The organism is Kluyvera sp. 1366 (genome assembly GCF_054823405.1).
Genome location: NZ_JBTRDW010000006.1, coordinates 282939 through 339500, shown reverse-complemented (window position 1 = coordinate 339500; position 56562 = coordinate 282939). Strand labels below are relative to the sequence as shown.

Sequence of the window (56562 nt, the reverse complement as noted above, 5' to 3'; positions counted from 1 at the left end):
ACGATGAACTGGGCGCAACGCAGCGTTTCACCGACGCGTGCCACGGTGATTTACGCCGGTGAACCGGGGTGGGCGGGCGTGGTAGGGCGTTTGGCGGGCGAGCGTCTACCTGCTGCTGCGCTGCTGGGCGCGGCACTGATTGTTTGTGGGGTGATCGTCAGCGAACTGCGTATACGCCGCAAGAAAGCGGTGCCCGATCAGGCACCGCTCGAGCCTTAAGGATGTTGCCGTGCCGCCTCGTTCGCCAGCGCGGCGCCGCGACGTTGTAAAATCGCGTTCAGGATGATGGCACCAAAGGTGGCGGTGCCGATGCCGCCAAGAGTGAAGCTGCCAATCTTCAGGGCAAAATCACCGGCGCCCAGCACCAGCGTGGTCGCCACCATGATCAAATTGCCATTCTGATTAAAATCCACATGGTTCTGCACCCAAATGCGCGCGCCCGCCACCGCGATCAAACCAAACACCACAATCGAGGCGCCACCAATCACCGGACCGGGAATGGAGTGGATTAGCGCGCCAAATTTCGGTGAGAAGCCAAGCACCAAAGCGATCGCCGCGGCGGCCACAAAGGCCAGAGTTGAATAGACTTTGGTCACCGCCATCACACCGATATTTTCCGCGTAGGTGGTGACACCGCTGCCGCCGATTGAGCCCGACAGCATGGTTGCCAGACCGTCACCGACAAAGGCGCGGCCCATCCAGGGATCGAGATTGCGCCCGGTCATGCCCGCCACGGCTTTAATGTGCCCGAGGTTTTCCGCTACCAGAATGATCGCCACAGGCGCGATCATCACGATGGCCTGCATATCAAAGATCGGTGCGGTGGTGTGCGGCAGGCCAAACCACGGTGCGTTGGCAAGGCCGCTGAAATCCACGGGTTTGCCGAAGCCCATCACGTTGGTTAGCAGTGCATAGATGGCCCACGCGACAATCAGGCCGACCAGAATCAGCAGGCGCTGGATCATCCCGCGCGTGAATACCGCCACCAGACCAATGCACAGCACCGTCATCACCGCCATCCAGCTGTCAAACATCGAGCCGGACACACCGTGCACCGCAATTGGCGCCAGGTTCAGACCAATCGCCATCACCACCGCGCCCGTGACCACCGGCGGCATCAGACGCTCGATCCAGCCGGTGCCGACCTTCATTACAATCAGGCCAATCAGTGTATAGAGCGCGCCGCAGGCAATCACGCCGCCCAGCGCCAGCGCCAGGTTGGGGTTGAGTCCCTGACCGTTAAAGCCGGTTACCGCGATGATTACGCCGACAAACGCCGCGCTGGATCCGAGATAACTGGGTACGCGCCCGCCGGTGACCAGGAAGAACAGCAGCGTACCGATGCCCGAAACCAGAATCGCCAGATTGGGGTCCAGTCCCATCAGCAACGGCATCAGCACCGTTGCGCCAAACATTGCCACAGCATGCTGCAGGCCTAGCACGACCGTCTGCGCAAACGGCAGCGTTTCGTCCGGCGCAATCAGCCCATCATCGGTCATGGCTGACTTTTTCTGCCAGCGGGGGAACCAGGAACTCGCCATCGTCATCTCCAGGGTGTCAGTGAAAGCGGGCCGCACAAGGCGGCGTTAGCGGGCGTCCTGCCGTAAAAGGTGATGATAGCCACGGTCAAACCATGCCAGACCGTGCGTTTCATCATTGCGTACCAGCGCCTGCACTTCGCAAAACAGAATGTCGTGCGTGCCCACGCTGACCACTTGTGCCACTTTTCAGTCAAACGACACCAGCGCGCCGTCTAATAGCGGTGAACCGCTGGCCAGCGTGTGCCAGTCAGCGGCGGCAAAGCGTTCCGCCATCGGCGTTTTGCCGCCAAATAGCGTCGAGAGATCTTCATGCCCGGCGGCCAGGGTGTTAACGCACAGATAACCGTTGTCGCGAAAAATCGGCCACACCGACGCTGAGCGATTAAGACAAACCAGCAGCGTAGGCGGCGTATCAGTAACGCTGCACACCGCCGAGGCGGTAAATCCGGCGCGTCCAGCGGGACCGTCGGTGGTGATGATATTCACCGCCGCGCCTAAGCACGCCATCGCGTTACGAAACGCATCGCGTTCTACACCGGGCAAAACTGGCAGTTCATGCACGCTCATTGGCGGCTCCTGTGATTAGCTGGCCGCTCGCTGGGCAGGCGCAGCCGTATCGGCCAGCCAGCGCAGCAGCAGCGCATTAAAGTTGTCGGCATCGGTGACGCTCATCGCGTGTCCGCCCCAGGCCATCTCAATCAGGCTGCCGTTGGGCAGCGCCTGCGCCAGCTGCGGTGAGCAGCTCCACGGCACCAGCAGATCGTCCTGGCTGCAGATCGCCAACACCGGCTGGGAGATGCGCGCCACATGTGCGCGGAAATCCGCGCTTTTCAATGCATGCAAGCGACGCAGCAGGTTTTCCATGCCCTGAAAATGGGCGACATGGTGCGCATCTTCAGCGTTAATGCGCTCCTGATTGCGCGCCAGCCATTCCGCGGGATAGAGGAACAGCGGCTGCGCACGCACAAAGGCTTCGACGCCGACGTTCATCAGCAGATCCTGACGCACCTGGAAGCAGCGCTGCGTGTGCGCATCCAGCGAAAGCCAGCCGTTGATCACCACCACGCGGCCCACGCGCTGCGGGAAGTCCAGCGCCAGCTGCAGGCCGATTAAGCCGCCCAGCGCATGGCCGATAATGTCGTAATGTTGAATGCCGTGCTGTTCCAGCGTTTCTGCCAGTTCCGCCGCCATCATCGTCATGCTGTAGCCGTCCGGCAGCGTATCGGCACTGCGGCCGGTACCGCGCTGATCGTACGTCACCACGCGATAATGCGGCGTCAGCGCCGCCAGCTGCGGTTGCCAGAAACCGGCGACGCCGCCTAAACCGGAAGCGAGCACCAGCGTCGGCGCATCTTCAGCGGTTGAACCCTGGATCTCCAGATGCATCAGGCCTCCTGTTTGCCGATATGCGCAACGGTGGCGATTTCGATCAGCGCATCCGGTTTCACTAAGCCGCACTGAATGCAGAAGCGCGCCGGTTTATCTCCGGGGAAGTATTCGGCGTAAATCTGATTAATCGCTGCGTAGTTGCTCCAGTCGGTGAGAAAAATCGAGTTGAAGGTCACGTCGTCCATGGTGCCGCCGGCGGTTTCGATCACCTTTTTAATGGTCTCCAGCACGTGACGCGTTTGCGCGGCGGCATCACCGACGTGCACCACGTTGTTGTTGGCATCGAACGGCAAGGTGCCGGAGACGTAGACGACGCCGTCAGCTAAGGTGCCGGGCACGAATGGCGCAATGGGCGTACCGGTGCCGGGCGGAATAATCACACTTTTAGGCATGGCGAAATCCTCTTCTTATCGGTTTGCAGGTGAATCGAGGCGTTAGCTTTTCAGCGTTTCGCAGAAAGTGTCGGTATCGCTGACCCAGCCAAAAAACGTTTCGATATTGAAAATGGCCGCCTGTTGGGCAAACGCCGGACCCGCTTGATAGGTCGCGTCTTCCAGCACCACGCCGAAATATTCCAGGAAGAAGCCGTCACGCAGCGTCGATTCCACGCAGACGTTGGTGGCGATGCCGGTAAACACCAGATGGCGGATGCCACGGCTGCGCAGCATGCTGTCGAGCGAGGTGTTGAAGAAGCCGCTGTAGCGCGGTTTCGGCAGTACGATATCGCCGGCCTGCGGCACCAGTTCATCGACCAGCGCATAATCCCAACCGCCTTTTGACAGCAGCGTGCCCTGTAACTCCGGGCGCTTGCGCATGGTTTTCAGCGCATTAGATTTGTGGAAGTTGGGGGATCCGGCATCACCGGCTTCAACGTATTGGTCGTCCCAACCGTTCTGGAACCAGATGATCTGCATGCCGGCGGCCCGCGCTGCGGTGACCGCCTGATGGATTTTGGCAATCACCGGCTTGGTAGCGGAGACATCAAAGCCCGCCAGATCGAGATAGCCGCCTTGCGTGGCGTAGGCGTTCTGCATATCCACCACAATCAGCGCACTTTGCGCGGGCGGCAGCGCGATGGCTTCCGGGCGCGCCGGCAAGGTGACGTTCGGTAAACTTGAGGTGTGGGCGCAAACAACGGTACTCATCAGGCAACCTCCTGCTGGGATGCGATTAAATCGTGGCGACACTGCATTAAGGGCTGGATACGTTCACCGAAATCTTCGATGCCTTGCAGGAAGTCATCGAAGGTGAGCAACACGCCTTGCGTGCCATCGACTAAAGCAACCTCATCCAACATTCGTGCCACATTGGCGTAAGAACCCACCAGCGTGCCCATATTGATGTTGACGGCGGAGGTCGGATCGGCCATCTGGCGCACGTTGGTGTCGCTGCCGGATTTGGTGTCCTGCTGACTTTGCGTGGTGAGCCAGGCGAGCGCCTCTTCATCGGCACCGGCTTTGTAGTGTTCCCATTTGGCGCGTGCGGCTTCGTCGCTCTCGGCGGCGATGATCATAAACAGCACATAGCTACCGACGTCGCGCCCCGCTTTATCGGCAGCTTGCTTCATACGCGCGGCAGTTGGCGCGAAGGCAGTTGGCGTGTTGACGCCTTTGCCAAAGCAGAAGTTGTAATCGGCGTGCTGCGCCGAGAACGCCATGCCCGCATCGCTCTGACCGGCGCAAATCACTTTCATCGGTTTCTGCGGCTGCGGGCTGACGCGGCAATCGTTCATGGTAAAGAACTCGCCCTTGAAGTCGCTCTGGCCGGTGCCCCACAAATCGCGCAGCACGGTGACGTATTCGGTCAGATATTGGTAGCGGCTGGAGAAGTAAGCATCGCCCGGCCACAAGCCCATCTGCTCGTACTCGGGTTTCTGCCAGCCGGTAACGAGGTTGACGCCGAAGCGGCCATTCGAGATGGAATCAATGGTGGAGGCCATACGCGCCACAATCGCGGGCGGCAAGGTCAGCGTGGCGGCGGTGGCGTAGATTTCGATGCGTGAGGTCACCGCCGCGAGTCCCGCCATCAGCGTGAAGGATTCGAGGTTGTGATCCCAAAACTCGGTTTTGCCGCCAAAGCCGCGCAGTTTGATCATCGAAAGGGCAAAGTCGAAATGATAATGCTCTGCTTTCAGCACGATCTCTTTGTTCAGTTCAAAAGTCGGTTTGTACTGCGGCGCATGGGTGGAGATCAGCCAGCCGTTATTACCAATCGGGATAAAGACGCCAATTTTCATGTGAAACCTCTCTGCATTAGACGGGGACTGCTTCACGCGCTGCGCTGCTTCCTGCACGCATCCTGCGGGCGGCGCTCCATCACAAAATTGCAAATGCTGTGCCACATTTTTAAAAGAGATAAATAACAATGTGTTAAAAGTAACGCCTGTTCTAAACTGGAGTAATTGGTCCATTTCAGACCGTTTGGTCAAAACGTTCTGCACGTTTTTCATGCGCCGCGTGGTCAAAAAAGGTGCAGGCGGGCGATTAGGTAGGAAAGAAGGCCTTTGTTATGATGCGTTGACGCAGGACGGAAGAGGTAACAGTGTGAAAAGCGATGAAAAAAAACCGGGACGCCGTTCGCGAGCGGTCGCCGCAAAGCGGGCAGCCATTCTGGAAGCGGCGTTAACCTTCTTCTCGCAATACGGTATTCACGGTACCAGCCTGGATAAAGTGGCGGAGCGCGCCGACGTCTCCAAAACCAATTTGCTGTATTACTATCCGTCGAAAGAAGTGCTGTATGTGGCGGTTTTAAAAGAGATTCTTGATGTGTGGCTGGCGCCGCTGCGCGCGCTGCAGCACGATCACGATCCGCTGACCGCGATACGTCAATACATTCGCCTTAAGCTGGAAGTCTCGCGCGATCATCCGCAAGCTTCACGGTTGTTCTGCCTTGAGATGTTGCAGGGCGCGCCGCTGCTGAAAGGTGAACTGGCCGGTGATTTAAAAGCGCTGGTGGATGAGAAAGCGGCGATTATCGAACAGTGGATCGCAGAAGGTCGGCTGGCGGGCGTGCAGCCGCAGCACCTGTTTTTCCTGCTATGGGCGACTACGCAGCACTATGCGGATTTCGCCTCACAGGTGGAAGCGATTACCGGCCAGACGTTGAACGATGCGGCGTTTTTTGAACAGACGCTGGAAAACGTGCAGCGCATGATAATTGAAGGGATCCGCGTGCGCTGATCCCGCGTTTTCAAGGAGAGTGCATGGATTCGTTATCACAACTGACGTTAGGCGCGGCGGTCACCGTTGCGGTGATGGGCAAGCGCGTCCCGCTGTGGCAAGCGGCGCTGGTGGGCGCGGTGGCGGGCACCTTGCCGGATCTCGACGTGTTTATCGATCACGGCGATGCCATCCGCAATATGACGCTGCATCGCACCGAAAGTCATGCGCTGATAATCCTCACCTTAATTGCACCGCTGCTCGGCTGGCTGGTGGCCGGTGCGACACGCAGTCGCGCGCACTGGCGCGGCTGGACGCTGGCGATGTGGCTGGCGCTGGTGACGCATCCGCTGCTGGATCTCACCACCGTTTACGGTACGCAGCTGGGCCTGCCGCTCACCGATTTCCCTTATGCCATTGGCAGCATGTATATCATCGATCCGTTGTATACCTTGCCGTTGCTGATTGCGCTGCTCGTCGCCCTGTGGCGACGCGATGCTGTGGGCTTGCGCTGGAATCAGGCGGGATTATTGGTGAGTACGCTCTATCTCGGCTGGAGCATGGTGGCACAAAGCATCGCGACGCAGCACATTGAGCAAGCGCTGGCGCAGCAATCAGTGCAGCCGGAGCAACTGCTGGTGACGCCGACCGCGTTTAATACGCTGGTGTGGCGCACGGTGATCATGACGCCAGAGCGTTACGGCGAAGCTTATTGGTCGCTGTTGTCACCGGAGCGTTCGCTGCAGATAAGCTGGCACGATCGTCAACCCGCGCTGTTTGCGCCGTTCAAAGGGCAATGGCACGCCGAGCGTGTAGCGTGGTTTAGTCATGGGTTTTACGCAATGAAGCAGGAGGGCGATCGCACGTTGATCAGCGATTTAAGGATGGGGGAGGAGCCGAGTTACACCTTTACCTTTAATCTGGGATCACCGCAGTCGCCGGAGCTAGCACCACAGCGAGAGCCTTCGGTGCGTCCTGCATTGGGTGAGGCGTGGCGTAAGCTGCGGGAGAGATTGTGACTTCGTGGTGAAGCGTGTTTGTTAATGAGGTGCGCTTTCTGTCAGAAAAGAAAAAGGCTGCACTTTCTTTCAAAAGGCAGCCTTAATGTAGCCGTGATAAATCAGGCTTTACGACGACGTAACAACCAGCCCATGGTCAGCATCACAAACCACAGCGGCGTGACCATCAGCGCCTGACGGGTATCTTCCTGCAGCGTCAGCAGCACCAGCACAAAGGCGAAGAACGCCATGCATACCCAGCACATAAACTTGCCCAGCGGCATTTTGAACTTTGATTCAGCATGACGCTGTGGATGCTGCTTACGATACGCCAGATAGCTGCACAGGATGATGGTCCAGACGAACATAAACAGAATTGCCGACACCGTGGTGACCATGGTGAATACCGTCATCACATCCGGAATCAGGTAGATCAGCGCCACACCCGCCAGCAGACACAGACAAGAGAAGAACAGGCCAGTGGTTGGCACCGCACGCGCCGAGAGGCGACCAAAGGCTTTATGCGCCACGCCTTGTTCCGCCAGGCCGAACAACATGCGGCTGGTGGAGAAGATACCGCTATTGGCGGACGAGGCGGCGGAGGTCAGCACCACGAAATTGACGATGCTGGCGGCGGCAGGCAAGCCGATCAGCACAAACATCTCAACGAACGGGCTGCGATTCGCCAGCACCTGATTCCACGGCGTTACCGCCATAATCACCATCAGCGCCAGCACGTAAAACATAATAATGCGCAGCGGAATGGCGTTAATTGCACGCGGCAGAACTTTGTGCGGATCCTTGGTTTCTGCCGCCGCGGTGCCGACCAGCTCAATGCCGACAAAGGCGAAAACCGCAATCTGGAAGCCGGCAAAGAAGCCGCTCAAGCCTTTCGGGAACATGCCACCGTGATCCCAGATGTTGCTCAGGGACGCGGTGCCACCGTTCGGCGACGGATAATGCATGCTCACCAGCACAATGCCGGTGATGATCAGCGCCACAATGGCGACGATTTTGATAATCGCGAACCAGAACTCCATCTCACCAAACAGCTTCACCGTAGCGATATTCAATGCCAGGAAGACAAAGACGCACAGCAGGGCGCTCATCCAGATGGAGAAGTCCGGGAACCACAGCTGGAAATAGGCGCTGATGGCCACCACGTCGGCAATGCCGGTCACCACCCAACAGAACCAGTACGTCCAGCCGGTAAAATAGCCCGCCCACGGACCGAGTAAATCGGCAGCGAAATCGCTAAAGGATTTGTATTCGAGGTTGGACAACAGCAGTTCGCCCATGGCGCGCATGACGAAGAACAGCATAAAGCCAATGATCATGTAGACGAAAATGATCGACGGGCCCGCGAGGCTGATGGTTTTACCCGAACCCATAAACAACCCGGTGCCGATGGCGCCACCGATAGCAATTAACTGAATGTGACGATTATGCAGGTTACGCTGGAGTTTATCCGGCTGTTCGGCCGTAGCGAGCGCCTCTTTTGATTGATCAACCATAAATTTTTCTTTCCTGTCGAGATGTTGTGTCAGCTCTATTGGCTGTTTTGCCCGTCATACTTCAAGCCGCAGATGCGTTGGCTACGCGTGTTCACCCCAGGAACTGACTAAATTAAGCTCCCCATGATTCACACTCTTGCCGCCTTTCTGCGGCTCACATTATTTAGGGCATTCGTTATGAGCCTTTGTCCAGGCAAGTGGCATAAGATAGTGGAAAGCCAACCCGTTTCGGTAATGGTTTTTCCCCCTTTGTGACCTTTTACGTGCTTTGCTCTGTCAGTAATTATTTACAGAGTTTAAAACGCAGTCATTTTGCGTAAATCTTCAACAATTAAGCGATTTACGTCACTTTCCGCGCGCTTGACTTCTACACTTATTAGTTCATTTCATCAGGAAAAGTGAGGCATTGTGCGCACTCTGTTCGCCGTCGCGTTGCTGGCTGTATGCGGCTGGTTTAGTTTGCCGTGGTTGAAAACGCATCTGCCGCCTCAGTGGAACCCCTTTACACCGCTCAACGTTACCGATCCGCCCGGTTGGATGACGCGTTACAAGCTAAAAAAGCTGAGTGGCGATCCGGCTGCCTGCCTGGCGGTGATGCGGCAAGCCAGTGAACAGCGGCTGGTGCAGTTTCGTGCCGTGCCGCCAATGCAAGGGAATTGCCCGATTGAGCAGCCGCTACGCATCAGCGGCTACGGTGACGTCACGCTGAGCAGCAGTTTTCTCGCCAGCTGTCCGATGGCGGTGGCCAGTACCATGTTTGTGATTAACAGCGACAGCGCATTGCGTCAGGCCGGTTTCAACAGTCCGCTGAAACGCATTGCCCATGTTGGCAGCTACGCCTGTCGCAATATTTATCATCGTCAGGAAGGGCGTTTGAGTGAGCACGCCAGCGCCGATGCCTGGGATATTACCGGATTTCAGCTGGCAAATGGGCGTTGGTTGCAGGTAGGAAAAAACTGGCAACAGCCAGAGGATGCGGCGGCTGGACTGCATGCGCTGTGGCGTAACGGCTGTGCGACGTTCGGTAATGCGCTGGGGCCCGATTATAACGCCGCGCATGCCAGCCATTTTCATCTTGGCATGCGCGGTTCGGGTTACTGCCGTTAGCTATACCGCAGGATTAAGCCCACGTTTTATCAGGAAATGATTAGCCGGCCAGGAGAAAATAAAGCCAGTCATTATGGCCAATTGCAGCATAAACCAGAATGCCGCCACCAGCGGGTTGACCTGCTCGTTCAGCACAAACTTTAGGGCCAACGCCATAAAGATAAAAATACCTAATTGAAAAATAAGCAGGGGGAAAATTTCGGTTTTTAACGCCAATAATAATGCGCTGCCAAATGAATGTTTTTCACGTTGGCGAATCGCCAGAAATTGAAAAAGTAATCCCATAAACAATGAAGCGATAACGCAAATAAGCGCCTGCATGCCTATCGTCGGATCAATGGCAAATTGTTTTAGTAAAGTGACTATCGGGATTGTCATTATATCGCCAAATATACAAGCCGCTGCGGATAATGACGTGGAAATAAATATAGTTTGCCAGCTGGCGTTACTGCGTATTTTTTGTGAAACCAACAGCGCAAGTTTTTGCTGTTGTGATGGTTTACGGCCTAAGTACCACCAGACGAACCAGCCAATAAAAGGCATATACAAACCGGTTAATGGCCAAATGATATTCATCACCGCCACCGGATGTGGATGGCGAAAAAGATCTTTTAAAATCATCAGGGCAGTGCAGACGCCCAGAACAAGGAAAGGTAATGCAAACTGGTTCAACATAGTCAGTTCCGCTAAGTTTCCCACCTACATGCGACAATGCGCCTGAGCCTTACTGCAGCACTGTCTTCCAATGCATCTTTTCACTCCGCTAGCATTAAGCGTAGCCGTTAATCAGCGTGAGAGAAATCACATCATTACTTAATGTATTATCTTAACCGCAGAAATAGGTGGGATTAACATTAAGTCAAAACTCATTCACCGTACAAACCCCTTTCACAGCAAAACAATCTGCTTTTTGCATCAATAATTTTAGTTAATGACGATGCTAAAAATTTATCAATCTAACGATCATTTTCAATCAACTGGGTGATTGAAACTACTTCAGAAAAATCCTATTCTAATCTGCTGAGGAATTAAACTTGTGAACCTGTTAACAATTAACGTGAACTTACACATTTTCATTACGTTAACGCATTGACAGTAGAAGAGTTATGCTAGCTGCTGGCAAATTTGCTCCTTTTTCAATCAATATTTTTTGTCTGGCTAATTTATTTTTTGCGTTAACACGAACTAATTTCAGAATGTAAAAGCGTGAAACAGCGCTAAGGCAATAATGACGACCGATAATTATTTCGTCTGGCGAGGCGAAATGGAAAATGAATTTCTGGCGCTAACGCAAGTGACGCAATTGAAATCCCTGTTGCAACAGCAGATTGAAAAGCTGGGTTTCGATTACTTCGCTTTTTTGGTTCAGCATCCGGTGCCCTTTACCCGGCCGCGCTTGTTTTTGTTCAGTACATACCCGGAAGGCTGGGTAAAACGCTACGAAAGCGAGAACTATTATAAGGTCGATCCGGTGCTATTACTCTGTCAGCGGCCGGGACGGGGTGTTGAATGGACGCGCGATTTATTTACCGGTGCGGGTAATTTGTGGGCAGAAGCCAACGCCGCGGGATTAATGAGCGGCTTTTCCTGCTCAGCAATGGCACCAAATCGTACCATTGGTATATTATCTATTGCATCGACACTTCACAGTAAGACCCAACACTTGCGCATAGAGCTTGAGGTGAAACTGCATCTTCTGGCGGAACTGAGTTTGCGCGTGTTGGAGCGTTTGAATGACGATTCTATGGTCGTTTTATCTAACGATTTTAGTCAGCGTGAATTAGAAATCCTGAAATGGACCGCGGAAGGAAAAACGTCGGCGGAAATTTCACTTATTTTAGCCATATCTGAACATACGGTGAATTTTCACCAAAAGAATATGCAAAAGCGTTTTAATGTTTCCAATAAAACGCAGATTGCCTGTTATGCCGCTGCGGTTGGCCTGATATAGCGAAAAAGCAACTACTAATTTTAGTAGTTCCTTCTCCCGTGTCAGTTGTCTACCCTGCGCGCAACGTTGCCAGGCTGGCTCAAAGAAATCATTGCATACATGGGGATGTCAGAGGCGCATGATGAAAGTAATTCAAACACAGCTTAAGGATATGCCGTCCTCACTGTTGGCAGAACTGGGAACGTATCGCTATAGCGTGTTTGCGCGCGGCGAAGGGTGGTCGATTCCACCGCGATTGAGTACGCCAGGGCAAGAGTACGATCGTTTTGATCGTTCGGATGTCACCTGGTTGATTGCCTGGAACGCTCGTCAGGGTATTTGCGGCTGCGCACGTCTGTTGCCGTGGCATGAACCTGAGGTGCCGGAAGGTTTTATTCTGCCTTTCGATCAGGAAAAGGTATGGGAAATGTCGCGCTTCTCGGCGCGCCTTGAGGTGGACGCGGAGCTGCCGCTGAGTATTTTGTGGCACTCGGTGCAATTAGCAGAACTGAGCGGCATGGAGTATTTGATCAGTTCGGCGACGCCAATGCTTGAGAAGATGTTCGAACAGCATCAGGTAGTCTACGAGCCGCTCTCACCGGGCTTGATCCAATCTGAAGACAATCTGTTTGCCATTCGCATTCCGGTTGATCAACCGGCGCTGGCGGAGAAATATCGGGGTACGCGACGCTTTAGCCCGGAAGAGGTGCTGCCGTCGCTGGGTGTTTCAGTAAACTGGCAATCACACACCTAAATACCCCGCGCATTTCGCGCGGGGCACATCGCTTATTGACGGTAAGCGGTTTTGATCTGACGAATTGTATTATTAAACACTTCCGCCTGCGGCTTATCGCCTAACGAAGCTTGCACATAACGCTCCATGTTGATGATCACCTTACCGGCATCGGCTTGACCCATTCCTTTCAGAATCAGCGTCACCATCATTTTCAGACAGGCGACTTCGTCGGCCAGCGCCTGCGTGTCTCGTGAAGTTGCGAAATCTTCATCACTCATAATTGACTCCTTGGGGTATTACTCAATGTTGACACATTCTTCCTGTGCGTAAGAAAGAGAGTATATCATAGGGTTTTCAGATGAATTTTAATGAAGCGAAGCGGTAAAAGTCAGACCGCTTTTTAATTGCGCATTGCGCTATTTGTCAGCAACCAGAATTGGCGTTTAGCTGTTATTTACCAGGCGATCGGAATGCGACAATAAAATCGAGCTATAAATTATAACTTTATGATATTATTAACAATTTAACTTATCTCATTTTGCATGTTATTGCCCTGTGCAGTAAAAGCTGGATCAAAGAAATGTTATTGATTTGCATCAGTTCATTTGAGATTTATCTGTGACTGTAGATGTTTTTTCCACCTAAAAACCGGTAAGATGACCGTTCTGAAATATATTTCCCTTTCTTAACCTGCGGAGTACGTCCCGTTGATCAGCCTGCTTCTTGTTGATGACCATGAACTGGTACGCGCCGGTATTCGCCGCATTCTGGAAGATATGAAAGGCCTCGTTATTGCGGGTGAAGCGGCGTGCGGTGAAGACGCTGTGAAATGGTGCCGCAGCAATCCGGTTGACGTAGTGCTGATGGACATGAACATGCCCGGTATTGGCGGCCTGGAAGCGACACGCAAAATTGTGCGCTTTAACCCGGATATCCGCATCATCATGCTCACCATTCATACTGAAAATCCACTGCCGGCGAAGGTAATGCAGGCGGGCGCAGCGGGTTATCTCAGTAAAGGCGCCGCGCCGCAGGAAGTGGTGAGTGCGATTCGCTCGGTGCATTCAGGGCAACGCTATATCGCCTCGGATATTGCCCAGCAAATGGCACTCAGCCAGATCGAACCGCAAAAAGCCGAATCCCCCTTCAGCTGTTTGTCGGAAAGGGAATTGCAGATTATGCTGATGATCACACGCGGGCAGAAAGTGACAGAGATTTCCGAACAACTCAGTCTCAGCCCGAAAACCGTTAACAGTTACCGCTATCGTATGTTCAGTAAGCTGAATATCAGTGGCGACGTCGAGTTAACGCATTTGGCCATTCGACATGGCCTGTTCAATGCGGAGCCATTAATCAGTAGTGAGTGACGTTTTCGATTCCAAAGCCTTTCTCAGCACCGTGACCAGCCAACCCGGCGTCTACCGTATGTACGATGCGACCGGCACGGTGATCTATGTTGGTAAAGCCAAAGACCTCAAAAAGCGCCTGACCAGCTACTTCCGTACGCAGGTGGGCAGTCGCAAAACTGAAGTGCTGGTCAGCAACATCCAGAACATCGACGTTACCGTGACGCACACCGAAACGGAAGCGCTGCTGCTGGAGCATAACTACATCAAGCTCTACCAGCCGCGCTATAACGTGCTGCTGCGCGATGACAAATCCTATCCTTACATTTTCCTCAGTGGCGATAGCCATCCGCGTCTGGCGATGCACCGTGGCGCGAAGCACGCCAAAGGCGAATACTTTGGCCCGTTTCCGAACGGCTATGCGGTGCGTGAAACCCTCGCGCTGCTGCAGAAGGTATTCCCGATTCGTCAGTGTGAAAACAGCGTGTATCGCAACCGCTCGCGCCCGTGTTTGCAGTATCAAATTGGCCGCTGCCTTGGACCCTGCGTTTCCGGCTTGGTTAGCGAAGAGGAGTATGCGCAGCAAACCGATTACGTGCGTTTGTTCCTCGCGGGGAAAGATGATCAGGTGATTAATCAGCTGGTCAAGCGCATGGAAAATGCCAGTGAGGAACTGCGTTTTGAAGAGGCCGGGATTTTACGCGACCAGATTCAAGCGGTAAGACGCGTAACCGAGCGGCAATTTGTCTCCAATCAGGGTGAAGACCTGGATGTGATGGGCGTGGCCTTTGATGCTGGCATGGCTTGCTTGCACGTGCTGTTTATCCGTCAGGGCAAAGTGCTCGGCAGCCGCAGCTACTTCCCGAAAGTACCTGCCGATACCGAACTGACCGAAGTGGTACAAACCTTTGTCGGGCAGTTCTATCTGCAAGGCAGTGAAGCGCGCACTTTGCCGGCGGAAATTCTGCTGGACTTTACTCTACCGGAACGTGAGCTGCTGGCGGAATCGCTGAGCGCGCTGGCGGGACGTAAAGTGAACATTCAAAGTAAGCCGCGTGGTGACCGTGCACGCTACCTGAAACTGGCGCGCACCAATGCGGCAACGGCACTGACTACCAAGCTGTCGCAGCATTCGACCATTCAGCAGCGTCTGGCGGCGCTGGCGACGTTCCTTGAGCTCGACACCATTCATCGCATGGAGTGCTTCGACATCAGTCACACCATGGGCGAGCAGACCATTGCGTCGTGCGTGGTGTTCAACCGTGATGGTCCGCTGCGTTCGGATTACCGTCGCTACAACATTGAGGGCATCACGCCGGGCGATGATTACGCGGCGATGAATCAGGTGCTGCGCCGTCGTTACGGCAAAGCGCTGGAAGAGGACAAAATCCCCGACGTGATCATCATCGACGGCGGTAAAGGTCAGTTAGCGCAGGCGAAACAGGTTTTCGCCGAGTTGAATGTACCCTGGGATAAAGATCGTCCGATTTTACTCGGCGTGGCGAAGGGTAGCGATCGTAAAGCCGGGCTGGAAACGCTGTTCTTTGAAGCGGAAGGTGAGGGCGTTTCCTTACCGCCGGACTCGCCTGCGCTGCATGTGATTCAGCATATTCGTGATGACTCTCACAATCATGCGATTTCAGGTCACCGGAAAAAACGCGCCAAAGTGAAGAACACCAGCGCGTTGGAAAGTATTGAAGGCGTGGGGCCCAAACGGCGCCAGCAGCTGCTCAAGTATATGGGTGGCCTGCAACCGCTGATGAATGCCAGCGTCGACGAGATTGCTAAAGTGCCGGGAATTTCCACCGCGCTGGCGGAAAAAATCTACTACTCACTGAAACACTAACGTTGAAAGAGGGGGGGCAATGTAGCAACATACATGAAACCCTACTCACACCAGACAGTTACTGGCATATGCAATTTAACATTCCGACGTGTCTTACCCTGTTTCGAGTCGTACTTATTCCCTTTTTTGTCCTGGCGTTTTATCTGCCATTTCAATGGGCTCCCTTTGCTACTGCACTGATCTTTGTGATTGCTGCGGTTACTGACTGGTTTGATGGTTTTTTAGCGCGTCGCTGGAAGCAGACCACGCGTTTTGGCGCGTTCCTCGATCCGGTTGCGGATAAAGTGCTGGTGGCGATTGCGCTGGTGCTGGTGGCGGAGCATTTCCACGCGTGGTGGATTACGCTGCCTGCGGCAACGATGATCGCGCGTGAAATCATTATCTCTGCGCTGCGTGAGTGGATGGCGGAGATCGGCAAACGCAGCAGCGTGGCGGTGTCGTGGATCGGCAAGGTGAAAACCACCGCGCAGATGTTCTCGCTGTTTGCCTTGCTGTGGCGTCCAGAAGCCACGGTGGTTGGCGTGGGTGTGGTCGCACTGTACATCGCAGCCGTGCTGACGTTCTGGTCAATGTTCCAGTATTTAAGCGCAGCGCGCGGCGATTTGCTTGATAGCTGATCGATGCGATTTAAAAAGCAGCAAACGGACGCAGTGTGTGGATAATTCTATTGACTCACTGCGTCAGATAAGTAGAATGCATCGCATCGAACGGCAGCAAGCCTGCAAGAAGCTGAACAAAATCAGCAAGTTCGATGAAGAAATACAGAATCGAGTATTTCAATTTGTAGCAAGGCAGCAACTGAACGAATCACAGAGAGCTTACTTCAGTAAGTGACCTGTGTGAGTGAAGGAAGCTAACGCAGCAACAAATTGAAAGACGAAGATTATGCGGGAATAGCTCAGTTGGTAGAGCACGACCTTGCCAAGGTCGGGGTCGCGAGTTCGAGTCTCGTTTCCCGCTCCAAATTTAGTGGTTCGTATTCAACGGATTACATATCAGATTAAAGGCGCGTTGGCAGAGTGGCCATGCAACGGATTGCAAATCCGTCTACCTCGGTTCGACTCCGGGACGCGCCTCCAATTTACACCCTGCCCGGGTGGTGAAATCGGTAGACACAAGGGATTTAAAATCCCTCGGCTTATGGCTGTGCGGGTTCAAGTCCCGCCCCGGGCACCATATTCGCAGTCGATAAAACGAATAAAATAAAGCAATAAGCAGTAATGTCGTAACCGCCTAAGGGCGGTTTTTTTGTTTTTTGTTAACCTTTCTATGCGCAAGTTCTATTGCATACGGTAACGCTGCTCAATCCATTACCTCTCAAAATTAAACGTTGCTGTCCTCAAAACATCTCCTTTGCTGTAACGCCCTAAATGGGCTACAAATGTCTGGCGAATCATAATTTTTCTTAACTTTTGCGAATTAATATCGGCAAGATTGAAAACCTTCTTTCTTAGGTGTAATGTTTCTATTTGTAACGTTTTGTTTAATCTTATTCGGCATAACTACCAAGGAGTTAGGGTGGAAAACTTCACTGCAAAATTAGCTTCGCACGCAAACCATGTAGCAACGATGGGCCAGTTCTGCACCACTGAAGAGACAACAAAGCAAGCTTTGATAATGCCTCTTTTAGATATTCTTGGGTTCACACCTTATGATCCTACAAAAGTTAAAGCGGAATATTACGCAGACTTCGTCGGTGTTAAGGCTAATGAGAGAGTAGATTATGCTCTCTTCTGCCAGGGTGTTCCGGTGATGTTTATTGAAGCGAAGGGATTCAACGAACAGATTGAAAATCATTGCCCTCAACTTTCAAGGTATTTCAATTCAACACCTGAAGTGACAGTCTCGGCTATAACTAATGGCAAAGAGTGGCGGTTTTTTACTGATCTAAAGCAGAAAAACATCATGGATCATAAACCCTTTCTTACTATTAAAATTGATTCATTATCTGACTCAGATATTCAGCAACTTTTTAGATTCCGTTATGACAAATTTAAACCAGAAGCATTGAGAACGCTTGCCGAAGAGAGTGTGTATCTTAGTGCTTTCACTAAAACTATCAGAGCGAGTCTAAGAGATGTCGATAGTGAATTTGTCAGGTATGTTGCCTCAAGATCAAATATTGAGCGGCAGTTAAATCAAAGATTTCTGGATTCGATAACGCCTTTAGTTAAGCTGGCTGTTGAGAAGTCTGTAAGTGACATGGTTGTGTCTGGTCTATCTACATCGAAGAAGGAGCTGGCTTCCGAGGAGGTTGAGGACGAGGTTCAAACCGAGCTAGCTAAGCAGCCTGAAAACATAATCGACCCAGACAATCCAAATATCATAACCACAGCTATCGAACTCGATATGTTTGAGAAAGTAAAAAGCATCGTGGGAAGTGAAGCTGACATCAGATATAAAGATACAGAGTCTTATTTCGGCATTCTTTTTGAGGGTAAGACAACAAGATGGATAATTCGGTTCTACGATAAAAAAAGCTCATATGTTAACTTTCCTATTGAGCTTAATGACCTGCAAAAAAATGAGATCAAAAGGGCTCGATTAGAGTTTGATGGAAAGCGACTAACTATTAATGAACCTAGCGATATATTACGCATATCTGGAGTAATTATGGATTGCTATGAATTTGTTAAAGATGGCGATAATTTTAAACGGGCCAAATTAGAAAGCGAAGCCAGTCAAGAATAACCTGCGTGATATATTGTATAAGATAGAATTATATTCACGTGCAATTTATTAAAAGGGCAACAATCCAGCCAATGCCTTAAGTATGAGGAGAATGTGTTACAACATTCTCCGCAGTTTTAATAGGTATATTCTGGCGGCAAAGCCGGGCAAGTCATTACGATTGCGGTTGTCCCACCGGACCTGCACCTTCGCTGGCACCCGGCACCGGTTGGTTACTTGGCGCATGTGGGCGCCCATCGTTGCCGACCGCATCACTCTTGTGCATACAACCCGCCAGCGATACCAAGGTTAACGTCACCAATGCTGCTTTTGCTAAAACGTTCATCTGCTGCTCCTTATAATTAAGCGATTGAGTAACCAATCCCAAAGAGATCAAAGGATTGACCATGAGCTAAGCAAAGTCAGTGACAGCAAATTTCGCAAGCGAAGCGCGGCAGTAGCCATAAAAAACGCCGGATTTCCGGCGTTTTTCGTCTCAATCCTAATATTTCTATCCCAGATTGCCACTCAGCCGCTCGCGGAAATCGCTGCTGCGGTTATCCAGCCCGATAAAGGTGACGTTCGCTCCATGGCGCTGATAGCGATATTCGATAGCATCAAGGGCCGCCACGCTGGAAGCGTCCCAAATCTGCGCATGCGTCAAATCGATGGTGACAGTTTTTGGATCGTGGCCGTAATTGAAGTGTTCAAACAAATCATTGCTGCTACCAAAGAACAGCGGGCCGCGCACGGTGTAATTGACCTGTTGGCCATCCTCGCTCAGCTGGCGTTCAGCGTGAATGACGTGAGCGATGCGGCGTGCGAACAGCATCATCGCCAGAATCACACCAACCAGCACGCCAATCGCCAGGTTGCCGGTCCACACGGTGACAGCAACCGTCAGCACCATCACAAAGGTTTCCGACCACGGCATGCGTTTCAGCGTAGCCGGCTGCAGGCTGTGCCAGTTCACGGTTTTCACCGCTACCACCATCATAATGCCCGCCAGTACTACCATCGGGATCTGTGCCATAATCTGGCTCAGTCCGGTCACTAATAACAGCAGCACGATACCCGCCGCGACCGTAGAAACACGCGTACGTGCTTTGCCCAGCTCGACGTTAACGATGGTTTGGCCAATCATCGCGCAACCGGCGATACCGCCATAGAAGCCCGCAAGAATATTGCCGACGCCCAGCGCCCAGGATTCGCGGCGTTTAGCGGAAGGCGTATCGGTGATGTCATCCACCAGTTTGGCGGTCAGCAACGATTCCATCAAACCCACAAAGGCGATGCTCAAAGCGGTGGGCCAGATGATTTGCAGCGTGTGCAGATTGATTGGCACCAGCAGCGTAGTGAAGCCCGGCAAACCGGCGGTCATTGGCCCTTCATCGCCCACGTTCGGTACGCGATAGCCAAGCAGCAACGCCACCGCCGTCACCACTACAATCGCCACCAGCGGTGAAGGGACGCTTTTCAGCACTTTCGGTAGCAGCAGCACGATGGCCAGCGTAACGGCGAACAGCACCCACACCAACGCGGATTGTCCCCAAACGTGCGGGACCTGCGCAAAGAAGATCAGGACGCCGAGGGCGTTAACGAAGCCGATCATCACCGAACGCGGGATATAGCGCATCATGCGCGACAACCCAGCGAGCCCAAAGATAATCTGGATAATGCCGCCCATAATCACCGCCGGCAGGATGTATTCAACGCCGTGCGCATGCACCATTGGGCCGATCACCAGCGCCACCGAACCGGCCGCTGCGGTGACCATCGCCGGACGACCGCCCAAAATCGACAGCGTCAGGCACAGCACCACCGAGGCCACAAGGCTGACTTTAGGATCGACACCGGCAATCACGGAGAAGGAGATAACTTCCGGGATCAGCGCCAGCGCGGTAATAATGCCGGCCAGACACTCGCGGGTTAGCAGGGCAGGCGAACGTAAAACGCGCCCCACAGTGATATCGCTCTCCACCGCAGTGGTGCGCTCAGTTGGTTGACTCATAAATTGTGCAGGCTCTTTTATTATTGTGCGCATACCGTCGCGGTACGGCAGTAACCAGTTAGGATTTTCCGAGAAGGGATGTTACCGGGCAATAAGGTGAGACGCTAGCGCGTTGGGGCAGGTGAGGGTGATTCCATCCCTGGAATCCGGCTTTAGACCGCGAGATCGTCAGGTGTTTTATTCACAACCAATTCAAGCAGATGGCGATAAATATCCAGCTGAATCACATCGCTTTCCATCTCAAGACGGTTAATCAGAGAAGCAATAATCGCTTTATTAGAAACCGGCATACCGGCTTGCAGGATTTCGGCGATGATCTGCCCGAAAACTTCCATTTCACTACTGTCGCTATTACCGGCCAGTTTGAAATAGTCAGCGATGGCAGCGCTACTGTTTGCGGCGTTTTGCATATGTGAAGCCCTTAAGATCGGCCTGATGGCAATGTGCCTTCAGCTCCATGATGAAAAAAATTTGCACGCGGACAGGCGCGCAACACCCAACTCATCAACCAACGCAAAAAGACACCTCTGAAGGTGGAAATCCACAACACCTTCAGAGGCGACGCAAAGTGCATCATTCGTTACGGAGCCGTCAGCTGGCTCACGGGACGTAAACTTATACAATCCGGCGCAACTTGTACAACCTGTATTTTAAGCAATTTGTGCTAGTCCTTATTTAACAGTTACTTATGATTTGTAATGTTTTCTAAAAGCTATACAAGAATAAGCCCAAACCGCCAAATTTTCAGTGAGTTGTACAACTGATAAAGAAAGCTGGAGATTTTTTGTGCTGCCAACTACGTTTGCAGGTGTAAGCAAAATTTTCATTGGCGAGCGGCTTACCTTATAATAACGCTCCCGTTTAGTTAGATACCTAACCATTAGGCCACTACGTTTTGAGCGACTATCCCCAACCCTTTTCTCGTTTGCTGCATCTCACCGCGCACGCGTGGCGTTTGGCTGTTGATCGTCGCCTCAAAGAGAGCGGATTGAGCATGAGCAGCTGGATGGCGATTGCCAGCGTTGCAACCGCCGCCGAGCCGCCAACGCAAAAAGCGCTGGCGCAGTTGCTTGGTCTGGAAGAGGCCAGCGTCGTGCCGCTGGTGGATCGTCTGGTGAAGCAGCAGCTATTGGCGCGCGTGCAGCCGCCGGAAGATCGCCGCAAACGCCTGCTGATTCTGACTGAACAGGGCAGCGTGGCTTTTGCCGAAGTGAAAACGCAGGCCGATGCGCTACGTGCACAGTTGCTGGCGGATATCGATCCTGCATCGCTGGCGATAACGGAACAGGTGCTGCAACAGCTGCTCGCGCGTCTGGGAAGCGTTTAACGGTGGCAAAACGTAATCCTTATGCTCCGCGCGAATGGCTGCCGCATGAGAAGCCGATGCTGCCGGGCTCGCCCTCAACGCCGCTGCATTCGCCTTCGAAGCGCATCGCATTTGGCATCATTGGCTTATTGATCTCGATTACCGGCGCGCTGAGTAACGCGCTGGTCTCTGCCAACCTCACCAATCTGCAAGGCACCTTCGGCGCTTACAGCAATGAGATCGCCTGGTTGCCCGCGGTATATGTGATGGGCAACATCTCCATCAACCTGCTGCTGGTGAAGTTCCGCCAGCAGTTTGGTCTGCGGCTGTTCACCGAAGCGTTTCTGGTGCTATATGTGATCGTGGCATTTTTCCACCTGCTGGCTAACGATCTCAGCTCGGCGATCATTGTCCGCACCGCGCACGGCATGGTCGGCGCGGCGCTCAGTTCGCTCGGCATCTATTACCAGATTCAGGCCTGGCCGGCGAAGCATCGGCTTAAAGCCCTGGTGATTGGCATCACCGCATCGCAGCTGGCGATTCCGCTGGCACGATTGTTCTCCACCGAACTGCTGCAGCTGCAAGAGTGGCGCGGTTTATACCTGTTTGAACTCGGTCTGGCGATGATCTCGCTGGGCTGCGTGCTGGTGGTGAAACTGCCGCCCGGCGACCGCATCAAAGCCTTTGAAAAGATGGATTTCCTCACCTTTATGCTGATGGCGCCGGGCATGGCGCTGCTGTGCGCGGTGCTGTCGCTGGGCCGCATCGAATGGTGGTTCAGCACGCCGTGGCTCGGTGTGGCATTAGCGCTGGCGCTGGTGTTGATCGTGGCGGCGATTGTCGTCGAGCACAACCGTAAGAATCCGTTGCTGAATACCCGCTGGCTCAGCAACGGCACGATTGTGCGGCTGGGCATTGTGATGATCATGATGCGTATTCTATTGGCCGAGCAAAACACTGGCGCGGTGGGTTTCCTGCAGCAGCTTGGCTTACTCAACGATCAGATGCGCGGTCTGGCGTTAGCGATCATTGCCGGGGTGATTTGCGGCATGATCGCCAGCGCATTAACCATCAAACCCACGCATCTGAGCTGGCCAATTGTCGTGTCGCTGGTGGTAATGATCGTCGCCTCGCTGATGGATGCGCAATCCAACCCGCTGACGCGTGCCCACAATCTCTACTTTAGCCAGTTTCTGCTCGGTTTCGGCAGCGCCTTCTTCCTCGGGCCTGCCATGCTGCTGGGGATTGGCGGCGTGGTGACGCAACCGAAAAACCTGGTCAGCTTCTCGGTGCTGTTCGGTATGAGCCAGAACTTAGGCGGCCTGATCAGCGCGGCCATTCTCGGCACGTTCCAGACGTGGCGCGAAAAATACCACTCCAGCCTGCTGGGCGATCAGCTGTCGCAGCTGGATCCCAACGTGACCGAACGCCTTAGCCAGTACAGCTCGCTGTTTAGCAGCCAGTTGCCGGATAGCGTGCTGCTCAGCGCGCAAAGCAGCAGCCAGCTGCAAACGGTGGCGACGCTGCAAGCCAACGTGCTGGCCTATAACGATACTTATCTTCTTACCGCCGCGCTGGCTTTCATCACCTTAATCTGGGTGCTGTATCGCCTGACGCGCTTACGCTATATCAACTGGCGTCAGACTAAAATGAATGCGGCACAACCAGTAACCCCGACGGAGAATTCATGAGCCAACAGGACGACATTCAGGCGGCGGAGCGCGAGCGCACCAACCGCCGACGCATTCTTTCTATCGCCGCTGGCAGCGGCATTGTCATCGTCGGCGTGCTGGTGATCCTCTATGCCTGGCAGCTGTGGCCGTTCACCAGCACCGTTCAGTCCACGGAAAACGCCTACGTGCGTGGCCAGGTAACCTTTATCAGCCCGCAGGTGAATGGCTATCTGACTGAAGTGAACGTGGTGGATTTGCAGCCAGTGACCAAAGGCCAACTGCTGATGACCATCGACGATCGTATCTATCGTCAGCGCGTGCATCAGGCGCAGGCGCAGCTGGATATGAAAATCGCCGCGCAGAACAACAACCAGCAGCAACGTAAAAGTGCCGAAGCCAATATTCTCAGCAATAAAGCGGCGCTGGAAAATGCCAAAGCGCAGGCGCTGAAAAGCAGCCTCGATCTCAAGCGCGTTGAGAATCTGGCGGCTGATGGCTCGCTGTCGGTACGTGAGCGCGACGCCGCGCGCGCGGCAAATGCCCAGGCGCAGGCACAGTTGCGTCAGGCGGATGCGCAGGTGGCCGTTTCACAACAGAATCTGCAAACCGTGGTGGTGAATCGCGCGTCACTGCAGGGCGATGTTGCCAGTGCGCAGGCGGCGCTGGAGTTGGCAAATATCGACCTGGCGAATACGCGCATCATCGCGCCAGACAGCGGCCAGCTCGGTCAGCTGTCGGTGCGCAAAGGCAGCTATGTGACCGCCGGCACGCGTTTGACATCGGTGGTGCCAGAAAACAAATGGATCATCGCGAATTTCAAGGAAACTCAATTGGCGCGCGTGCGTCCCGGTTTACCGGTGAATATCCGCGTCGATGCGCTGGACGGTAAGCACTACGATGGCCGCGTCGAGTTTATTTCGCCTGCCGCCGGTTCCGAATTCAGTGCTATCTCGCCGGATAACGCCACCGGCAACTTTGTGAAAATTGCCCAGCGCATTCCGGTGCGCATCAAAATTTTGAATGACGATCTGCAAGCACTGCGTCCGGGCATGTCAGTGGAAGTGAGCATTGATACCGCCGCAGAGCCGCACAAGGATGCGCCATGAGGCGCTTACTGTTAGCCGCGTGCATGGCATTAATGGTGGGCGGCTGTGCGACGGAAGTAGAAAAAGCGCCGTCATCGTTGCCGATTCCTGAGAGCTGGCGTCAGCAGGTGGGCCCGCATGCGCTGCCGGAGGCGCAATGGTGGCAGAACTTTGGCGATGCCAATCTTAATCGCCTTGTCACGCAGGCGCTGCAGCACAACAGCGATGTCCTCACCGCGCGTTCACGCGTGGATCAATACCGTGCCGAGTTGCGTGCCGCGCAGGGCGATAATTTTCCAACGCTGTCGGCGGGCGTGGCGGCTACGCATCAGCGTGCGCTGTCGGCGGCCACCGGTCAGCCGTATGAAAACGCGGTATTTCAGGGATTGCTGCAGGCCAACTACGAGGTGGATTTATGGGGCAGCCGCAGCAACAGCATTCGCGCCGCAGAAGCTTCGCTGGATGCGCAGCGTGCTGCCGCTTCTGCCGCTGAGCTCACCGTCGCCAGTTCGGTGGCATCGGGCTACCTCAGCCTGTGCGCGCTGGATGAACAGCTGCGCGTAACCCAGGCAACGCTGGCGACACGCAAAAACTCGCTCAACCTGGCGCAGCGCCAGTTTGAAACCGGCTACACCTCGCGCCTTGAATGGATGCAGGCCGCCTCGGAATATCAAACCGCCAAAGCGCAGATCCCGCAGTTGCAGCATCAGATCGAGCAGCAGGAGAACGCGCTTAGCGTGCTGGTGGGCATGAACCCGCGCCAAATCGCGCGCAGCAGCCAGTTCGACCACATCAAGCCGCAAACCTTGCCATCGCTGCTGCCTTCACAGCTGCTGAATCGCCGTCCCGATATTGTGCAGGCGCAGCGCCAGCTGCTGGCCGCCGACGCGTCACTGGCTTCAACCCAGGCCAAACTGTTGCCGTCGCTCAATCTCACCGCCAGCGGCACCTTGCAAAGCAGCGAACTGCATCAGCTGCTGGATAATCCGTTCCGTCTGTGGAGCATTGGCGGCAGCATTCTGGCTCCGCTGCTGAATCGCGAAGCGCTAACTGCTCAGGTGGATGTGGCGATGGCGACGCGTAATCAGGCGCTGTACGGTTATGAAAAAGTGGTGCGTAACGCCTTCTCCGACGTGGATAACGCGCTGGATGCCATTCGCCGTAGCGAGGAGCAGCTGGCGGAGTTGCAGAAACAGGAGAGTTATGTGGCGGAAGCGTATCGCATTGCCCACAACCGTTACCAAAATGGTTACGCCTCTTATCTGGATGAGCTGGACGCCCAGCGCACGCTGTTCAGCACTCAGCTGAATATCGTGTCAGTAAAAAATACGCTGCTGTTAGCGCAAATCGATCTATATCGTTCGCTCGGCGGCGGCTGGCAGGGTTAAACATCATGTCGCAAGGCCATTTTTCGGTAGAAATTCCGCCGTAAAACGGCCTGCGTCTGGTTTTAAATCGGCAGTAAACGATTCTAAAGTCATTCATGCTTCTTTTTACTTGTCTTTACAAATAATGTTATTATCCGCCCGCTTTACACAGTCTGAACGGAACAGTGTTGGTAAGTTTACCAGCGCGGTCGCTCACTTAAGCGGCATGCAAAGACAGGGGAAGAAAAGGAAATGATGAATAAAAAAATCGGTTTTGCGTTGTTAGTTACTGCGGTCCTGTTAACCGGCTGTGCGCCGCGTACCGCGCCGATCCAGAATGTTAGCCAGACCGTGGGTCAGAGCTACTCGGATGAGCAAATGAAGCAAGCTATCGTCCAGGCGGGCGCCGCTAACCATTGGGTGATGACGCCAGCGGGTCCGGGCGTGATGAATGGTCACCTGGCCGAGCGCGGACATACCGCGGATATTCGCGTGAACTACACCGCGAACAGTTATCAAATTCAGTATGTCAGCAGCCAGAATCTGAAAGCAGGCAGCGGTCAGATTCACCGCAACTATAACCGCTGGATTCAGAACCTGAGCCAGGGCATCCAGACGCGACTGGCGGTCGAAGCCGCTAAATAAGCGCGAAGCGTGATTGCTGACATAATGTTGTAAAGTTAGCCGTAACGCTGCCGAAATAGAAACAGGCGGGCCACGTGCCCGCCTTGTTAATCGGCGACATCCGCATGGGATGACGGGTATAGAGAGCAAGGAAGGGATGCCGCGCAGCGAAAACCGGACCATCCCTGAGGCTGAAGAAAGAATACAGGTATGAAACTCGCTTACTCCCTTGTTGACTGGCACGCCATCGCGCCGGGCAACAGCACCGCAGAAGAGTGGCAACGTTGGGCGCAACAGGCACCGGCGTTAGATGCCACGCAACCTATCGCGAAACCCCAATTTTTGCCGATGATGACCGCGCGTCGTCTCAGCGCCGGCAGCCGTGCTGCGGTTGAGTGCGGGCTGGCGTTATTGGCGCGGCACAGCGTGGACGCCATCGTCTTCACCAGTCGCCACGGCGAACTGGAGCGTAATCTGCGCATTCTCACCGCGCTGGCGGAACAGCAAGCGCTGTCGCCCACCGATTTCGCCATGTCGGTTCACAACTCAGCGGTGGGCAGTTTGACCATCGCCGCGCGTCAGCCGTTGGTTTCATCCTCGGTTTCGGCCGGTATTGATAGCTTCCAGCAAGGATTGATAGAAGTGGCGGCGCTGCATCAGGCGGGTTATGCGCAGGTGCTGCTGGTGGATTTTGACGGCGTGGTGCCGGATTACTACCGTCCGTGGCTACCGGAAATCGATCGCTTTAATGCGCCGTACGCGGTAGCGCTGCTGCTACGGGCGGGCGAGGCATGGCGTTGCGAAGCGCAGGCCGGCAAACCCGCTGAGCTGCACAACCCTCTGCCGCAAAGTCTGCAATTTCTGGCGGCGATGCTGCACAACACGCCACGTTTTAGCGTGGCCGGCGAGCGCCATCAGTGGCACTGGGAGCGTCTGCATGGTGGATAATTCGCTGACCGAGGCGCGTCCCGGTTTCAACTATTACTGGCGGCTGATGATGACCGCCGTCAGCTTTACGCTGTTCAGTGTGGGCGGCCTGCTACTGTCGCTGATTTGGTTCAATCTGCTGTTACTCGTGCAGCGTGATGGCCTGCGCCGTCGCCATATCGCCCGCAGCAGCATCGCCTGGAGCTTCCGCTGCTTCCTGCGTTTCTGCCGCGTTGTCGGGGTTTACGATTACCAAATCATCGGCGCAGAACAGCTGCGTCAGGATCGCGGCTGCCTGATCGTCGCCAACCATCCGTCACTGATCGATTACGTGATGATTGCGTCGGTGCTGCCGGAGATGGATTGCCTGGTGAAAGCCGAGCTGCAGCACAACATTTTCTTCCGTGGCGTGATTCGCGCCGCCGATTACCTGATTAACAGCGAAGCCGATACGCTGCTGCCAGACAGCCAGCAGCGACTGGCGCGCGGCGATACCATTTTGATTTTCCCGGAAGGCACGCGCACACGTTATGGCGAGCCGCTGAAGCTGCAGCGCGGTGCCGCCAACATTGCGGTGCGCGCGGGCTGCGATCTACGTTTGGTGCACATCAGCTGCACCGAGCGCATGCTCGATAAACAAAGCCGCTGGTATCAGATTCCGCTGGTTAAACCGATTTTTACTGTACGCGTACAATCGCGTATTGCCAGCCACGCCTTTAGTGAAGCCGAAGAGGATACGCAGCCGCTGGCCGCACGTCGTCTGACGCGTCATCTGCAACAGGCGCTGGTGCCTGAAGAGACCAACTAAGTTATGCAAGTACTGATTAACGACATCAAACAGATGATTATCGACACGCTGAATCTGGAAGATATCAGCCCTGACGACATCGAAACCGACGCACCGCTGTTTGGCGAGGGGCTGGGCCTCGATTCAATCGATGCGCTGGAGCTGGGACTAGCGGTGAAAAATCGCTTCGGCGTACAGCTCTCCGCCGAGAGTGAAACGCTGCGCGCGCACTTTTTTTCCGTGGCTACACTGGCCGCGTTTGTTGAACAACAGCAAGCCTGAGAGCAGTCAACATGATGAACAAAAACGAAATTTACCAGGAAGTGGCTTCGCTGCTCACCTCGCTGTTTGAAATTGAGCCGGATGATATTCGTCCGGACGCCCGCCTGTATGAAGACCTCGAGCTGGATAGCATCGATGCGGTCGATATGGTGGTGCATCTGCAAAAGCGTACTGGCCGTAAGATCAAACCGGAAACCTTCCGCGCGGTGCGTACCGTGCAGGATGTGGTGGATGCCGTCGATCAACTGATGCGCGACGAAGCCTGATCGCATGCTGCTGCGGCTGCTAAACGGAGCGGCGCTGCTGGCGTGGCCGTTTCTGGTGTGGTTAACCCTCACCCAGCCACAGTGGCGCGGCGTAACGGGCCTGCTGGCGCTGCTGTTTGTGCTGCGCGTCTGGACGCTGCGCCGTGCCGCCGGGCCGATGGCGCGCGTGATGCTGATGCTGGCGCTGGTGGGCAGCGCGTTATGCCTCGCCAGCCTGCTGCTGCGATCGCAACATCTGCTGCTGTGGTATCCGCTGGTGGTTAATGCATCGATGCTGCTGCTGTTTGGCGCGTCGCTGTGGAGCCCCATGCCGCTGGTGGAACGGCTGGCACGGCTGCGCGAACCGGATCTGCCACCGCGCGCGGTGCGTTATACCCGCCGCGTGACGCAAGTGTGGTGCGGCTTTTTCATCTTCAACGGCAGCGTGGCGTTGCTCACCTGCCTGCTCAATGATGTCACGCTTTGGACACTCTGGAATGGGTGCATCAGCTATCTGCTGATGGGCACGCTGATGGGCGGTGAATGGCTGCTGCGTCAGCGCATAAGGAAACAGGCATGAACTTACATAGCCTCCGCGACTGGCTCAGCGCGCCGGATCGCATGGTGGCCTGGCACGGCCAACAGCAACATACGCTGCACACCTTGCGTCAGCAGGTGCGGGCGCTGGCCGATCGGCTGCAAAACCAGCCCGGCCAATATTGGGCGCTGTGCTTTGATAACAGCTATGCGTTTACCGCCGCGCTGCTGGCGCTGTGGCACGCCGGTAAAACGCCGGTGATCCCCGGACACTGTCGCGCGGCCCAGCTGGAAGAGATGGCCGACAGCCTGGATGGCGTGATCAGCGATATGCCGCTGGCAGTCGCGCTGCCGCAGCTGCGCTGGGACGGCGCGCTGGCGAGCGGTGCGTTACCGCCAATCGCCGCCGACGCCACGCTGGTGTTGTTCACCTCTGGTTCGACCGGCACGCCGCGTCGCGTAGTGAAATCGCTGCGCGCGCTGGATCTTGAAGCCCGCTGGCTCTCCAGCTTGTGGGGCGCACGCTTACGTGATTGCCATGTGATTGCCTCCGTCAGCCATCAACATCTGTATGGCCTGAGTTTTCGCATCGTGCTGCCGATGGCGTTGGGTTTACCCTTTGCCGCGCAGCAAATTTTCTACAGTGAACAGCTGGCCGATCATTCACCCGATCGTCGCTACGCGTTTATCAGCAGCCCCGCGTTTCTGCGGCGTCTCGATCCTGCATTGGCCGGGCCGCGCTGCGAACTGATCGTGTCCGCCGGTGGTGCGTTGCCGTGGACGGCGGCGCAGCATGCGCAACAGGCGCTGAGCTGCACGGTTGATGAAATTTATGGCAGCACCGAAACCGGCGTGATTGGCTGGCGCTCTGCACGTGAGGAGAACGCGCTGTGGCACTGTTTTCCGCAGATTACCCTGCGTGAGCAGGACGCCGGACGCTGGCGGGTATTTTCCGCCTTGCTGGAAACCGACGCCGGTTGCGCGCTCGACGATCGTATCGTGCAGCAGCCGTCCGGCCAGTTTCAGCTGGCGGGACGTCAGGATCGCGTGGTGAAGATCGAAGATAAACGCGTATCGCTGAGTGAAATTGAACGCCGCCTGCTGGCGTTGCCCGGCGTGGAAGATGCCGCCGCGCTGGCGATTCAGCGTCACGGTCGTAACGCGATTGGCGTGGTGCTGGCGCTGCCTGAGATGCTGGATGCGGCGACGCTGCATCAGCTAAAAATTGAGTGGAAACGCGCCCTGCAACCCTGGCTGGAGCCGGTGGCGATTCCGCGCTATTGGCGCGTGGTGACGTCGATTCCTGTCACCGCACAAAGTAAACGCGCCTGGCCACAAATTGAGGAGTTATTTGATGCTGCCGGTTGAACTGCATGCCGAACAGCAGGGCGATGCACTGACATTGCGCCTGCACGTTGTTGCCGATCTCTTTTGGTTTCGCGGCCATTTCCCGACGCTGCCAATCCTGCCCGGCGTGGCGCAGCTCGACTGGGCGCTGCATTACGGCCTGACGCGTTTAGCCATCGGTAAATCTTTCGCCGCGATTGACAATATCAAGTTCCAGCAGCCGGTGCCGCCGGATGCCGAGCTGGCGTTACAGCTGCAGTGGCAGGCAGAAAAATCGCTGCTCAGTTTCAGCTACAGCCTGATCAACGGCGACGTGGCGACGGTGGCCAGCAGCGGGAAGATCCGCCTGTGTTGAGTTCTCACTTCACGCCTTGTGTGCTGATTCCCTGCTATAACCACGGCGCGATGCTGGCGTCGGTGCTGGCGCGGCTGGCACCGTTCAACTTGCCGGTGATTCTGGTGGATGACGGCAGCGATGCCACCACCAAACAGCTGATTGCGGCGCTGGAGGCACCGCAGTTGCGGGTGCTGACGCTACCCCACAATCAGGGCAAAGGCGCGGCGGTGATTGCCGGGATGCGCGCGGCGGCGGCGGCGGGTTACAGCCACGCGCTGCAACTCGATGCCGATGGTCAGCATCAGGTGGAAGACACGCCGCGTATGCTGGCCGAAGCGCAGCGTTATCCGCACTGTCTGATCTCCGGTCAGCCGCTTTACGACGCCTCGATTCCCAAATCGCGCCTCTATGGCCGCTACATCACCCATTTCTGGGTGTGGGTGGAAACGCTGTCGTTCTCGCTGAAAGACAGCATGTGCGGCTTCCGCGTCTATCCGCTCGCGCCATCGCTGGCGTTGTGCGATCGCCATCCAATTGGTCAGCGCATGGATTTCGACACCGAAATCATGGTGCGCCTCTATTGGCAGGGCACGCCGAGCCGTTTTATCACCACGCGCGTGACCTATCCGGCCAGCGGCGTATCGCACTTTGATGCGCTGCGGGACAACCTGCGCATCTCATGGATGCACACGCGGCTGTTCTTCGGCATGTTGCCACGCATCCCGAAGTTACTGCGTCAGCGTAGTGATGCGCAACACTGGTCTGCAACGCCGGAACGACGCGGGCAGAGCGGTTTGCGCTTTATGCTGTGGCTCTATCGCCGCGCCGGACGCTTGCCTTTTATCTTGCTGCTGTGGCCGGTGGTGGCGGTTTACTGGCTAACCGGACGCACCGCGCGCGCCGCCTCGCAGCAGTGGCTGACGCGAGTGCGGGCGATGGCGCAGCGGCAGAACATCGCGCTGCCTGCGCCGCTCAGCAGCTATCGTCACTTTCTGCGTTTCGGCTACAGCATGCTGGATAAAGTCGCTAGCTGGCGCGGCGATCTGCAATGGGGGCGCGACATTGATTTCGCGCCAGGTGCGGAAGCCACCATTCGCGCCGCCGAGGGCAAAGGCCATCTGATTCTGGCCTCGCATCTCGGTGATATCGAAGCCTGCCGCGCGATGGCCAAACAGGTCAGCGGATTGGTGATTAATGCGCTGGTGTTTACAGACAATGCGCAACGCTTCCGCGAGGTGCTGGAGAGCATTGCACCGCAGGCGGGCGTCAATCTGCTGCCGGTCACCGATATCGGTCCGGACACCGCCATTCTGCTGCAGCAAAAACTTGATGCCGGTGAATGGGTGGCGATTGTTGGCGATCGTACCGCCGTGCATCGCCAGCGCGGCGGCGAGCGTCGCGTGGTGTGGAGTGAATTTATGGGCCATCCTGCACCGTTTCCCCAGGGACCGTTTGTGCTGGCGGCGGCGTTGCGCTGTCCAGTGCTGCTGATGTTCGCCCTGCGCGAACAGGGGCGATTGCGGGTGCACTGCGAAGCCTTTGCCGATCCGCTCTCGCTGCCGCGCGCCCAGCGCCAGCAGGCGTTACAGGCCACCGTCGATCGCTACGCCGAACGGTTACAACAGCACGCGCTGATGGCGCCGCTGGATTGGTTTAACTTTTACGATTTCTGGACGTTGCCCGAGGAGAAAAGTCGCGATGAGTGAAAGCAACTACCGCGCTGAGGTGGACATTACCGTGTCGTTTCACGACTGCGATCCGATGGGCGTGGTGTGGCACGGCAACTATTTCCGCTTTTTTGAAGTGGCGCGCGAAGCCTTGCTGCGCAGCGTCAATTACAGCTACGGCGAAATGGCCGCCAGCGGCTACGTCTGGCCGGTGGTCGATACCCATGTGAAATACCGCCAGCCGCTGCGCTGCGAAGAGGTGGTCCGCGTCGTCGCCAGTATCAGCGAATACGAAAACCGTTTACGCATTGATTATGTGATCCGCAACGCGGCGGGGCAGGTGACCACCACAGCACACACGCTGCAGGTGGCGGTCAATGCAGCGACGCAGGAGATGTGTTTTGTCTCGCCCGATATTCTGTTTGAACGCCTGGGAGTGAAACCGTGATCAGAACCCTTTGTCTGCTGCTGCTGGTGATCTGCGCCAACGCCAGCGCGGTCACGCTCGAGCAGTTGCAACAGCGCTTTGCCAGCCAACCGGTGATCCGCGCCAATTTTGTTCAGGTGCGCACCATTGCCGGCATGGCGCAGCCGCTGGTGTCACGCGGTCAGTTGCTGATCGCCCAGCAGCAGGGTTTGTGGTGGCAGCAAGCCACGCCGTTCCCGCTGATGCTGATCCTTGATGATAAGCGCATGGTGCAGAGCATGAGCGGCCAGCCGCCGCAGGTGATCACCGCCGACAGCAATCCGCAGATGTTCCAGTTCAACCATTTGTTGCGCGCGCTGTTCCAGGCAGATGAAAAGGTGCTGCGTGAGAATTTTGCGCTCGATTTCCACGATCTGGGCAACAATCGCTGGCAACTTGGTTTGACGCCGAAAGCCGCGCCGCTGAATAAGATCTTTAACCGTATCGATCTGCAAGGCGAGGCGTTTCTTAATCGCATCACGCTGGATGACAAGCAGGGCGATAAAACCGAGATCACCCTTAGCGCTACCCGTACCGAACCGAAACAGTTAACCGATGAAGAGCGAGCCCGTTTTGCCCCAGCGCAGTGAAAAAGCCGTTGCGCTGCTGTGGCTGGCGGTGTGCCTGACGTTAGCGGTGACGCTGGCGGTTTTGCTGCCGCGCAGCCAGCTGAATAGCAGCGTGCTGGCGTTATTGCCGCAGCAAAACCTCGGCCAGGCGCCAGCGGAGATCCAGCACGGCTTTATGCAGCGCCTCGATCGTCAGCTGGTGTGGCTGGTAAGTGCCAACGATCACCACGGCGATGCGGTTGCGGCCTGGTGGCAAGCGCAGCTGCAAGCCTTGCCGATGCTGAAACAGGTGAGCGGAGCGCTGGATGACGATCAGATGCAGCGCTGGGGCGCCTACGCGTTTCAACATCGCAACGGCTTGATCGATGCGGCCACGCGCGCGCGCCTGCAGAACGGTGGTAACGCGCAGGCCGACTGGATTCTGGCGCAGCTGTTCTCGGCTTTCGCGGGCGTCGGTAGCAAAGAGATCGGCCACGATCCGCTGCTGCTGGTGCGCGGCGCACAGCTGGCGATGCAGCAGAACGCCAATAAAATGCTGCTGCATAACGGCTGGCTGACGGTCAAGGATGCGCAGCAGCGCCGCTGGTATTTCCTGCACGGCGAGCTGGCGAGCAATGCTTTCAGTATCAAAGAGAGCCATCAACTGGTGACCGCGCTCAATCAGCTGGAGCAACAGCTGAAAACCCGCTGGCCGGATGCGCAACTGCTGACGCGTGGCACGGTGCTGTTTAGCGACGATGCCAGCCAGCGCGCGCAGCATGATGTCGAAACCCTCGGCAGCGCAACGTTAGCGGGATTGCTGCTGCTGGTGTGGCTGGTGTTCCGTTCATTACGGCCGCTGGCGCTCTGTGCATTGTCGGTGGCGATGGGCGCGATGGCGGGCACGGTGCTGACGTTGCTCTGTTTTGGTGAGCTGCATCTCACCACCTTAGTGATGAGCCTCAGCATTGTCGGTATCTCTGCCGACTATACGCTCTACTATCTGACGGAACGCATGGTGCATGGCGAGCAAGCCACGCCGTGGCAAAGTTTGCATAAGGTGCGCGGCACGCTGCTGCTGGCGCTCGGCACCACGGCGATTGCCTGGCTGCTGATGCTGCTGGCACCGTTCCCCGGCTTGCGCCAGCTGGCGGTATTTGCCGCCAGCGGATTAAGCGCATCCTGCCTGACGGTGATCTGTTTTTATCCGTGGCTGGTACGCGGTTTACCGGTGCGACCGATTCCGGCCATGGTGTGGCTGGCGCGCTGGCTGGCCGCGTGGCGACGCAATAACGGGCTGAAGCGCGGCTTACCGGCGCTGGTGGCGATCTATGCGCTGAGCGGCATGCTACAACTCAAGGTCGATGATGATATTGCCCATCTGCAAAGTGCGCCGGCGCAGCTGTTAGCGCAGGATCGTCAGCTGGCGCAACTCACCGGTCAGCAGGCCGATCAAACCTGGTTTGTGGTGTGGGGCGATGATGAACAGCAAGCACTGCAACGGCTGAGCGCGCTAACACCGAAGCTGCAACAGGCGCAGCAGCAAGGCTGGTTCAAAAGTTATCGCGTGCTGCCGCTGAGTTCGCTGGCGCAGCAGCAGCAGGATGTAGCGCTGTTACAGCAGGCTGCACCAACCATTCTGGATCGATTGAAGCAGGCGGGCATTACTGTAGCGAATGCCAATCTCAGCGCCATGTCGGTGACCGCCGCCGACTGGCTGGCGAGCCCGCTGAGTGAAGGCTGGCGGCTGCTGTGGCTGTCGCTGCCGGACGGACGCAGCAGCGTGCTGGTGCCGATCGGCGGCGTTAAAAACAGCGCCGCGTTGCAGCAGCTGGCATCCCAGCAGGTGGGCGTCAGTTGGGTTGATCGCAAGGCCAGCTATGATGAACTGTTCCGCTTCTGGCGCACGCTGCTGAGCGGATTGCTGGCGTTGGCATTATTGCTGATTACCGGCAGCTACATGCTACGGTTGGGCGTGAAAGCCGGGATGCGCAGCGCGCTGCCGTCGTGGCTGTCGCTGGCGGCGGCGCTGGCGACGCTGGGCTGGATCGGCGCGAGCCTCAATCTGTTTGCCTTGCTGGCGCTGATTCTGGTGCTGGGCATCGGCATCAACTACACGCTGTTCTTCAGCAATCCGCGCGGCACGCCGTTAACCTCCATGCTGGCGGTGACGCTGGCGATGATGACCACACTGTTAACGCTCGGCATGCTGGTGTTCAGCAGCACCGCCGCCATCAGCGGTTTTGGTACCGTGCTGTGCAGCGGGATTTTTTGTGCATTCTTGCTGGCGCCGTTGGCGCTGGCTCCGGGGAAAAGGAAGCAACGATGAAAATGGGCATTTTGCTGCTGTTAAGCCTGCTGGTAAGCGGCTGCGCGCAGCATCAGAGCGACCTCAATCGGCCAACCGCGTGGCTGAAACCGGGCGTGCGCGTCACGCTGCCGGCGCCGGGCATCTCGCCCGCGTTTCAGCAGCAGCAGTTGCTGACCGGCCACGCCAAAGGCAAAACCCAGTCGCTGCTGGTGCTGCTGAGCGCGGATTCACAGCAGCTGAGCCTCGCCGGTTTGTCATCGCTTGGCATTCGCCTGTTCCGCGTCACCTATGATAAAAACGGCATTCACACGCAGCAGATGATGGCGCTGCCGGAAATGCCGCCCGCCAGTCAGGTGTTGGCGGATGTGATGCTGAGCCACTGGCCGATCAGCGCGTGGCAGCCGCAGTTGCCGCGTGGCTGGACGCTGACCGACATCGACGATCGGCGCGAGCTGCGCGATCCCGCCGGCAAGGTGGTGACGCTGATTCGCTATCTGCAACGCGGCGAGTTGCGTGAGCCGATCAGCATCGATCAACGTGCGTTTGGTTATCAGATTCAAATCCAACATCTGGATGCCTCATCATGATTTACATCTCCGCCTTTGGCATGGTGAATGCGCTGGGCAACAACCTGGCGCACATCGCCACACAGTTGCAAGCGGGCCACGCGCCCGGTATGCAACCGCGTGACGGCTGGCTGCAAGACGGCAAACGCTGCTGGCTGGGCGAAGTGCAGGGCGCGTTGCCGCTGATTCCTGCCGCGCTGGCGGCGCATAACACCCGCAACAATCAGCTGCTGCTGGCCGCGCTGGCGCAGATACGCCCGGCAGTGGATGCGGCGATCGCGCAATATGGGCGCGATCGCGTGGCGATTGTGCTTGGCACCAGCACCTCCGGCGTGGATGAAGGCGATCGTCAGGTGGATGACGCCTTGTCGGGCTACGATTACCGCATGCAGGAGCTTGGCGATCCATCACGCTTCCTGGCGCATTTTTTAGCGCTGGACGGTCCGGCTTACACCATTTCGACTGCCTGCTCATCCAGTGCGCGCGCCATAATTAGCGGCCAACGTTTGATTGATGCTGGTTTAGCGGACGTGGCGCTGGTGGGCGGCGCGGATTCGCTAAGTCGTATGCCGATTAACGGCTTCGCCAGCCTGGATTCACTCTCTGAACGTCACTGCGCGCCGTTTAGCGCCGATCGCGACGGCATTTCGATTGGTGAAGCTGCCGCGCTGCTGCTGCTGACGCGCGAAAAGCAGCCGCTGGCGCTGCTCGGCTGCGGTGAATCGTCGGACGCGTGGCACATGTCGGCACCGCATCCTGAAGGCGTCGGCGCTGAGCGCGCTATGCTGATGGCGCTGCAACAGGCGGGTTTACAGCCGCAGGATGTTGGTTACATCAACCTGCACGGTACCGCCACGCCGCTGAACGATCAGGTGGAATCTGCGGTGATTCATCGCCTGTTTGGTGAACGCGTGCCGTGCAGTTCAACCAAACACCTGACCGGCCACACGCTGGGCGCGGCGGGCGCCACCGAAGCGGCTTTAGCCGCACTGATTCTGCAGCGGCAGCTGCCGCCGCCGCCGCAGGATTTCTCGCTGGCGGCACACGATACTTCGCTGCCGGCGTGCGGTTTGATCACCACGCCGCAGCCTTTGGCGCGCCCGGTGATTGCCTCAAATTCGTTTGCTTTTGGCGGGAACAATACCTGCCTGATTGTAGGAAAGCCTTATGAGTGATTTTCTGCCGGTAGATGCTTATCTGCCGCATCGTGCACCGATGCTGCTGCTGGATCGCGTCATCCAGGTTAGCGACGACAGCGTGATCTGCGAAGTCAGTATCAACGCGACAGGCGTGCTGGCCCCTTTTCTCACCGCACAGGGCGATTTACCGGCGTGGTACGGCGTGGAGATCATGGCGCAGACCGTTGGCGTCTGGTCGGGCTTTCATGTGCGTCAGCGCGGCGGCGATGAGATTCGTCTCGGCATGCTGCTTGGCGGACGCGGTTATCGTGCCAGCCGCGCCGCTTTCGCCGCCAATAGCACGCTGCGCGTTGAGATGCGCCTGCTGATGCGTGACGACCGATTGGGCAGCTTCGAAGGGGAGATCCGCTGCGGCGAGGCGATCATCGCCAGCGGGCGGCTGAATACCTATCAGCCCAATGAACACGAGTTAATTCAATTGCAACAAGGAGTTCAGCCATGACACGCAGCGTTTTAGTGACCGGCGCAAGTAAAGGTATTGGCCGCGCCATCGCATTGCGTCTGGCGCAGGATGGCTTTGAAATGGTGGTGCATTATCATCGCGACAGCGCCGGTGCCGCGCAGACGCTGGCTGAGATTGAGGCGGCAGGCGGATGTGGGCGCACCTTGCAGTTTGACGTGGCGCAGCGCGATGCCACACGCAGCGCACTGGAACAGGATATCGCCACGCATGGTGCCTACTACGGCGTGGTGAGCAATGCGGGCATCACGCGCGATGCGGCGTTCCCGGCGCTGACCGATGACGAGTGGGACAGCGTGATCCACACCAATCTCGACAGCTTCTACAACGTGATTCATCCGTGCGTGATGCCGATGATTGGCCTGCGCAAGGGCGGACGCATTATTACGCTCTCCTCGGTCTCGGGGATCATGGGCAATCGCGGCCAGGTCAACTACAGCGCGGCCAAAGCCGGCATTATCGGTGCCACCAAAGCGCTGGCGATTGAGCTGGCGAAACGCAAAATTACCGTTAACTGCATCGCACCCGGCTTGATTGATACCGGTATGACCGATCTTGAGCCGCTGGTGATTGACGAGGCGATGAAGCTGATCCCAATGAAGCGCATGGGCGCGGCGGATGAAGTCGCCGGACTGGCCAGCTACTTAATGTCGGACATCGCGGGCTACGTCACGCGTCAGGTGATTTCAATCAATGGAGGTATGCTGTGATTCAGCGCGTAGTGGTAACCGGCATGGGCGGCGTGACCGCTTTTGGTGAGCGCTGGAGCGCGGTGGCTGAGCGGATCAAACAGGGCAAAAATGCGGTGCGCCATATGCCGGAATGGCAAGTGTACGACGGCTTGCACACGCTGCTCGGCGCGCCGGTGGACGACTTTACGCCGCCAGCGCATTACACGCGCAAACGCATTCGTTCGATGGGGCGCGTCTCACTGATGGCAACGCGCGCCACCGAACTCGCGCTGGAGCAGGCCGGTTTGATCGATCATCCGGTGCTGACCAGCGGTGAAACCGGCATTGCTTACGGCTCCTCAACCGGCAGCACCGGACCGGTGAGTGAATTTGCCACTATGCTGACGGAAAAGCACACCAACAACATTACCGGCACCACTTACGTGCAGATGATGCCGCACACCACCGCCGTTAACGCGGGCCTGTTCTTTGGCCTGCGCGGCCGGGTGATCCCGACGTCCAGCGCCTGTACGTCGGGCAGCCAGGCGATCGGCTATGCCTGGGAAGCGATTCGTCACGGTTATCAAACCGTGATGGTGGCGGGTGGGGCGGAAGAGCTGTGTCCATCCGAAGCGGCGGTATTTGACACGCTGTTCGCCACCAGCCAGCGTAACGACGCGCCGCACACGTCGCCCGCGCCGTTCGACCAGCAGCGCGACGGATTAGTGATTGGCGAAGGTGCAGGCACCTTGATCCTCGAATCGCTGGAACATGCGCAGGCGCGCGGAGCCACCATTTATGCCGAGCTGGTGGGTTTCCACACTAACTGCGATGCCGCGCATATCACCCAGCCGCAGCGTGAAACCATGCAGATTTGTATCGAGCGCGCGCTGAAAACCGCCGGTGTCACGGCGGAGCAGATTGGCTATATCAATGCCCACGGCACCGCCACCGATCGCGGCGATATCGCCGAGAGTCAGGCCACCGCAGCGATTTATGGCAACAGCACGCCAATCTCTTCGCTAAAAAGCTACTTTGGCCATACGCTGGGCGCGTGCGGGGCGCTGGAAGCCTGGATGAGCATTGAGATGATGCGTGAAGGCTGGTTTGCGCCGACGTTGAATTTGTCACAACCGGCCGCTGAATGCGGTGAACTTGATTACATCATCGGTGAAGCGCGCCAGATTGAGACAGATTACATCCAATCCAATAACTTCGCCTTTGGCGGGATTAACACTTCGCTGGTGTTTAAACGCTGGCGCGAAGGCTGATAGCAGGTCGCCATGAATGGCGCTTGTTAGTTAAGTCCGCGACGAACGCATGCCGGATGCTTCGGTACATGTTGTTGAAAAGGGCACAGTTGCTAGAGGCGCTGGCGCGTCTGCTGCGGCAAAAGGGCTATTCGCAGCGCTGAGGCTTTTACGTTGGGCCAGGAGCCTCACGTATGGATGCGTGAGGCAGTTCGGGGTCGGCCAGGGAAGGCCGATCCGCGAACGGTCCGTTGGCACGACATGGAAGCCGAAGGCACCGCGCTAGCGGCGCGAGGACGGCCCGTGACGCAGCAGATGTGTCAGAGCCCGCTACCTAGTCAAAGCAAAACCCTTTCTTCAGTGATAAGCATTGGTCGCCATGAATGAATGGCGACCCTACAAGCCCGGGCAGGGTACCTATTGCACCACTCCTCCATGATATGAAGGTAAAAAGTGGGATTTTTCTTGCTTTCGGGCAACGACTGCGCATAATCGCAAACCGCAATAATAATGATTATCACTTCGTTTGCATTAGGGGATCCCATGCGCGCTATGCCTTTCAATCCCGGACTGAAACCGACGCTGTTGGCCGTAATGGTCAGCGCCGGTTGTTTGCCAGTGATGGCTGCTACCACCAACACCACAACCTCCACTGACGCGAAAAACGAACAGCAGACGCTGACCGTGACCGCGACACCGCAAACCGATTTCAAACCAGGCGGCAACGATCTGGTACCGGCTTTCCTCGATGGCCAGGTTGCACACGGCGGCCGTCTCGGCATGCTGGGTGAGCAGAACGCCATGGACGTGCCGTTTAATGTCATCGGTTTTACCTCGAAAATGATTCAGGATCAGCAGGCGCAAACCATCGGTGACGTGGTGCGCAACGATGCTGGCGTGCAGAATCTGAAAGGCTACGGCAACTTTGCCGAGAGCTATCGCATTCGTGGCTTCAAGCTGGACGGCGATGCCATGACCTACGGCGGCCTGGCGGGTATCGTGCCGCGTCAGGTGATGGATGCCTCGCTGATTGATCGCGTGGAGATCTTTAAAGGGGCTAACGCCTTGCTGAACGGTTCGGCGGAGAGCGGCGTCGGCGGCATGATTAACCTCGAGCCGAAGCACGCTGATGATACGCCGCTGACGCGCATCGGGGTGGATTACACGTCCGGTTCCCAGGTGGGCGGCACCGCCGATATTGGTCGTCGTTTTGGCGACAACAACCAGTTTGGCGTGCGGCTGAATGCGGTTAACCGCGAAGGCGGCACCGAGGTAGATGGCGAGAAAAAACGCACCACCGCTGCGTCACTCGGCCTGGATTATCGTGGCGATCGTCTGCGTACGTCGCTCGACGTTGGCTACCAGAAAAAGACCTTCCACGATGCGCGTAACGGCGTCAACATCAGCGGCATCGATTTCATTCCTGATGTGCCGTCCAACGCGAAAAACTACAGCCAGAAGTGGGTGTTCAGCGATATCGAGTCGGAGTTTGGTCTGGCGAAAGCCGAATACGATCTGACCGATCATTGGACCGCCTATGCGGGCCTCGGCGCGCAGCACACACATGAAGTGGGCAATTACGGCATTCCGAAGATCCTCGACAGCGCCGGCAACGCCACCATTGGTCGCTTCCGCACCAATCGCGTGCAGGACAACATGAGCGGCATGGTTGGCCTGCGTGGTGATTTCACTACCGGTCCGGTGACGCATAAAGTGAATTTCGGTTATTCGGCGATGACCACGAATGCGAAAAACAGCTATCGCATGTCGTCGGGCAACGATGCCAACGTAAATATTTATCACCCGCAGGATGTGGCTGAACCGGATAGCGTGTTCGCCGGTGGCGCTAAGTTCAGCGATCCGCTGACCACTTACCGTTCACGTTCGCAAGGCTACCTGCTGAGCGATACGCTGGGCTTCTTTGATGACACCTTGCTGGCAACCGTCGGCGCGCGTCATCAAAAAGTGGTGGTGCGTAACTACGGTTATGACGGCGTTGAAGATACCGCGACACGTTTCGACAGCAGCCGTTGGTTGCCGGCGTACGGTTTGCTGTATAAAGCCACGCAAAATATCTCGCTGTATGCCAACCATACTGAATCGCTGACGCCGGGCACCGCCGCGCCGTTTACCGCCACCAACTACGGTAGCGTGACCGGCATCGTGCATGCGAAGCAGAACGAAGTGGGTGTCAAAGCGGACTTTGGTCGCGTCGGCGGATCGCTGGCGCTGTTTGAAATCAAACAGCCGGTTGGCGTGCTGAACAATTCGGTCTACCAGCTGAATGGCGAGCAGCGCAACCGTGGCGTGGAGCTGAACATATTCGGTGAGCCGGTGCTGGGCCTGCGTCTTAACAGCAGCGCCACCTGGATCGATCCGGATATGACCAAAACCGGTGACAGCGATCAGGATGGCAAAAACGCCATCGGCGTACCGCGCTTCACTGCGGCGCTGGGTGCGGAGTATGACATCAAGCCGGTGGACGGTTTGACCGCCACAGCATTGCTGAACTACACCGGTTCACAATATGCCGACCTGGCAAACAACATGAAGCTGGATGATTACACCACGCTGGATTTGGGTCTGCGTTACCGCATGAAGGTTAACCAGAACGATATGGTGTGGCGCGTGGGCGTGGATAACGTCACGAATGAGAAATATTGGGCCAATGTTGATGACAGCGGCACCTATTTGTCGCAGGGTGAACCACGCACGGTGAAGGTTTCACTCAGCTACGATTTCTAATCTGCTCTCGAATGGGGCGCGCCTGCGCCCCATTATTTCTCCGCCAGAAATTTTCCTGTAACTTAGGGCGCATTGCATTACACTCTGTGCGGCAATCCTGCGCGAAAACTCGCCTTTATTTTTGAGTCATCATGAGTTCACCTGCACCACCAGACGACCACGACGAACCTTATCGGCAGCCGCTCGACGACGCGCTCTTCGCCATTGTGGTGCTTGCAGTCACTTCGGTTACGCTTATAATCTTCGTCCTGATGATTACGCTGTGGATGAGTTAAGGTCAGCACCGGGAAAAGGAAGCCTGTAAGGAGATGTCGATGGAATCCAGCGATGACAAACTGATCGCCATAATTGGCCTGCTCTCCGCCTGTTTAATTGGCGTGGTGTTTCTCTTCACCATGACCTGGCTCACCGACGTGCGTCACCCCGCGGATCCTTCACTCGATGTGCAAACCTGCCCGCAAAAACCCGCCACTACGCAACAGTCCTAGCTTTTTGTCTGCCAGTTCTGCCACTTAATCTGTTGACTGCGCAACTCCAGCGCCAGCGCCTCATGCAGGGTGCGATTGCCATTGGGATCGCCGAGGCCAAACAGCGCACCCGGTGAACGCCGATCGTCGGCCCACGCCGGATACTCCACCACCGGATAGAGTGAAATCCCTTCCAGCGCCACGCCGTGATCCAGCGCCAGACGCGCTTCTTCACTGATCTGCCGCAGCCAGGGCGCTCGCGCATCACCTTCGGCTCCGGTTTCGGCCAGAATCATCGGGCGCTGATAACGTTGCCAGCACTGCATTAACAAACGGTGCAGCGGTTGGCGCGTCGGATGGTCGATTGGCATGGTTTCGCCTGAGAAAAACCAGTGATTGTCGGGATAGTAATTAAGACCCAGAATATCGAGGAAATCCGCGCGGCCACCCAGTTCCGGCGCATCGCGTCCGCCAATCCAATCCCAGGCTTCAAACTGCGCCTGATGCTGCGCGTCGGCATAAGGTTTGCTGTCAGGGTTATCGGGATCGGTCGCCACCTGCACCAGCGGATCGGTCAGCACAAAGCGGGCATCGGGATAAACCTCGCGAATGGCGTGCATCGCCGCCAGCGAGGCGCGCACTAATTGGCGCTTCAGCTCACGACCGCGATCGCTGGCGTAGGGATCGAGCCAGGAAACATCCGCGCCGGCCCACGACCAGAATGAGATCTGATTGATCGGCGTGAAAAAGGGCTTTTCGATGCCTTCATCGCGCATCAGTTGAGCCATGGCGCGGGCGAAGCGTTCAAAGTGATCGATAAAGCTGGCTTTCCAGATATCCAGGTGATCGGGATAGCCAAAGTGCGCCAGCTCCCAGATAATCTGCATATCGTGACGCGCCGCGGCGTGCACCATCGGCAGAAAGGTGCGCCAGTCATATTCGTTGGGCACGGCTTCAATCAGATGCCAGCGAGCGCCATCGCGCGCGGTGTGCAAACCTTCCTGCGCCAGTGCGGCATAATCTTTCTCCAGCAGCATGTCGTGGCCGCTGCTGATCACCATATCGAGCCGACGTCCGCCTGCGCGTCGGGCGGTTGAACAGGGAAAACTGCCCTGAAAGAAACTGCGGAACAGCTGAGGGTGATGGCGCAGGGATTGCTGAGTCATAATCCTCTCCTCACATTGAGCGCCGGATGCAGAATGCAGAACGCCTGGCTAAGTCTAGACTAAATTGACGGTGCACCATTGGGCAGAAAAGGAAGCCTCCGATTGCTTCTTAGCGCATTGATACCAACAATAATAGGTCCACAGCTTTCAGGGATTCACTATGAGTGAAGCAGCAACCTCTTTGCCGCCTGAGGAACATTCGGGCAACCGGCTGAAACCGAGTGTTGAGGCGCGTTGCGCACGACATCCGGGCATGAGCGGCATTCATCCGCTTAACGATGGATTGGACGCTTTTGCTGCGCGCTATCAGTTGATGAGCATGGCGCAGCACACCATTGATGTGCAGTACTACATTTGGCACAACGACATGTCCGGCCGCTTGCTGTTCAGCGCGCTGCTGGACGCCGCCGAGCGCGGGGTGAAAGTGCGATTGCTGCTGGATGACAATAACACGCCGGGTTTGGATGAGACGCTGGCGGAACTCGATCGCCACGCTAATATCGCGGTGCGCCTGTTTAATCCGTTCTCGTTCCGCACGCTGCGCGCGCTCGGTTATCTCACCGATTTTTCCCGCCTCAATCGACGTATGCACAATAAGAGCCTGACAGTGGATGGCGCGGCGACGCTGGTGGGCGGGCGCAATATCGGCGACGAATATTTTGGCACCGGCGATGAACCACTGTTTACCGATCTCGATGTCCTGGCGATTGGTCCGGTGGTCGACGAAGTGACGCAGGATTTCGAACGCTACTGGCGCAGTAAAGCGGTATCGCCGCTGCGCAAAGTGGTTGATGTGAGCGGCGATGCGCATCAGGCAGTGCGCTTGCCACAAGAGTGGCAGCAGAGTGAAGCGGTGGAGCGCTATCTGGCACGGTTGGAGCACTCGTCGTTTATCAGCCAGATGGAGCAGGGCGAGTTGGAGATGACGTGGGCGGAATCGCGCCTGCTGAGTGATGATCCGCGTAAAGGGCTCGGCAAAGCAAAACGCCGCAGTCTACTGCCGCAGCGCATGCTAGAGGTCATCGGCACGCCGCAGCAGCAGTTCGATATTATCTCGGCCTATTTTGTCCCGACGCGATCTGGCGTGGCGCAGCTGCTGGCATTGAAGCGTCGCGGGGTGAAGATTGCCATCCTTACCAATTCGCTGGCGGCCAATGACGTCACGGTGGTGCACGCCGGTTATGCGCGCTGGCGCAAAAAACTGCTGCGCCACGGCATCGCGCTGTATGAACTGAAGCCGCAGGACAATCCGCAAACCGCGCCACACGATCGCGGTATCACCGGTAATTCAGGTTCCAGTTTGCATGCCAAAACCTTCACCGTGGACAATCGCAAAGTATTTATCGGCTCGTTCAATTTCGATCCGCGTTCCGCCATGCTGAACACCGAAATGGGGTTGGTGATTGAGAGTGAAGCCCTGGCGCAGCAAACGCATCAGCGCTTTATTGCCGGGATGCGCGATCGCGCCTGGACGCTACGTCTGGATAAGTGGGGACGCGTCAATTGGGTCGAGTTTGCTAACGAGCAGGGCGAAGTGGTGCACAAACATGAACCGCAATGCACGCTGCTGCAGCGCTTGCTGGTGCGACTGGTGTGGCGCTTGCCGGTTGAGTGGTTGCTTTAGATAAAAAGGGCCAGCTTAGCGGGCCCTTTTTTCATTTGCGTTGCGGCTTACCGGAGAACAGGAAGCGCAGCAGCGGAATGCGCAGATGGATTTCATACAGCGTAAACGCCACGCCAAATACCATCAGTAAGCCGACGAAGAAGCCGAGCGTGTTGTTGCCGATGTGCGGCGTGATGTAGATGCCGTACAAAATGGTCAGCGGATGGTGTACCAGATAGATAAACAGCGAGGCATTCACCAGATACATGATGCGCGGCGAATGGCTGTTCAGCAGCTTATGGCCGAAGCTAAAACAGACGTTTAGCATGCACAACCCCATCAGTGTCGAAATGATCATATCGATTTCATACAGCCAACCTTCACCGCTGCTGTAACGCTGATTCAGGCTATAGGCGATGAATACTGCGATAGCGCCAAAGCACATCACCGGATTAAAGCGCACAAACAACGCTTTCAGCGCCTGATGCTTCCAGCTCAACGCACCCAGCATAAAGAACGGCAGGAACATCAGCGTTTGCATCACGGCAATGCTGAACAGGCCATCGGCAAACACGGCCGGAACGAAATAAAACAGCACGCGGCGGAACGCACACCAAATTAAGGCATAAGTCAGTAGCGCCAGCGTCAATTTGCCCCAGCCAATTTGCTGATAATCGATGCTGCGCTGCTGCTTATTCAGCCAGCGAAACGCCACCATACCGAACGTCGTCAGAATCACCAGTACCAATAAAAACCACAGATGAGATATCAGCTCCCACGCCAGCGTGTTGTACTTGTCGTACAGCGAGAAACTGTTCCAGTCGCCGATTTTATCGGTGAGATTTTTGGTGATGAAAAACTGCGGCAAGGTAATCAGCGGCACGGCAGTCAACATCGGGATGCCGACACGCTCCAGACGCACTTTCAACCAGCGCTGCGGCTGGTAGCGTAAGTAGAGCATGTAGGAAAAATAGCCTGAAATAACAAAGAACACCTGCATGCGGAAGGCGTGAATAAAGTCGTTCAGCACCGTCAACCACATTGAGGCGTCATGGCTGTTCACGGCCCATTTCTGCGTGGAGTAAATCAGAGAGACGTGAAAAGGCACGCCTAATAACATTAAATACGCGCGAATCGAATCGAGGAAATATTCACGTTCGGGTTTAGCTGAACTCATAATCTTCCAATAGTCAGTTTACTTGCCGGTTTCGCCCTGAAACCGGATTATGCCGAAGGAAAATTCTACCGGCTGTAAACAGGGTATACTATCAGGTGAATCTGTATGTGGTTTTGCGGGGTTTAATTATCCTAAAAGCACATTTTCAGCTTACAAATCAGCGGAACAATCTATTACATACGCTGTCGGAAAACCGAATAATCCTTTAAGATAATCGGGTTTGATCTAAGCACACGAAAGGGGGGGATGTGCTGAATAATGTGAATAATAAAGTGGGACTGGTAAAGATGCGCTGGGTAGGCGCGGCAGTTCTGCTGGCTATGTATGCCAACAATAGTTGGGCGTTTAACATTGATGATGTTGCAAAACAAGCCAAGGCGTTGGCAGGGAAAAGTTTCGAAGCGCCAAAAAGCAATTTACCCTCTCAGTTTCGTGAAATGAAGTTTGCTGACTATCAGCAGATCCAGTTTAACCACGACAAAGCTTATTGGGGCAAACTGCGCACGCCGTTTAAGCTTGAGTTCTATCATCAGGGCATGTATTTCGATACGCCGGTGAAAATCAACGAAGTGACGGCGTCTTCAGTACGTGAAATTAAATATAACCCTGACTACTTCAATTTCGGCAACGTAAAACACGATGCTGATGCAGTCAAAAACCTCGGCTTTGCTGGGTTTAAGGTGTTGTATCCTTTAAATAAAAAGGGTAAAGACGACGAGATCACCAGCTTCCTCGGCGCCAGCTATTTCCGTGTGATTGGCGAAGGCCAGGTGTACGGTCTTTCGGCACGTGGACTGGCGATTGATACCGCCTTGCCGTCGGGCGAAGAGTTCCCGCGCTTTAAAGAGTTCTGGATTGAGCGTCCAAAACCGCAGGACAAACAGCTGGTGATCTATGCGCTGCTGGATTCGCCACGCGCGTCCGGTGCCTATCGTTTCATCATCAAACCGGGCAAAGAATCGACGGTTGATGTGCAATCCAAAGTTTATCTGCGTGATAACGTCGGCAAACTGGGCGTTGCGCCACTGACCAGTATGTTCCTGTTTGGTGCAAACCAGCCTTCGCCAGTGACCAACTTCCGTTCTGAGCTGCACGATTCGAATGGTCTTTCGATTCATGCCGGTAACGGTGAGTGGATTTGGCGTCCGCTGAATAACCCGAAACATCTGGCGGTCAGCACCTTTACCGTTGAGAACCCGAAAGGTTTTGGTCTGCTGCAGCGCACGCGTGATTTCAGCCGTTTCCAGGATCTCGACGATCGCTATGACCTGCGCCCAAGTGGCTGGGTTGAGCCGCAGGGTGATTGGGGTAAAGGCCGCGTTGAACTGGTAGAGATTCCAACTGCCGATGAAACCAACGACAACATCGTTGCGTTCTGGACGCCGGAAAAACTGCCAGAGCCGGGCAAAGAGATGAACTTCCAGTATCGTCTGCACTTCACCCGTGACGAGAATCAGCTGCACTCAGACGATATCGCCTGGGTAAAAGACACGCTGCGCTCTGCCGGTGATGTGAAGCAGTCGAATCTGGTGCGTCAGCCGGATGGTTCTATCGCCTTCACCGTGGATTTCGTTGGCAAAGCGATGAGCAAGCTGCCGGAAGATACGCAAGTGGCGCCGCAGGTGAGCGTGGGTAACAACGCTGACGTGGTTGAGCAGAGTGTGCGCTACAACCCGGTGACCAAAGGCTGGCGTCTGGTGTTGCGTCTGCGTGTGAAAGATAACAAGCAGCCGACTGAGATGCGTGCGGCGCTGGTGAGCGGCGACAAGACATTGACGGAAACCTGGAGCTATCAGCTACCTGCCAATGAATAAATCGATATTTCTACCTCAATCTTACGTGGAGGCTCTGCCGCTTGATGCGGCAGGGCGCGCCCGTCTCAGCGATTCGCTGCAGAATGCGCAGGCGTTCCACGCTATTCATACGTCGCTGGGGCAAGATAACGCCGCCAGCGAGCGCCCGGATGATGCACCGCTGAAATCGGTGTCATCCCGTGTGCAAATGGCCTGGCCGGACTCACTGGCGGATGGTCAGCAGCTCAGCAAGGATTATCTTGATCGCACCACACTGAAGGCGATGCCGAAAGTGAAGCGTTCGCTAATGTTCCCGGAGATCTGGCGCACCAACCCGATTGCGCGCGCCTGGGATTCCCTGCGCGGCCAGAAATCCACCCCACGCTATGCCACCGTTGAAGAGCAGAAAAACGAGGACAAGTGGCGCCACGTTGGCTCCATGCGTCGTTACGTACTGCTGATTCTGACGATTCTGCAGACCGTGGTGGCAACCTGGTACATGAAAACCATTCTGCCGTATCAGGGCTGGACGCTGATCGATCCTATCGAGATGTTCAACCAGAACTGGCTGCAGTCGGTTGAGCTGATCCTGCCGTATATCCTACAGACCGGGATTCTGTTCCTGTTCGCCATCCTGTTCTGCTGGGTTTCTGCCGGTTTCTGGACTGCGCTGATGGGCTTCCTGCAGCTGCTGATCGGTCGCGATAAATACAGTATTTCGTATTCGACAACCGGCGATGAGCCACTGAATCCGGAACACCGTACTGCGCTGATCATGCCGATCTGTAATGAAGATGTAGAACGCGTGTTTGCTGGCCTGCGTGCGACCTGGGAATCGGTCAAACGAACTGGCAATGCCGAACACTTCGACGTCTACATTCTGAGCGACAGCTACGATGCCGATATTGCCATCGCCGAGCAAAAAGCCTGGATGGAGCTGGTGCGTGATGTCGGTGGCGCCGGCAAGATTTTCTATCGTCGTCGTCGTCGTCGTGTGAAGCGTAAAAGCGGCAACATCGATGACTTCTGCCGTCGCTGGGGCAGCAACTACAGCTACATGGTGGTGCTGGACGCCGACAGCGTAATGAGCGGTGAGTGTCTTACCGGTTTAGTGCGCATGATGGATGCTAACCCGAACGCCGGTATTATCCAGTCTTCGCCGAAAGCGTCAGGCATGGATACGCTGTATGCGCGTTGCCAGCAGTTTGCTACCCGTGTGTACGGTCCGCTGTTCACCGCTGGTTTGCACTTCTGGCAGTTGGGTGAATCACACTATTGGGGCCATAACGCCATCATTCGTGTGCAACCGTTTATCGAGCACTGTGCGCTGGCACCGCTGCCGGGTGAAGGTTCCTTCGCGGGTTCGATCCTGTCGCATGACTTCGTTGAAGCCGCGCTGATGCGTCGTGCCGGTTGGGGGGTGTGGATCGCCTACGATCTGCCAGGCTCCTATGAAGAACTGCCGCCGAACCTGCTGGATGAGCTGAAGCGTGACCGTCGCTGGTGCCACGGTAACCTGATGAACTTCCGTTTGTTCCTGGTAAAAGGGATGCATCCGGTTCACCGTGCGGTGTTCCTGACGGGCGTAATGTCCTATCTCTCCGCGCCGTTGTGGTTCATGTTCCTCGCGCTTTCTACTGCCTTGCAGGTGGTGCACACGCTGATGGAACCGACCTACTTCCTGCAACCACGCCAGCTGTTCCCGGTGTGGCCGCAGTGGCGTCCCGACTTGGCGATAGCCTTGTTCTCAACTACGCTGGTGCTGCTGTTCCTGCCGAAATTGTTGAGCGTGGTGCTGATTTGGTTCAAGGGAGCGAAACCTTATGGTGGCGCCATCCGCTTGTTCTTCTCGCTGATTCTGGAGATGCTGTTCTCAGTGCTGCTGGCGCCGGTGCGCATGCTGTTCCACACCGTGTTTGTGGTCAGCGCGTTCCTTGGCTGGGAAGTGGTGTGGAACTCGCCGCAGCGTGATGATGATGCGACGCCGTGGAGCGAAGCTTTCCGTCGTCATGGTTCACAGATGCTGTTGGGTCTGGTGTGGGCGGGCGGTATGGGCTTCCTCGATCTGAACTTCCTGTGGTGGCTGTCGCCGATCGTCGTCTCGCTGATCCTGTCGCCGTTTGTATCGGTGATGTCGAGCCGTGCAACGGTAGGGCAGAAGAGCAAGAACGCCAAACTGTTCCTGATCCCGGAAGAGTATGAGCCACCTAAAGAGCTGGTTGATACCGATCACTATCTGCAGATCAACCGTCAACGCGCGCTGAAAAATGGCTTTATGCATGCACTGTTTAACCCGGCATTTAACGCGCTGGCGACGGCGATGGCAACATCACGTCACAAGCAGAGCGATTTACTGGATCATGCGCGTGACCGTCGTGTCGATCAGGCACTGAGCGATGCGCCAGAGAAACTGAATCGCGAGCAGCGTTTGCAGCTGATTAGCGATCCGGTGGTGCTGGCTCGTGTGCACTCACGCCTGTGGGAAAGCGCGGACAAATATCATCAGTGGGTGGAAAGCTATCAGAAGCTGAAGCTCAATCCAGAGGCGCTGCCACAGCGCTGAGGATGAGAAAGTAAAAAGCGGCAGAGATGCCGCTTTTTTTTCGCCAGAAATATGTCGCAATCTTTACGTGTTAAGGAGTGGTCATCGTCCCTGCGAGATGGTTAAACTAACGCCAGTTCATTGTGAGTAAATGTTGTGAATTATTTCCTGAAAATAACCGCGCTTAGCGCCGCCATTCTTCTGCTCACCGGTTGTGGCAGTATCATCAGCCGCACCTTTCCTGGACAAGGTCACGGCAACCAATATTATCCCGGCGTGCAGTGGGACGTTCGTGACGGACCGTGGCGCGTGCTAACCATTATCGATTTGCCGCTGTCGCTGGTGATGGACACGCTGTTACTGCCCGTCGATGCCAGTCACGGTCCGTACGAATAAACGCTATTACAGGTTGTCAGAAGGGCTGTTGTCGTCTTCCCACTCTTGTGCCGCCGCTTCGCCCTCTTCAAGGTCACGCGGTGGTTCCAGCTGGAACTCGCCGTCATCCCATTCGTGCAGCGTATTTTCCGCCTGCCACTCCTGACGCAGTTCGACTTCATCAAAATCGCCATCAAAGATGGCTTGTGCAGCGTCTCCGCTGGAGATCGGCAGGCATTCACCCTGACCGTCCTCTTCCGCGAAAAATTCGGCCTGCCACATAATGTCGCCATCCTGCATCACGTACTTCTGCAGGGCGAACTGGCTCACGCTGGCATCTTCTTCAGCGATCTCTGGTTGGCTGGCGAGGAACTCTTCACGAGCGGCTTCAATGGCTTCTTCAAGGGTGGTAAACAGGCTCATCATCAACTCCATGTCTGTAAAAAAGGGATTTCACAGAAGGATAGACGAAAAATCGTGAAGTGCAGGGCGGAGAGGAAATATCAGTTGGGCGGTTGCGTGAAATTCAACCGCCTAACCGGTCAGGCTATTTTCTGCGGGAAATGCAATACCGGGCGTACTGATTCGTGAATAATTGGAGCAGAGTAACGAATACAACATTTAATACAGGGCTTAACCTTTTTAAAATTAATACGCGCGGTTGATAATGCCTGATTTAAATTATATAGAGTGCCAATAAATACCATGTCCTCCTTTACGGGTAAGCGTTTGCACTCTTTCCGATGCAGAAGATGATAACCTTCCTGATCGGTACTGATCGTCACGTAGTAGTAGATACCTTTATTCATATTATATTGTCCTGAGATATATTTGCTGTGTGTAATCTTTTTATATTTTTTAAAAGTGAACGGGTGAAGCTAAGTGCTGTAATCGAAATTAACTGGATTCGATTTTACGAACCAATTCCATAAAGTTATAAGCGAAGCGATTATTTTAACGAAAAGGAATATGGGGTTTTTTAATCAGACAATACCTTGTTTAGTAAGTTAATTTTACTTCATTGATAAGTGATGCCGAAGGATTTAGCAATATTAAATAGGAATAGCCCTGGAAGTCGTAGAAATCAGGTCCGAAACGCTAAACTTAGGTGAATAAATATTAATGGGTGACAATTCCGCGAATCCTGCATCAACGCAGAATTTGGCTGCTATGGTGCAAGGAAAGGTTAATTTTACGTCAACATTGCGTGCTGAAGAAAAGTGATGTCTGATTAAATGCGGCGCTAAGCCAACTATCAGCTTAAGTTCAGGCTGGCACGGCTCACTAATAAATTACCGCATGTGATCGCGCCAAAAGGCAAATTAGTGCATATAAACAGCGGAGCACACAGGGTGCCCCGACCAATATTAATAAACCGATGGTTCGCCTTGCGGACGCGTTTTAAAGCGGCGATGCAGCCACATGTATTGCTCTGGAGCCAGCAGCACCGTCTCTTCCACCACTTTATTCATCACCACAGCCGTATCAAGTTCAGATTCCAGCGTAAATTTGTCGCGGATATCTGGCATCATTTTCAGCTCATAGCCGCGCGCGTTCGGCAGACGTCGCGCCAGGAACGGCACCACGCTTGGGTTTGCCAGACGAATCAGCATATGGGTGCCGGTGGTGGTCGCCGCATCCTGAACCGCGAAGAATGGCGCAAACACGCTGCTGCGCGGGCCATAATCATGATCCGGTGCATACCAGATAATGTCGTTGTTCTTCATGGCGCGAATCATGCCTTTCAGATCTTTGCGGTCCAGCATGCTTTTATTGGAGCGCATCCGGCCCCAGGTTTGCAGCCAGTCGATCAACTTGTTGTCGTTGGGACGATACACGCCAATGCCTGGGTTGTGCATACCAAATACCCGCGCTCCCAACTCCAGAGTCAGAAAGTGCATACCAATTAATAATATGCCGCGCTTCTCTGCCAGCGCGTTAGTCACGTGCTCCAGCCCGCTGGTGGTGACCCATTTACGAATACGCCAGTCCGGCCAGAACCACGCCATCCCGGTTTCAATCAGCCCCATGCCAACCGATTCGAAGTTGTGCTTTACCATCGCGTCACGTTCATTGGTCGGCATAGTGGGGAAGCACACTTCAAGATTACGCTGCGCCACTTCAACGCGCCGCTTCATAAAGCGCATGGCAACGCGACCCAATCCGCAGCCAATTGCATGCAGTACCGGATAGGGCAACAGCACCAGCAGATAAAGAAAGCCAATGCCGAGCCAGGTCAGCCAATAGCGTGGATAGAAGAGTTCACGGGTGAGTTGGGGAAGTTGAGTCATGGAAATGTCAGTATCCTGCGTCTTATGCCAGAGAGTCCGGTTTCTGTAATTTTTTGTCATTATGCCATTTTTTCATTCTGGCTGAAATCAAGCATAGACCGAGGACGGCTTTCCGACAGCAGGTATGCGCACGAAAACGCAATTGTGGCGCACAAATGCGTGTGTAATTTCAGCCGGCAGGCTTATCAAACCAAAATTTTTGTATCAGGCAGAATTCGGGTATCATACGCGCGCTAAATTTCTCTGATTGCTAACAGGACGAACACCATGCCAGTGTTACATAACCTTGTTTCCAATAAAGAGCTGAAGGAACGTATGTTGGCGGAAACCGAACCACGTACCACAGTCTCTTTTTATAAATACTTCCAGATTGCCGATCCTAAAGCCTTCCGTGATGCCCTCTACGTTGAGTTAACCAAACTCAAGGTGTTTGGTCGCGTCTATGTTGCGCACGAAGGCATCAACGCACAAATCAGTGTGCCCGCCAGCCGCTACGAAAAGATGAAGGCCGCTTTGTATGCCTTTGATGCGGCGCTAAATAACTTGCGCATGAACATTGCGCTGGATGATGACGGTAAATCTTTTTGGGTGCTGCGCCTGAAAGTGCGTGAACGCATTGTAGCGGATGGGATTGAAGACAATAGCTTTGATGCCAGCAATGTGGGTGCTTACCTGAAAGCCGCGGACGTTAATGCAATGCTCGACGATCCGGATGCGCTGTTTGTGGATATGCGTAACCACTACGAATATGAAGTGGGGCGCTTCGATAACGCCATGGAAGTGCCGGCCGATACCTTCCGCGATCAACTGCCGATGGCCGTTGATATGCTGCAGGATCAGAAAGACAAAAAGATTGTTATGTACTGTACCGGTGGCATTCGTTGTGAAAAGGCCAGCGCCTGGATGAAACACAACGGCTTCAAAGATGTTTATCACATCGAAGGCGGGATTATTGAATACACCCGCCGGGCGCGCGAACAGGGTTTACCGGTGCGTTTCAAGGGCAAAAACTTTGTCTTTGACGAGCGCATGGGCGAGCGTATTTCCGACGATATTCTTTCCAGCTGTCATCAGTGCGGCACGCCTTGCGATAGCCACACCAACTGCATCAATGATGGCTGTCATTTGCTGTTTATTCAGTGCCCAAGCTGCGCTGAAAAGTACAACAACTGCTGCAGCCCAATCTGCATGGAAGAGTCAACGTTGTCGCCAGAGGAGCAGCGCGCACGCCGTGCGGGCCGTGAAAATGGCAACAAAGTGTTCAACAAATCACGTGGTTTGCTGAACATGACGATGGCGATTCCGGCGCCAGATAAAAAATAAGCGTAAAACAGCCTGAGGTCTGCGGACTTCAGGCTGTATTTCGTTTACTTACGCACGCCTTCCACCGAAATAATCAGTTCAGCTTTCTGCGATGCCGGGCCAAGATCTTTGCTGATGTTGAACTCTTTCAGCACGATCTCACCGCTGGCTTCAAATCCTGCACGGTAGCCGCCCCATGGATCTTTGCCTTCACCGATCAATTTAGCATCCAGCGTGACGGGCTTGGTCACGCCATTCAGCGTCAGGTCACCGGTGATCTTGTAATCTTTACCCTCTTTCTTCACGGCGGTAGAAGCAAAGGTTGCCTGCGGGAACTTACCGGTGTTGAGGAAATCCGCGCTGCGCAGGTGTTTATCACGCTCAGCATGGTTGGTATCGAGGCTGTTGGTGTTGATGGTCACGTTGACTTTATCTGCCGCAGGATTGGCTTCATCAAAAGTGAAGCTGCCATCAAAGTCTTTAAAGGTGCCGTACAACCAGCTGTAGCCCAGGTGCTGAATGCGGAACTGCACAAATGCGTGCTGGCCTTCCTTATCAAATTTGTAATCAGCCGCGCTGGCCGTCAGGCTGGCGCTCAATAATCCGGCCGCTGCTACTGCCAATAATGTCTTCTTTAGCATGCTACTTTTCCTTTTCAGAGGTTAACGGGATGCGGTAACCCAACATCCTTTTCAGTGTCACATCACGGTCGATAAAATGGTGCTTCAGGGCTGCTAGCGCGTGCAGTGCAGAGATCAGCACCAAACCCCACGCCAGCCAAAGATGAATGTCACCCGCCAGATCCGCTTGTTGCGCGGCGCCGCTGAACAGGGCGGGAACCGCGAACCAGCCAAATACGGAGATCGGTTTGCCATCGGCGGTGGAGATGAGATAACCGGTGAACAGCAGCACCAACAGTAAGCCGTATAACAGCCAGTGCGCGGCGGTAGCGCTGCGTCGTACGGCGGGCGAATAACTCGCCAACGGTTTGGGCGGAGGTGAAATAAAACGCCAGCCGAGGCGCAGCAGCAGCGCAGCGAACAGCAGAATGCCGATGCCTTTATGAATTTCGGGCGCATCGTGATACCAGCCATCGTAATAGCCCAATCCGACCATCCACAAACCCAGCGCGAACATGCCGTAAATAACCAGCGCCATAAGCCAATGCAATAAAATCGAGACAGCGCCGAAATGCTGTGT

At 55.5% G+C, this 56562-nt stretch carries 56 protein-coding genes, 3 tRNA genes and 1 pseudogene (2 of these 60 running past the window's edge); 41 read left to right on the top strand and 19 right to left on the bottom strand.

Going from position 1 to position 56562, the window contains the following annotated elements:
* Window positions 1-219, top strand: the 3' end of a protein-coding gene (locus ACVLVH_RS15825; RefSeq protein WP_192413815.1) for a DMT family transporter. It extends 696 nt beyond the left edge of the window; only the last 219 of its 915 coding nucleotides appear in the window; its start codon lies off the left edge, out of view; it ends in the stop codon at window positions 217-219.
* Here the strand turns inward: ACVLVH_RS15825 and rutG are convergent.
* From rutG to rutA, 6 genes and pseudogenes are all read right to left on the bottom strand, one after another.
* A complete protein-coding gene (gene rutG, locus ACVLVH_RS15820) occupies window positions 216-1541 on the bottom strand; it encodes a pyrimidine utilization transport protein G (protein WP_498949708.1) in 1326 nt (441 codons plus the stop codon). The genes ACVLVH_RS15825 and rutG overlap by 4 nt on opposite strands.
* Before the next feature lie 45 nt (window positions 1542-1586).
* Window positions 1587-2108, bottom strand: a pseudogene (gene rutF / locus ACVLVH_RS15815) (NADH-dependent FMN reductase RutF).
* Window positions 2109-2123: 15 nt separating this feature from the next.
* Window positions 2124-2927 carry a pyrimidine utilization protein D gene (gene rutD, locus ACVLVH_RS15810; RefSeq protein ID WP_110865879.1) on the bottom strand — a complete coding sequence of 268 codons (804 nt, stop codon included), beginning with the start codon at window positions 2925-2927 and terminating at the stop codon, window positions 2124-2126.
* Entirely contained in the window at window positions 2927-3322 is a 396-nt protein-coding gene (rutC, locus tag ACVLVH_RS15805) for a pyrimidine utilization protein C (protein WP_110865880.1), read from the bottom strand. Before rutC ends, rutD begins: the two co-directional genes overlap by 1 nt.
* A gap of 42 nt (window positions 3323-3364) precedes the next feature.
* Window positions 3365-4075 (bottom strand): pyrimidine utilization protein B, encoded by a 711-nt coding sequence (gene rutB, locus ACVLVH_RS15800; RefSeq protein WP_110865881.1) that lies wholly within the window; start codon window positions 4073-4075, stop codon window positions 3365-3367.
* On the bottom strand, window positions 4075-5166 hold the full coding sequence (gene rutA / locus ACVLVH_RS15795) for a pyrimidine utilization protein A (protein WP_049851054.1): 1092 nt from the start codon (window positions 5164-5166) through the stop codon (window positions 4075-4077). The genes rutB and rutA overlap by 1 nt, the downstream gene beginning before the upstream one ends.
* Before the next feature lie 307 nt (window positions 5167-5473).
* Here rutA and rutR point away from each other — a divergent pair, with 307 nt between their 5' ends.
* Window positions 5474-6109 (top strand): HTH-type transcriptional regulator RutR, encoded by a 636-nt coding sequence (gene rutR, locus ACVLVH_RS15790; RefSeq protein ID WP_110865882.1) that lies wholly within the window; start codon window positions 5474-5476, stop codon window positions 6107-6109.
* Between the two features lie 23 nt (window positions 6110-6132).
* Entirely contained in the window at window positions 6133-7107 is a 975-nt protein-coding gene (locus tag ACVLVH_RS15785; protein ID WP_498949704.1) for a metal-dependent hydrolase, read from the top strand.
* 101 nt (window positions 7108-7208) lie between these two features.
* Here ACVLVH_RS15785 and cycA read toward each other — a convergent pair whose 3' ends face one another.
* Entirely contained in the window at window positions 7209-8600 is a 1392-nt protein-coding gene (gene cycA, locus ACVLVH_RS15780) for a D-serine/D-alanine/glycine transporter (RefSeq protein ID WP_101760901.1), read from the bottom strand.
* Window positions 8601-9008: 408 nt separating this feature from the next.
* On the opposite strand from cycA, the gene ACVLVH_RS15775 reads away from it, so the two are divergent.
* Window positions 9009-9707, top strand: coding sequence for an extensin-like domain-containing protein (locus ACVLVH_RS15775; RefSeq protein WP_498949702.1), 699 nt, complete (start codon window positions 9009-9011; stop codon window positions 9705-9707).
* On the opposite strand, the gene ACVLVH_RS15770 is transcribed toward ACVLVH_RS15775, so the two are convergent.
* Window positions 9708-10382 (bottom strand): DUF4396 domain-containing protein, encoded by a 675-nt coding sequence (locus ACVLVH_RS15770; protein ID WP_498949700.1) that lies wholly within the window; start codon window positions 10380-10382, stop codon window positions 9708-9710.
* A gap of 553 nt (window positions 10383-10935) precedes the next feature.
* Between ACVLVH_RS15770 and ACVLVH_RS15765 the strand changes: the two genes are divergently transcribed.
* Window positions 10936-11658, top strand: a complete 723-nt coding sequence (locus ACVLVH_RS15765) for an autoinducer binding domain-containing protein (protein ID WP_101760898.1) — start codon at window positions 10936-10938, stop codon at window positions 11656-11658.
* 121 nt (window positions 11659-11779) lie between these two features.
* Window positions 11780-12391 (top strand): acyl-homoserine-lactone synthase, encoded by a 612-nt coding sequence (locus ACVLVH_RS15760; RefSeq protein WP_192413974.1) that lies wholly within the window; start codon window positions 11780-11782, stop codon window positions 12389-12391.
* 32 nt (window positions 12392-12423) lie between these two features.
* Here ACVLVH_RS15760 and ACVLVH_RS15755 read toward each other — a convergent pair whose 3' ends face one another.
* Complete coding sequence (locus ACVLVH_RS15755; protein ID WP_007887303.1) at window positions 12424-12651, bottom strand: DUF2594 family protein; 228 nt, start codon at window positions 12649-12651, stop codon at window positions 12424-12426.
* A 429-nt stretch (window positions 12652-13080) separates the two neighbouring features.
* On the opposite strand from ACVLVH_RS15755, the gene uvrY reads away from it, so the two are divergent.
* The 7 genes from uvrY (at window position 13081) to ACVLVH_RS15720 (ending at window position 18256) form a co-directional block, all read left to right on the top strand.
* Window positions 13081-13740, top strand: a complete 660-nt coding sequence (uvrY, locus tag ACVLVH_RS15750; protein ID WP_008102320.1) for a UvrY/SirA/GacA family response regulator transcription factor — start codon at window positions 13081-13083, stop codon at window positions 13738-13740.
* A complete protein-coding gene (gene uvrC / locus ACVLVH_RS15745) occupies window positions 13733-15565 on the top strand; it encodes an excinuclease ABC subunit UvrC (RefSeq protein WP_192234346.1) in 1833 nt (610 codons plus the stop codon). Before uvrY ends, uvrC begins: the two co-directional genes overlap by 8 nt.
* A gap of 68 nt (window positions 15566-15633) precedes the next feature.
* Window positions 15634-16182, top strand: coding sequence for a CDP-diacylglycerol--glycerol-3-phosphate 3-phosphatidyltransferase (gene pgsA, locus ACVLVH_RS15740; RefSeq protein WP_008102316.1), 549 nt, complete (start codon window positions 15634-15636; stop codon window positions 16180-16182).
* 270 nt (window positions 16183-16452) lie between these two features.
* A tRNA-Gly gene (locus ACVLVH_RS15735) sits at window positions 16453-16528 on the top strand.
* 42 nt (window positions 16529-16570) lie between these two features.
* Window positions 16571-16644 (top strand) — tRNA-Cys (locus ACVLVH_RS15730).
* Between the two features lie 11 nt (window positions 16645-16655).
* Window positions 16656-16741: transfer RNA gene (locus tag ACVLVH_RS15725), tRNA-Leu, on the top strand.
* A gap of 342 nt (window positions 16742-17083) precedes the next feature.
* Window positions 17084-18256 carry a type I restriction endonuclease gene (locus ACVLVH_RS15720; RefSeq protein ID WP_192413710.1) on the top strand — a complete coding sequence of 391 codons (1173 nt, stop codon included), beginning with the start codon at window positions 17084-17086 and terminating at the stop codon, window positions 18254-18256.
* 154 nt (window positions 18257-18410) lie between these two features.
* Here the strand turns inward: ACVLVH_RS15720 and ACVLVH_RS15715 are convergent, their stop codons facing one another.
* The 3 genes from ACVLVH_RS15715 to ACVLVH_RS15705 form a co-directional block, all read right to left on the bottom strand.
* Window positions 18411-18581, bottom strand: coding sequence for a hypothetical protein (locus ACVLVH_RS15715; RefSeq protein ID WP_167391169.1), 171 nt, complete (start codon window positions 18579-18581; stop codon window positions 18411-18413).
* A gap of 165 nt (window positions 18582-18746) precedes the next feature.
* On the bottom strand, window positions 18747-20246 hold the full coding sequence (locus ACVLVH_RS15710; RefSeq protein WP_192413708.1) for a SulP family inorganic anion transporter: 1500 nt from the start codon (window positions 20244-20246) through the stop codon (window positions 18747-18749).
* A 152-nt stretch (window positions 20247-20398) separates the two neighbouring features.
* Window positions 20399-20656 (bottom strand): biofilm/acid-resistance regulator YmgB/AriR, encoded by a 258-nt coding sequence (locus ACVLVH_RS15705; protein ID WP_008102310.1) that lies wholly within the window; start codon window positions 20654-20656, stop codon window positions 20399-20401.
* A gap of 485 nt (window positions 20657-21141) precedes the next feature.
* On the opposite strand from ACVLVH_RS15705, the gene ACVLVH_RS15700 reads away from it, so the two are divergent.
* The 23 genes from ACVLVH_RS15700 (at window position 21142) to ACVLVH_RS15590 (ending at window position 43134) form a co-directional block, all read left to right on the top strand.
* Window positions 21142-21573, top strand: a complete 432-nt coding sequence (locus ACVLVH_RS15700; protein WP_101760893.1) for a MarR family winged helix-turn-helix transcriptional regulator — start codon at window positions 21142-21144, stop codon at window positions 21571-21573.
* A gap of 2 nt (window positions 21574-21575) precedes the next feature.
* Window positions 21576-23243 carry an MFS transporter gene (locus ACVLVH_RS15695; protein ID WP_498949695.1) on the top strand — a complete coding sequence of 556 codons (1668 nt, stop codon included), beginning with the start codon at window positions 21576-21578 and terminating at the stop codon, window positions 23241-23243.
* Complete coding sequence (locus ACVLVH_RS15690) at window positions 23240-24331, top strand: HlyD family secretion protein (protein ID WP_110865890.1); 1092 nt, start codon at window positions 23240-23242, stop codon at window positions 24329-24331. The genes ACVLVH_RS15695 and ACVLVH_RS15690 overlap by 4 nt, the downstream gene beginning before the upstream one ends.
* Window positions 24328-25698 carry an efflux transporter outer membrane subunit gene (locus tag ACVLVH_RS15685; RefSeq protein ID WP_192413706.1) on the top strand — a complete coding sequence of 457 codons (1371 nt, stop codon included), beginning with the start codon at window positions 24328-24330 and terminating at the stop codon, window positions 25696-25698. The genes ACVLVH_RS15690 and ACVLVH_RS15685 overlap by 4 nt, the downstream gene beginning before the upstream one ends.
* Before the next feature lie 234 nt (window positions 25699-25932).
* Window positions 25933-26322 carry a hypothetical protein gene (locus tag ACVLVH_RS15680; protein ID WP_167391170.1) on the top strand — a complete coding sequence of 130 codons (390 nt, stop codon included), beginning with the start codon at window positions 25933-25935 and terminating at the stop codon, window positions 26320-26322.
* Between the two features lie 189 nt (window positions 26323-26511).
* The gene (locus tag ACVLVH_RS15675; protein WP_137385538.1) at window positions 26512-27249 is read left to right on the top strand and encodes a beta-ketoacyl synthase chain length factor; all 738 of its coding nucleotides are present in this window, start codon (window positions 26512-26514) and stop codon (window positions 27247-27249) included.
* On the top strand, window positions 27239-28036 hold the full coding sequence (locus ACVLVH_RS15670) for a lysophospholipid acyltransferase family protein (protein WP_192413704.1): 798 nt from the start codon (window positions 27239-27241) through the stop codon (window positions 28034-28036). Before ACVLVH_RS15675 ends, ACVLVH_RS15670 begins: the two co-directional genes overlap by 11 nt.
* Window positions 28037-28039: 3 nt before the next feature.
* Window positions 28040-28297, top strand: coding sequence for a phosphopantetheine-binding protein (locus ACVLVH_RS15665; RefSeq protein WP_007887282.1), 258 nt, complete (start codon window positions 28040-28042; stop codon window positions 28295-28297).
* Window positions 28298-28308: 11 nt separating this feature from the next.
* Window positions 28309-28563: an acyl carrier protein gene (locus ACVLVH_RS15660; protein WP_101760886.1), complete on the top strand. Its 255-nt coding sequence runs from the start codon at window positions 28309-28311 to the stop codon at window positions 28561-28563.
* 4 nt (window positions 28564-28567) lie between these two features.
* Entirely contained in the window at window positions 28568-29122 is a 555-nt protein-coding gene (locus ACVLVH_RS15655; RefSeq protein ID WP_192413701.1) for a COG4648 family protein, read from the top strand.
* A complete protein-coding gene (locus ACVLVH_RS15650) occupies window positions 29119-30447 on the top strand; it encodes an AMP-binding protein (RefSeq protein ID WP_192413699.1) in 1329 nt (442 codons plus the stop codon). Before ACVLVH_RS15655 ends, ACVLVH_RS15650 begins: the two co-directional genes overlap by 4 nt.
* On the top strand, window positions 30434-30781 hold the full coding sequence (locus ACVLVH_RS15645) for an ApeI family dehydratase (RefSeq protein WP_110865895.1): 348 nt from the start codon (window positions 30434-30436) through the stop codon (window positions 30779-30781). The genes ACVLVH_RS15650 and ACVLVH_RS15645 overlap by 14 nt, the downstream gene beginning before the upstream one ends.
* The gene (locus ACVLVH_RS15640) at window positions 30775-32469 is read left to right on the top strand and encodes a glycosyltransferase family 2 protein (protein ID WP_192413697.1); all 1695 of its coding nucleotides are present in this window, start codon (window positions 30775-30777) and stop codon (window positions 32467-32469) included. Before ACVLVH_RS15645 ends, ACVLVH_RS15640 begins: the two co-directional genes overlap by 7 nt.
* Window positions 32462-32878, top strand: coding sequence for an acyl-CoA thioesterase (locus tag ACVLVH_RS15635; protein ID WP_192413695.1), 417 nt, complete (start codon window positions 32462-32464; stop codon window positions 32876-32878). Before ACVLVH_RS15640 ends, ACVLVH_RS15635 begins: the two co-directional genes overlap by 8 nt.
* Window positions 32878-33486 (top strand): outer membrane lipoprotein carrier protein LolA, encoded by a 609-nt coding sequence (locus ACVLVH_RS15630; protein WP_370445552.1) that lies wholly within the window; start codon window positions 32878-32880, stop codon window positions 33484-33486. Before ACVLVH_RS15635 ends, ACVLVH_RS15630 begins: the two co-directional genes overlap by 1 nt.
* Window positions 33452-35773 (top strand): MMPL family transporter, encoded by a 2322-nt coding sequence (locus tag ACVLVH_RS15625; RefSeq protein WP_192413693.1) that lies wholly within the window; start codon window positions 33452-33454, stop codon window positions 35771-35773. The genes ACVLVH_RS15630 and ACVLVH_RS15625 overlap by 35 nt, the downstream gene beginning before the upstream one ends.
* Window positions 35770-36342, top strand: a complete 573-nt coding sequence (locus tag ACVLVH_RS15620; protein ID WP_101760878.1) for a DUF3261 domain-containing protein — start codon at window positions 35770-35772, stop codon at window positions 36340-36342. Before ACVLVH_RS15625 ends, ACVLVH_RS15620 begins: the two co-directional genes overlap by 4 nt.
* Window positions 36339-37496 (top strand): beta-ketoacyl-[acyl-carrier-protein] synthase family protein, encoded by a 1158-nt coding sequence (locus ACVLVH_RS15615; protein WP_192413691.1) that lies wholly within the window; start codon window positions 36339-36341, stop codon window positions 37494-37496. Before ACVLVH_RS15620 ends, ACVLVH_RS15615 begins: the two co-directional genes overlap by 4 nt.
* Window positions 37489-37962, top strand: a complete 474-nt coding sequence (locus tag ACVLVH_RS15610) for a hotdog family protein (RefSeq protein WP_192413689.1) — start codon at window positions 37489-37491, stop codon at window positions 37960-37962. The genes ACVLVH_RS15615 and ACVLVH_RS15610 overlap by 8 nt, the downstream gene beginning before the upstream one ends.
* Window positions 37959-38690 (top strand): 3-ketoacyl-ACP reductase FabG2, encoded by a 732-nt coding sequence (locus ACVLVH_RS15605; RefSeq protein WP_192413687.1) that lies wholly within the window; start codon window positions 37959-37961, stop codon window positions 38688-38690. The genes ACVLVH_RS15610 and ACVLVH_RS15605 overlap by 4 nt, the downstream gene beginning before the upstream one ends.
* Window positions 38687-39922: a beta-ketoacyl-ACP synthase gene (locus ACVLVH_RS15600; protein ID WP_192413685.1), complete on the top strand. Its 1236-nt coding sequence runs from the start codon at window positions 38687-38689 to the stop codon at window positions 39920-39922. Before ACVLVH_RS15605 ends, ACVLVH_RS15600 begins: the two co-directional genes overlap by 4 nt.
* A 522-nt stretch (window positions 39923-40444) precedes the next feature.
* A complete protein-coding gene (locus ACVLVH_RS15595; protein ID WP_192413683.1) occupies window positions 40445-42646 on the top strand; it encodes a TonB-dependent receptor in 2202 nt (733 codons plus the stop codon).
* A 314-nt stretch (window positions 42647-42960) separates the two neighbouring features.
* Window positions 42961-43134, top strand: a complete 174-nt coding sequence (locus tag ACVLVH_RS15590) for a hypothetical protein (protein WP_167391168.1) — start codon at window positions 42961-42963, stop codon at window positions 43132-43134.
* Here ACVLVH_RS15590 and ACVLVH_RS15585 read toward each other — a convergent pair.
* On the bottom strand, window positions 43131-44279 hold the full coding sequence (locus ACVLVH_RS15585; RefSeq protein ID WP_101760873.1) for a glycoside hydrolase family 1 protein: 1149 nt from the start codon (window positions 44277-44279) through the stop codon (window positions 43131-43133). The two genes, ACVLVH_RS15590 and ACVLVH_RS15585, sit on opposite strands and share 4 nt — an antisense overlap.
* 160 nt (window positions 44280-44439) lie before the next feature.
* Here ACVLVH_RS15585 and ACVLVH_RS15580 point away from each other — a divergent pair, with 160 nt between their 5' ends.
* Window positions 44440-45903 carry a phospholipase D-like domain-containing protein gene (locus ACVLVH_RS15580; RefSeq protein ID WP_101760872.1) on the top strand — a complete coding sequence of 488 codons (1464 nt, stop codon included), beginning with the start codon at window positions 44440-44442 and terminating at the stop codon, window positions 45901-45903.
* Window positions 45904-45934: 31 nt separating this feature from the next.
* Here the strand turns inward: ACVLVH_RS15580 and mdoC are convergent, their stop codons facing one another.
* Window positions 45935-47059, bottom strand: coding sequence for a glucans biosynthesis protein MdoC (gene mdoC / locus ACVLVH_RS15575; RefSeq protein ID WP_101760871.1), 1125 nt, complete (start codon window positions 47057-47059; stop codon window positions 45935-45937).
* A gap of 278 nt (window positions 47060-47337) precedes the next feature.
* On the opposite strand from mdoC, the gene ACVLVH_RS15570 reads away from it, so the two are divergent.
* From ACVLVH_RS15570 to ACVLVH_RS15560, 3 genes are all read left to right on the top strand, one after another.
* Complete coding sequence (locus ACVLVH_RS15570) at window positions 47338-48873, top strand: glucan biosynthesis protein G (RefSeq protein WP_192234533.1); 1536 nt, start codon at window positions 47338-47340, stop codon at window positions 48871-48873.
* A complete protein-coding gene (gene mdoH, locus ACVLVH_RS15565) occupies window positions 48866-51415 on the top strand; it encodes a glucans biosynthesis glucosyltransferase MdoH (protein ID WP_101760869.1) in 2550 nt (849 codons plus the stop codon). Before ACVLVH_RS15570 ends, mdoH begins: the two co-directional genes overlap by 8 nt.
* 135 nt (window positions 51416-51550) lie before the next feature.
* Window positions 51551-51790 (top strand): YceK/YidQ family lipoprotein, encoded by a 240-nt coding sequence (locus ACVLVH_RS15560; RefSeq protein WP_110865906.1) that lies wholly within the window; start codon window positions 51551-51553, stop codon window positions 51788-51790.
* Window positions 51791-51796: 6 nt separating this feature from the next.
* Here the strand turns inward: ACVLVH_RS15560 and ACVLVH_RS15555 are convergent, their stop codons facing one another.
* From ACVLVH_RS15555 to ACVLVH_RS15545, 3 genes are all read right to left on the bottom strand, one after another.
* Window positions 51797-52192 (bottom strand): MysB family protein, encoded by a 396-nt coding sequence (locus ACVLVH_RS15555; RefSeq protein WP_101760867.1) that lies wholly within the window; start codon window positions 52190-52192, stop codon window positions 51797-51799.
* Window positions 52193-52311: 119 nt separating this feature from the next.
* Window positions 52312-52578, bottom strand: coding sequence for a hypothetical protein (locus ACVLVH_RS15550; RefSeq protein WP_008103132.1), 267 nt, complete (start codon window positions 52576-52578; stop codon window positions 52312-52314).
* A gap of 558 nt (window positions 52579-53136) precedes the next feature.
* Window positions 53137-54060, bottom strand: coding sequence for a Kdo(2)-lipid IV(A) acyltransferase (locus ACVLVH_RS15545; protein WP_101760866.1), 924 nt, complete (start codon window positions 54058-54060; stop codon window positions 53137-53139).
* A 267-nt stretch (window positions 54061-54327) separates the two neighbouring features.
* Here ACVLVH_RS15545 and trhO point away from each other — a divergent pair, with 267 nt between their 5' ends.
* The gene (gene trhO / locus ACVLVH_RS15540) at window positions 54328-55383 is read left to right on the top strand and encodes an oxygen-dependent tRNA uridine(34) hydroxylase TrhO (RefSeq protein WP_192413681.1); all 1056 of its coding nucleotides are present in this window, start codon (window positions 54328-54330) and stop codon (window positions 55381-55383) included.
* 44 nt (window positions 55384-55427) lie between these two features.
* On the opposite strand, the gene ACVLVH_RS15535 is transcribed toward trhO, so the two are convergent.
* Both ACVLVH_RS15535 and ACVLVH_RS15530 read right to left on the bottom strand, forming a co-directional pair.
* Window positions 55428-56003, bottom strand: a complete 576-nt coding sequence (locus ACVLVH_RS15535) for a YceI family protein (RefSeq protein ID WP_101760864.1) — start codon at window positions 56001-56003, stop codon at window positions 55428-55430.
* Window position 56004: 1 nt separating this feature from the next.
* On the bottom strand, window positions 56005-56562 hold the 3' portion of the coding sequence (locus tag ACVLVH_RS15530) for a cytochrome b (RefSeq protein WP_192413680.1). The gene runs 15 nt beyond the window's last position; 558 of the gene's 573 nt are visible here — the last part of the coding sequence; the start codon falls outside the window, past its right edge; its stop codon occupies window positions 56005-56007.

What these genes read in the sequence shown, in the direction of transcription:
- rutG (WP_498949708.1), bottom strand. Translation starts at nt 1,541, where the DNA reads ATGGCGAGTTCCTGGTTCCCCCGCTGGCAGAAAAAGTCAGCCATGACC.
- rutD (WP_110865879.1), bottom strand. Translation starts at nt 2,927, where the DNA reads ATGCATCTGGAGATCCAGGGTTCAACCGCTGAAGATGCGCCGACGCTG.
- rutC (WP_110865880.1), bottom strand. Translation starts at nt 3,322, where the DNA reads ATGCCTAAAAGTGTGATTATTCCGCCCGGCACCGGTACGCCCATTGCG.
- rutB (WP_110865881.1), bottom strand. Translation starts at nt 4,075, where the DNA reads ATGAGTACCGTTGTTTGCGCCCACACCTCAAGTTTACCGAACGTCACC.
- rutA (WP_049851054.1), bottom strand. Translation starts at nt 5,166, where the DNA reads ATGAAAATTGGCGTCTTTATCCCGATTGGTAATAACGGCTGGCTGATC.
- ACVLVH_RS15785 (WP_498949704.1), top strand. Translation starts at nt 6,133, where the DNA reads ATGGATTCGTTATCACAACTGACGTTAGGCGCGGCGGTCACCGTTGCG.
- cycA (WP_101760901.1), bottom strand. Translation starts at nt 8,600, where the DNA reads ATGGTTGATCAATCAAAAGAGGCGCTCGCTACGGCCGAACAGCCGGAT.
- ACVLVH_RS15770 (WP_498949700.1), bottom strand. Translation starts at nt 10,382, where the DNA reads ATGTTGAACCAGTTTGCATTACCTTTCCTTGTTCTGGGCGTCTGCACT.
- ACVLVH_RS15765 (WP_101760898.1), top strand. Translation starts at nt 10,936, where the DNA reads ATGACGACCGATAATTATTTCGTCTGGCGAGGCGAAATGGAAAATGAA.
- ACVLVH_RS15760 (WP_192413974.1), top strand. Translation starts at nt 11,780, where the DNA reads ATGAAAGTAATTCAAACACAGCTTAAGGATATGCCGTCCTCACTGTTG.
- ACVLVH_RS15755 (WP_007887303.1), bottom strand. Translation starts at nt 12,651, where the DNA reads ATGAGTGATGAAGATTTCGCAACTTCACGAGACACGCAGGCGCTGGCC.
- pgsA (WP_008102316.1), top strand. Translation starts at nt 15,634, where the DNA reads ATGCAATTTAACATTCCGACGTGTCTTACCCTGTTTCGAGTCGTACTT.
- ACVLVH_RS15715 (WP_167391169.1), bottom strand. Translation starts at nt 18,581, where the DNA reads ATGAACGTTTTAGCAAAAGCAGCATTGGTGACGTTAACCTTGGTATCG.
- ACVLVH_RS15710 (WP_192413708.1), bottom strand. Translation starts at nt 20,246, where the DNA reads ATGAGTCAACCAACTGAGCGCACCACTGCGGTGGAGAGCGATATCACT.
- ACVLVH_RS15705 (WP_008102310.1), bottom strand. Translation starts at nt 20,656, where the DNA reads ATGCAAAACGCCGCAAACAGTAGCGCTGCCATCGCTGACTATTTCAAA.
- ACVLVH_RS15690 (WP_110865890.1), top strand. Translation starts at nt 23,240, where the DNA reads ATGAGCCAACAGGACGACATTCAGGCGGCGGAGCGCGAGCGCACCAAC.
- ACVLVH_RS15685 (WP_192413706.1), top strand. Translation starts at nt 24,328, where the DNA reads ATGAGGCGCTTACTGTTAGCCGCGTGCATGGCATTAATGGTGGGCGGC.
- ACVLVH_RS15680 (WP_167391170.1), top strand. Translation starts at nt 25,933, where the DNA reads ATGAATAAAAAAATCGGTTTTGCGTTGTTAGTTACTGCGGTCCTGTTA.
- ACVLVH_RS15675 (WP_137385538.1), top strand. Translation starts at nt 26,512, where the DNA reads ATGAAACTCGCTTACTCCCTTGTTGACTGGCACGCCATCGCGCCGGGC.
- ACVLVH_RS15670 (WP_192413704.1), top strand. Translation starts at nt 27,239, where the DNA reads ATGGTGGATAATTCGCTGACCGAGGCGCGTCCCGGTTTCAACTATTAC.
- ACVLVH_RS15665 (WP_007887282.1), top strand. Translation starts at nt 28,040, where the DNA reads ATGCAAGTACTGATTAACGACATCAAACAGATGATTATCGACACGCTG.
- ACVLVH_RS15660 (WP_101760886.1), top strand. Translation starts at nt 28,309, where the DNA reads ATGATGAACAAAAACGAAATTTACCAGGAAGTGGCTTCGCTGCTCACC.
- ACVLVH_RS15655 (WP_192413701.1), top strand. Translation starts at nt 28,568, where the DNA reads ATGCTGCTGCGGCTGCTAAACGGAGCGGCGCTGCTGGCGTGGCCGTTT.
- ACVLVH_RS15650 (WP_192413699.1), top strand. Translation starts at nt 29,119, where the DNA reads ATGAACTTACATAGCCTCCGCGACTGGCTCAGCGCGCCGGATCGCATG.
- ACVLVH_RS15645 (WP_110865895.1), top strand. Translation starts at nt 30,434, where the DNA reads ATGCTGCCGGTTGAACTGCATGCCGAACAGCAGGGCGATGCACTGACA.
- ACVLVH_RS15635 (WP_192413695.1), top strand. Translation starts at nt 32,462, where the DNA reads ATGAGTGAAAGCAACTACCGCGCTGAGGTGGACATTACCGTGTCGTTT.
- ACVLVH_RS15625 (WP_192413693.1), top strand. Translation starts at nt 33,452, where the DNA reads ATGAAGAGCGAGCCCGTTTTGCCCCAGCGCAGTGAAAAAGCCGTTGCG.
- ACVLVH_RS15620 (WP_101760878.1), top strand. Translation starts at nt 35,770, where the DNA reads ATGAAAATGGGCATTTTGCTGCTGTTAAGCCTGCTGGTAAGCGGCTGC.
- ACVLVH_RS15615 (WP_192413691.1), top strand. Translation starts at nt 36,339, where the DNA reads ATGATTTACATCTCCGCCTTTGGCATGGTGAATGCGCTGGGCAACAAC.
- ACVLVH_RS15610 (WP_192413689.1), top strand. Translation starts at nt 37,489, where the DNA reads ATGAGTGATTTTCTGCCGGTAGATGCTTATCTGCCGCATCGTGCACCG.
- ACVLVH_RS15605 (WP_192413687.1), top strand. Translation starts at nt 37,959, where the DNA reads ATGACACGCAGCGTTTTAGTGACCGGCGCAAGTAAAGGTATTGGCCGC.
- ACVLVH_RS15595 (WP_192413683.1), top strand. Translation starts at nt 40,445, where the DNA reads ATGCGCGCTATGCCTTTCAATCCCGGACTGAAACCGACGCTGTTGGCC.
- ACVLVH_RS15590 (WP_167391168.1), top strand. Translation starts at nt 42,961, where the DNA reads ATGGAATCCAGCGATGACAAACTGATCGCCATAATTGGCCTGCTCTCC.
- ACVLVH_RS15585 (WP_101760873.1), bottom strand. Translation starts at nt 44,279, where the DNA reads ATGACTCAGCAATCCCTGCGCCATCACCCTCAGCTGTTCCGCAGTTTC.
- ACVLVH_RS15580 (WP_101760872.1), top strand. Translation starts at nt 44,440, where the DNA reads ATGAGTGAAGCAGCAACCTCTTTGCCGCCTGAGGAACATTCGGGCAAC.
- mdoC (WP_101760871.1), bottom strand. Translation starts at nt 47,059, where the DNA reads ATGAGTTCAGCTAAACCCGAACGTGAATATTTCCTCGATTCGATTCGC.
- mdoH (WP_101760869.1), top strand. Translation starts at nt 48,866, where the DNA reads ATGAATAAATCGATATTTCTACCTCAATCTTACGTGGAGGCTCTGCCG.
- ACVLVH_RS15555 (WP_101760867.1), bottom strand. Translation starts at nt 52,192, where the DNA reads ATGAGCCTGTTTACCACCCTTGAAGAAGCCATTGAAGCCGCTCGTGAA.
- ACVLVH_RS15550 (WP_008103132.1), bottom strand. Translation starts at nt 52,578, where the DNA reads ATGAATAAAGGTATCTACTACTACGTGACGATCAGTACCGATCAGGAA.
- ACVLVH_RS15545 (WP_101760866.1), bottom strand. Translation starts at nt 54,060, where the DNA reads ATGACTCAACTTCCCCAACTCACCCGTGAACTCTTCTATCCACGCTAT.
- trhO (WP_192413681.1), top strand. Translation starts at nt 54,328, where the DNA reads ATGCCAGTGTTACATAACCTTGTTTCCAATAAAGAGCTGAAGGAACGT.
- ACVLVH_RS15535 (WP_101760864.1), bottom strand. Translation starts at nt 56,003, where the DNA reads ATGCTAAAGAAGACATTATTGGCAGTAGCAGCGGCCGGATTATTGAGC.